56 protein-coding genes, 1 pseudogene and 1 riboswitch (1 of these 58 cut by a window edge) are annotated in these 56,017 nt (G+C 66.5%); of the genes and pseudogenes, 34 read left to right on the top strand and 23 right to left on the bottom strand.

Features of this window, described 5'->3' with window-relative positions; genetic code table 11:
* Positions 1–654, bottom strand: partial view of a DUF6542 domain-containing protein gene (locus tag A5756_RS04870; protein WP_197505740.1) — the 5' portion only. 513 nt of this gene lie to the left of the window's left edge; the window shows 654 of its 1,167 coding nt (coding positions 1–654); the start codon lies at positions 652–654; its stop codon lies beyond the left edge, outside the window.
* Between the two features lie 131 nt (positions 655–785).
* On the opposite strand from A5756_RS04870, the gene ychF reads away from it, so the two are divergent.
* From ychF to A5756_RS04835, 7 genes are all read left to right on the top strand, one after another.
* Positions 786–1,859 (top strand): redox-regulated ATPase YchF, encoded by a 1,074-nt coding sequence (ychF, locus tag A5756_RS04865; protein ID WP_066948102.1) that lies wholly within the window; start codon positions 786–788, stop codon positions 1,857–1,859.
* Positions 1,860–2,410: 551 nt separating this feature from the next.
* Positions 2,411–2,893: an SRPBCC family protein gene (locus A5756_RS04860; protein WP_066948099.1), complete on the top strand. Its 483-nt coding sequence runs from the start codon at positions 2,411–2,413 to the stop codon at positions 2,891–2,893.
* A gap of 84 nt (positions 2,894–2,977) precedes the next feature.
* Positions 2,978–3,529, top strand: a complete 552-nt coding sequence (locus tag A5756_RS04855; RefSeq protein ID WP_066948096.1) for a VOC family protein — start codon at positions 2,978–2,980, stop codon at positions 3,527–3,529.
* Positions 3,530–3,732: 203 nt separating this feature from the next.
* The gene (locus tag A5756_RS04850; RefSeq protein ID WP_066948092.1) at positions 3,733–4,170 is read left to right on the top strand and encodes a MarR family winged helix-turn-helix transcriptional regulator; all 438 of its coding nucleotides are present in this window, start codon (positions 3,733–3,735) and stop codon (positions 4,168–4,170) included.
* Positions 4,170–5,600 carry an MFS transporter gene (locus A5756_RS04845; protein ID WP_066948089.1) on the top strand — a complete coding sequence of 477 codons (1,431 nt, stop codon included), beginning with the start codon at positions 4,170–4,172 and terminating at the stop codon, positions 5,598–5,600. The genes A5756_RS04850 and A5756_RS04845 overlap by 1 nt, the downstream gene beginning before the upstream one ends.
* Before the next feature lie 64 nt (positions 5,601–5,664).
* A complete protein-coding gene (locus A5756_RS04840; RefSeq protein WP_066948086.1) occupies positions 5,665–6,087 on the top strand; it encodes a hypothetical protein in 423 nt (140 codons plus the stop codon).
* A 5-nt stretch (positions 6,088–6,092) separates the two neighbouring features.
* Positions 6,093–6,698, top strand: coding sequence for a cysteine hydrolase family protein (locus tag A5756_RS04835; protein WP_066948083.1), 606 nt, complete (start codon positions 6,093–6,095; stop codon positions 6,696–6,698).
* A gap of 102 nt (positions 6,699–6,800) precedes the next feature.
* On the opposite strand, the gene A5756_RS04830 is transcribed toward A5756_RS04835, so the two are convergent.
* The gene (locus tag A5756_RS04830; protein WP_066948080.1) at positions 6,801–7,463 is read right to left on the bottom strand and encodes a TetR/AcrR family transcriptional regulator; all 663 of its coding nucleotides are present in this window, start codon (positions 7,461–7,463) and stop codon (positions 6,801–6,803) included.
* 69 nt (positions 7,464–7,532) lie between these two features.
* Complete coding sequence (locus A5756_RS04825) at positions 7,533–8,468, bottom strand: metal-dependent hydrolase (protein ID WP_066948075.1); 936 nt, start codon at positions 8,466–8,468, stop codon at positions 7,533–7,535.
* Positions 8,469–8,623: 155 nt separating this feature from the next.
* On the opposite strand from A5756_RS04825, the gene A5756_RS04820 reads away from it, so the two are divergent.
* From A5756_RS04820 to A5756_RS04795, 7 genes are all read left to right on the top strand, one after another.
* Complete coding sequence (locus tag A5756_RS04820) at positions 8,624–9,640, top strand: hypothetical protein (protein WP_066948072.1); 1,017 nt, start codon at positions 8,624–8,626, stop codon at positions 9,638–9,640.
* A 58-nt stretch (positions 9,641–9,698) separates the two neighbouring features.
* Positions 9,699–10,082, top strand: coding sequence for a hypothetical protein (locus tag A5756_RS25265; protein ID WP_197505336.1), 384 nt, complete (start codon positions 9,699–9,701; stop codon positions 10,080–10,082).
* Between the two features lie 101 nt (positions 10,083–10,183).
* On the top strand, positions 10,184–10,582 hold the full coding sequence (locus tag A5756_RS04815) for a VOC family protein (RefSeq protein WP_066948068.1): 399 nt from the start codon (positions 10,184–10,186) through the stop codon (positions 10,580–10,582).
* Between the two features lie 97 nt (positions 10,583–10,679).
* Positions 10,680–11,351, top strand: coding sequence for a DUF998 domain-containing protein (locus A5756_RS04810; RefSeq protein WP_082948383.1), 672 nt, complete (start codon positions 10,680–10,682; stop codon positions 11,349–11,351).
* A gap of 93 nt (positions 11,352–11,444) precedes the next feature.
* Complete coding sequence (locus A5756_RS04805; RefSeq protein WP_066948059.1) at positions 11,445–11,690, top strand: hypothetical protein; 246 nt, start codon at positions 11,445–11,447, stop codon at positions 11,688–11,690.
* A 32-nt stretch (positions 11,691–11,722) separates the two neighbouring features.
* Complete coding sequence (locus A5756_RS04800) at positions 11,723–12,334, top strand: C40 family peptidase (RefSeq protein ID WP_232005321.1); 612 nt, start codon at positions 11,723–11,725, stop codon at positions 12,332–12,334.
* A 322-nt stretch (positions 12,335–12,656) separates the two neighbouring features.
* Positions 12,657–12,980: a putative quinol monooxygenase gene (locus A5756_RS04795; RefSeq protein WP_066948051.1), complete on the top strand. Its 324-nt coding sequence runs from the start codon at positions 12,657–12,659 to the stop codon at positions 12,978–12,980.
* Here A5756_RS04795 and A5756_RS04790 read toward each other — a convergent pair.
* The gene (locus A5756_RS04790; RefSeq protein WP_066948048.1) at positions 12,977–13,666 is read right to left on the bottom strand and encodes a guanylate cyclase; all 690 of its coding nucleotides are present in this window, start codon (positions 13,664–13,666) and stop codon (positions 12,977–12,979) included. The two genes, A5756_RS04795 and A5756_RS04790, sit on opposite strands and share 4 nt — an antisense overlap.
* A gap of 101 nt (positions 13,667–13,767) precedes the next feature.
* Between A5756_RS04790 and A5756_RS04785 the strand changes: the two genes are divergently transcribed.
* Positions 13,768–13,977: a hypothetical protein gene (locus tag A5756_RS04785; protein WP_066948043.1), complete on the top strand. Its 210-nt coding sequence runs from the start codon at positions 13,768–13,770 to the stop codon at positions 13,975–13,977.
* Here the strand turns inward: A5756_RS04785 and A5756_RS04780 are convergent.
* Positions 13,929–14,753: an adenylate/guanylate cyclase domain-containing protein gene (locus A5756_RS04780; RefSeq protein ID WP_066948040.1), complete on the bottom strand. Its 825-nt coding sequence runs from the start codon at positions 14,751–14,753 to the stop codon at positions 13,929–13,931. The two genes, A5756_RS04785 and A5756_RS04780, sit on opposite strands and share 49 nt — an antisense overlap.
* A 124-nt stretch (positions 14,754–14,877) precedes the next feature.
* Here A5756_RS04780 and A5756_RS04775 point away from each other — a divergent pair, with 124 nt between their 5' ends.
* Positions 14,878–16,281 (top strand): glucose-6-phosphate dehydrogenase, encoded by a 1,404-nt coding sequence (locus A5756_RS04775; protein ID WP_066948265.1) that lies wholly within the window; start codon positions 14,878–14,880, stop codon positions 16,279–16,281.
* 15 nt (positions 16,282–16,296) lie between these two features.
* A complete protein-coding gene (gene gnd / locus A5756_RS04770; protein ID WP_066948037.1) occupies positions 16,297–17,319 on the top strand; it encodes a phosphogluconate dehydrogenase (NAD(+)-dependent, decarboxylating) in 1,023 nt (340 codons plus the stop codon).
* Positions 17,320–17,336: 17 nt separating this feature from the next.
* Here gnd and A5756_RS04765 read toward each other — a convergent pair whose 3' ends face one another.
* The gene (locus A5756_RS04765) at positions 17,337–18,203 is read right to left on the bottom strand and encodes an alpha/beta fold hydrolase (RefSeq protein ID WP_066948034.1); all 867 of its coding nucleotides are present in this window, start codon (positions 18,201–18,203) and stop codon (positions 17,337–17,339) included.
* Positions 18,204–18,325: 122 nt separating this feature from the next.
* Here A5756_RS04765 and A5756_RS04760 point away from each other — a divergent pair, with 122 nt between their 5' ends.
* The 3 genes from A5756_RS04760 (at position 18,326) to A5756_RS04750 (ending at position 21,058) form a co-directional block, all read left to right on the top strand.
* Positions 18,326–18,799, top strand: a complete 474-nt coding sequence (locus tag A5756_RS04760) for a VOC family protein (protein WP_066948031.1) — start codon at positions 18,326–18,328, stop codon at positions 18,797–18,799.
* 111 nt (positions 18,800–18,910) lie between these two features.
* Positions 18,911–19,816 (top strand): alpha/beta fold hydrolase, encoded by a 906-nt coding sequence (locus A5756_RS04755; RefSeq protein ID WP_066948028.1) that lies wholly within the window; start codon positions 18,911–18,913, stop codon positions 19,814–19,816.
* Complete coding sequence (locus tag A5756_RS04750; protein WP_066948025.1) at positions 19,817–21,058, top strand: WS/DGAT domain-containing protein; 1,242 nt, start codon at positions 19,817–19,819, stop codon at positions 21,056–21,058.
* Here the strand turns inward: A5756_RS04750 and A5756_RS04745 are convergent, their stop codons facing one another.
* Both A5756_RS04745 and A5756_RS04740 read right to left on the bottom strand, forming a co-directional pair.
* Entirely contained in the window at positions 21,059–21,673 is a 615-nt protein-coding gene (locus tag A5756_RS04745) for a hypothetical protein (RefSeq protein ID WP_066948022.1), read from the bottom strand.
* Positions 21,670–23,343: a pyruvate, phosphate dikinase gene (locus A5756_RS04740; RefSeq protein ID WP_369817403.1), complete on the bottom strand. Its 1,674-nt coding sequence runs from the start codon at positions 23,341–23,343 to the stop codon at positions 21,670–21,672. Before A5756_RS04740 ends, A5756_RS04745 begins: the two co-directional genes overlap by 4 nt.
* Positions 23,344–23,454: 111 nt before the next feature.
* On the opposite strand from A5756_RS04740, the gene A5756_RS04735 reads away from it, so the two are divergent.
* Positions 23,455–23,964: a DoxX family protein gene (locus A5756_RS04735; RefSeq protein WP_066948016.1), complete on the top strand. Its 510-nt coding sequence runs from the start codon at positions 23,455–23,457 to the stop codon at positions 23,962–23,964.
* Between the two features lie 16 nt (positions 23,965–23,980).
* On the opposite strand, the gene A5756_RS04730 is transcribed toward A5756_RS04735, so the two are convergent.
* Positions 23,981–25,345: a flavin monoamine oxidase family protein gene (locus tag A5756_RS04730; protein WP_066948013.1), complete on the bottom strand. Its 1,365-nt coding sequence runs from the start codon at positions 25,343–25,345 to the stop codon at positions 23,981–23,983.
* 117 nt (positions 25,346–25,462) lie between these two features.
* On the opposite strand from A5756_RS04730, the pseudogene prpD reads away from it, so the two are divergent.
* A pseudogene (prpD, locus tag A5756_RS04725) lies at positions 25,463–26,973 on the top strand (2-methylcitrate dehydratase PrpD).
* Between the two features lie 91 nt (positions 26,974–27,064).
* On the opposite strand, the gene A5756_RS04720 reads toward prpD, so the two are convergent.
* On the bottom strand, positions 27,065–27,283 hold the full coding sequence (locus A5756_RS04720; RefSeq protein WP_066948010.1) for a hypothetical protein: 219 nt from the start codon (positions 27,281–27,283) through the stop codon (positions 27,065–27,067).
* Between the two features lie 124 nt (positions 27,284–27,407).
* Between A5756_RS04720 and A5756_RS04715 the strand changes: the two genes are divergently transcribed.
* Complete coding sequence (locus A5756_RS04715) at positions 27,408–29,156, top strand: DUF3556 domain-containing protein (RefSeq protein WP_066948007.1); 1,749 nt, start codon at positions 27,408–27,410, stop codon at positions 29,154–29,156.
* 75 nt (positions 29,157–29,231) lie between these two features.
* Here A5756_RS04715 and metE read toward each other — a convergent pair whose 3' ends face one another.
* From metE to A5756_RS04675, 8 genes are all read right to left on the bottom strand, one after another.
* The gene (gene metE, locus A5756_RS04710) at positions 29,232–31,502 is read right to left on the bottom strand and encodes a 5-methyltetrahydropteroyltriglutamate--homocysteine S-methyltransferase (protein WP_066948002.1); all 2,271 of its coding nucleotides are present in this window, start codon (positions 31,500–31,502) and stop codon (positions 29,232–29,234) included.
* 136 nt (positions 31,503–31,638) lie between these two features.
* Positions 31,639–31,834, bottom strand: a riboswitch (cobalamin riboswitch).
* A gap of 65 nt (positions 31,835–31,899) precedes the next feature.
* On the bottom strand, positions 31,900–32,541 hold the full coding sequence (locus tag A5756_RS04705) for an NAD(P)H-binding protein (protein WP_066947999.1): 642 nt from the start codon (positions 32,539–32,541) through the stop codon (positions 31,900–31,902).
* Positions 32,542–32,627: 86 nt separating this feature from the next.
* The gene (locus tag A5756_RS04700) at positions 32,628–33,470 is read right to left on the bottom strand and encodes an SDR family oxidoreductase (RefSeq protein WP_066947994.1); all 843 of its coding nucleotides are present in this window, start codon (positions 33,468–33,470) and stop codon (positions 32,628–32,630) included.
* A gap of 77 nt (positions 33,471–33,547) precedes the next feature.
* Complete coding sequence (locus A5756_RS04695) at positions 33,548–34,828, bottom strand: TetR/AcrR family transcriptional regulator (protein WP_066947990.1); 1,281 nt, start codon at positions 34,826–34,828, stop codon at positions 33,548–33,550.
* A gap of 139 nt (positions 34,829–34,967) precedes the next feature.
* Positions 34,968–35,615: a nitroreductase family protein gene (locus A5756_RS04690; protein ID WP_066947987.1), complete on the bottom strand. Its 648-nt coding sequence runs from the start codon at positions 35,613–35,615 to the stop codon at positions 34,968–34,970.
* Positions 35,615–36,709, bottom strand: a complete 1,095-nt coding sequence (locus tag A5756_RS04685) for an acyl-CoA dehydrogenase family protein (protein WP_066947983.1) — start codon at positions 36,707–36,709, stop codon at positions 35,615–35,617. The genes A5756_RS04690 and A5756_RS04685 overlap by 1 nt, the downstream gene beginning before the upstream one ends.
* Complete coding sequence (locus A5756_RS04680) at positions 36,706–37,860, bottom strand: acyl-CoA dehydrogenase family protein (RefSeq protein WP_066947980.1); 1,155 nt, start codon at positions 37,858–37,860, stop codon at positions 36,706–36,708. Before A5756_RS04680 ends, A5756_RS04685 begins: the two co-directional genes overlap by 4 nt.
* Positions 37,861–37,924: 64 nt before the next feature.
* The gene (locus A5756_RS04675) at positions 37,925–38,890 is read right to left on the bottom strand and encodes an SDR family NAD(P)-dependent oxidoreductase (RefSeq protein WP_066948262.1); all 966 of its coding nucleotides are present in this window, start codon (positions 38,888–38,890) and stop codon (positions 37,925–37,927) included.
* 153 nt (positions 38,891–39,043) lie between these two features.
* On the opposite strand from A5756_RS04675, the gene A5756_RS04670 reads away from it, so the two are divergent.
* The 7 genes from A5756_RS04670 (at position 39,044) to A5756_RS04640 (ending at position 47,732) form a co-directional block, all read left to right on the top strand.
* Positions 39,044–40,693, top strand: a complete 1,650-nt coding sequence (locus tag A5756_RS04670; protein ID WP_156659234.1) for a nitric oxide reductase activation protein NorD — start codon at positions 39,044–39,046, stop codon at positions 40,691–40,693.
* A 108-nt stretch (positions 40,694–40,801) separates the two neighbouring features.
* On the top strand, positions 40,802–41,644 hold the full coding sequence (locus tag A5756_RS04665) for a CbbQ/NirQ/NorQ/GpvN family protein (RefSeq protein ID WP_066947972.1): 843 nt from the start codon (positions 40,802–40,804) through the stop codon (positions 41,642–41,644).
* Positions 41,645–41,677: 33 nt separating this feature from the next.
* Entirely contained in the window at positions 41,678–42,790 is a 1,113-nt protein-coding gene (locus A5756_RS04660) for an ABC transporter substrate-binding protein (protein WP_066947969.1), read from the top strand.
* 7 nt (positions 42,791–42,797) lie between these two features.
* Positions 42,798–43,940, top strand: coding sequence for a spirocyclase AveC family protein (locus tag A5756_RS04655; protein WP_066947966.1), 1,143 nt, complete (start codon positions 42,798–42,800; stop codon positions 43,938–43,940).
* Positions 43,933–44,934 (top strand): SDR family oxidoreductase, encoded by a 1,002-nt coding sequence (locus tag A5756_RS04650; RefSeq protein WP_066948259.1) that lies wholly within the window; start codon positions 43,933–43,935, stop codon positions 44,932–44,934. Before A5756_RS04655 ends, A5756_RS04650 begins: the two co-directional genes overlap by 8 nt.
* An 8-nt stretch (positions 44,935–44,942) precedes the next feature.
* Complete coding sequence (locus tag A5756_RS04645; protein ID WP_066947963.1) at positions 44,943–46,157, top strand: cytochrome P450; 1,215 nt, start codon at positions 44,943–44,945, stop codon at positions 46,155–46,157.
* A 90-nt stretch (positions 46,158–46,247) separates the two neighbouring features.
* Entirely contained in the window at positions 46,248–47,732 is a 1,485-nt protein-coding gene (locus A5756_RS04640; RefSeq protein WP_066947960.1) for an aldehyde dehydrogenase family protein, read from the top strand.
* A gap of 81 nt (positions 47,733–47,813) precedes the next feature.
* On the opposite strand, the gene A5756_RS04635 is transcribed toward A5756_RS04640, so the two are convergent.
* Positions 47,814–48,104 (bottom strand): hypothetical protein, encoded by a 291-nt coding sequence (locus tag A5756_RS04635; RefSeq protein WP_066947956.1) that lies wholly within the window; start codon positions 48,102–48,104, stop codon positions 47,814–47,816.
* Between the two features lie 193 nt (positions 48,105–48,297).
* Here A5756_RS04635 and A5756_RS04630 point away from each other — a divergent pair, with 193 nt between their 5' ends.
* Both A5756_RS04630 and A5756_RS04625 read left to right on the top strand, forming a co-directional pair.
* On the top strand, positions 48,298–49,443 hold the full coding sequence (locus tag A5756_RS04630) for a thiolase family protein (RefSeq protein WP_066947952.1): 1,146 nt from the start codon (positions 48,298–48,300) through the stop codon (positions 49,441–49,443).
* On the top strand, positions 49,440–50,243 hold the full coding sequence (locus A5756_RS04625) for a crotonase/enoyl-CoA hydratase family protein (protein ID WP_082959986.1): 804 nt from the start codon (positions 49,440–49,442) through the stop codon (positions 50,241–50,243). Before A5756_RS04630 ends, A5756_RS04625 begins: the two co-directional genes overlap by 4 nt.
* A gap of 105 nt (positions 50,244–50,348) precedes the next feature.
* Here the strand turns inward: A5756_RS04625 and A5756_RS04620 are convergent, their stop codons facing one another.
* Both A5756_RS04620 and A5756_RS04615 read right to left on the bottom strand, forming a co-directional pair.
* Positions 50,349–51,365: an NAD(P)/FAD-dependent oxidoreductase gene (locus A5756_RS04620; RefSeq protein ID WP_066947949.1), complete on the bottom strand. Its 1,017-nt coding sequence runs from the start codon at positions 51,363–51,365 to the stop codon at positions 50,349–50,351.
* Positions 51,362–51,862 (bottom strand): isoprenylcysteine carboxyl methyltransferase family protein, encoded by a 501-nt coding sequence (locus A5756_RS04615; RefSeq protein WP_066947945.1) that lies wholly within the window; start codon positions 51,860–51,862, stop codon positions 51,362–51,364. The genes A5756_RS04620 and A5756_RS04615 overlap by 4 nt, the downstream gene beginning before the upstream one ends.
* Positions 51,863–52,041: 179 nt before the next feature.
* On the opposite strand from A5756_RS04615, the gene A5756_RS04610 reads away from it, so the two are divergent.
* Entirely contained in the window at positions 52,042–53,187 is a 1,146-nt protein-coding gene (locus tag A5756_RS04610; protein WP_066947941.1) for an NAD(P)H-binding protein, read from the top strand.
* Positions 53,184–53,906, top strand: coding sequence for a CPBP family intramembrane glutamic endopeptidase (locus tag A5756_RS04605; protein ID WP_066947937.1), 723 nt, complete (start codon positions 53,184–53,186; stop codon positions 53,904–53,906). Before A5756_RS04610 ends, A5756_RS04605 begins: the two co-directional genes overlap by 4 nt.
* A 5-nt stretch (positions 53,907–53,911) precedes the next feature.
* Here the strand turns inward: A5756_RS04605 and A5756_RS04600 are convergent, their stop codons facing one another.
* Positions 53,912–55,252 carry a DUF2867 domain-containing protein gene (locus A5756_RS04600; protein WP_066947932.1) on the bottom strand — a complete coding sequence of 447 codons (1,341 nt, stop codon included), beginning with the start codon at positions 55,250–55,252 and terminating at the stop codon, positions 53,912–53,914.
* A gap of 85 nt (positions 55,253–55,337) precedes the next feature.
* Positions 55,338–56,017, bottom strand: a 680-nt coding sequence (locus tag A5756_RS04595) for an enoyl-CoA hydratase (protein WP_066947928.1), incomplete at its 5' end; no start/stop codon positions are given.

Raw genomic sequence — 56,017 nt, 5'->3', positions numbered from 1 at the left:
GGTGGAGCGGGTGGGGCTCCGATCACTGCGCGCCGTCCGGCGGGCCCGCGACGCGGAACCGGCCCCGCGGGTGCGCCGCGCCTTGGCCGAGATTGCCTCGTCGCCGTCGTCCTCATCGGATTCCGGGCGCACGATCGCGCGCAGTTTGGCGACAATGCCGCTAACGACGGACTTGGCGTCGGTGGGCTCCGCGTCGTCGGAGCTCTTCGGCGTCGCGGTCGTCCCGTGCGACATCCCGAAGTACCATCTGGCCAGCCCGATCAGCAGCACCACGCCGGCGGTTCCCAGCATCAGCGGGAAGCGCTCGATGAGTGGATAGCCGCAGTTGATCAACAGGTCTTTGAGGTGGCCGACCTTGGCGTCGTGGAACAACCAGTAGGCGCCGGGTACCGCGCAGAAAAGTATCAGCGGAGGCTGGATCATCGCGGTGAAAAGCCCGTCCTGGCGCACTGCCAGCACCGCGGCCACGCAACCGGCTATATAGAAGCCGGCGAAGACATGCGTCAGCTCCTTCTGGCCGGCGTCGATTCCGTAACCGATGGCGGTGGCGGTGACGGCGAGAAGCAGAGCGGCGTACCACGGCACACCTGGGATATCTGGGTGGATCGAGCGGTGGGAGGCCTCCACCGTCGATTTTGCCCGCTGTCCTGACACATGTAGACCGTACCGGCAATGGGCCGAAAGCCCCGTAAATACCTCGTAGGGATCCCGGGCGTGCCATGCCGATCGCGCACGAATGGTCCACAGCGGCCGGTGCCCCCGGCGACCCCTAGACTTGGGTCCCTGTGAGCCTGAGCCTGGGAATCGTCGGTCTGCCCAACGTCGGTAAGTCGACGCTGTTCAACGCGCTGACCCGCAACAACGTACTGGCGGCCAACTATCCGTTCGCGACGATCGAACCGAACGAGGGCGTCGTTCCGCTGCCCGATCCGCGCCTGGACAGGCTGGCCGAGTTGTTCGCGTCCCAGCGCGTCGTGCCGGCGCCGGTGACATTCGTCGACATCGCCGGCCTGGTCAAGGGCGCGTCCGAGGGGGCGGGGCTGGGCAACAAGTTCCTGGCCCACGTCCGCGAATGTGACGCCATCTGCCAGGTGGTCCGGGTGTTCTCCGATGACGATGTGACCCATGTGGCCGGTGAGGTGGATCCCCGATCGGACATCGAGGTGGTTGAGACGGAGTTGATCCTGGCCGACCTGCAGACCCTGGAACGCGCTCTGCCGAGGCTGGAGAAGGAGGCCCGCACCAATAAGGAGCGCAGGCCGGTGTACGACGCGGCGGCCGCGGCCCAGGAGACGCTCGACGGCGGAAGGACCCTGTTCGGCGCCGGGGTGGATGCGTCCTTGCTGCGAGAGCTGAACCTGTTGACCACCAAGCCGTTTCTGTATGTCTTCAATGCCGACGAGGCCGTGCTGACCGATGCGGCGCGGACCGCCGAGCTGCGTGAGCTGGTGGCGCCCGCCGACGCGGTGTTCCTGGACGCGGCCATCGAAGCGGAGCTGAACGAGCTCGACGACGAGTCGGCCGCCGAACTGCTGGAGTCGATCGGGCAGAGCGAACGCGGCCTCGATGCACTGGCCCGCGCTGGTTTCCACACCCTCAAGCTGCAGACATTTCTCACGGCCGGCCCAAAAGAGGCGCGCGCGTGGGTGATTCACCAAGGCGACACCGCGCCGAAGGCCGCCGGGGTGATCCACACCGATTTCGAAAAGGGCTTCATCAAGGCCGAGATCGTGTCATTCGACGACCTGATCGCCGCCGGTTCCATGGCCGCGGCCAAGGCGGCGGGCAAGGTCAGGATGGAAGGCAAGGACTACGTCATGGCCGACGGCGATGTGGTGGAGTTCCGCTTCAACGTCTAGTCGAGTTCCGTGGGCCGAATGTTAACGCGCTGTATGTAGGGAAATCAGCGGGTTGGCGGGACCTTGGTTAGTTCCCAGACTCGAACAGCCGACCCATTTGGTGAACTACGTGCCTAGTCCAACCGCTCTCGTCAACAAACGCGCGTAGCCGCTCTTCACATCCATCGGCTAGGGACTCTCGGTGGGATGTCCAGGCTACGAAGTCGCGGACGATCATGGCATGGGTATCCGATTCCATAGGGGTGTAGTCAAGGCTGCTACCACCCGGCGAAGTCCAACCGAGCTGGGCTACTGACGTCACGGTTGACAACAACGCCGCACCTATCAATGCCAGGTCTCCGTATGTCACATCGGTCAGCTCTGATACTCGGTCGCGAAGAGTAGGGAGTGACTCGTTTGGCTGATTCATACCCGAAGTGTGCGCTGGCGATAGCTTGGGCGCCGTCAGCAGTGTCGATCACATGGGGAGACCTGACCGAGCACGTCATGGCGCAGACGTCGATGACGTGACTCGGTGGAGTTCTGCTTCAACGTCTAGAAACATGGGCGTTATGGGACGAACTGACACCGCCTCGTTGGTGATTGCCGCTCCGCTGAGTCGGGTGTACGCCGCGCTGGTGGCGCCGCAGGCGCTCGTCGAATGGCTTCCGCCGCAAGGTATGTCCGGAGAGTTCGAACATTTCGACGCCCGCCCCGGCGGGTCCTACCGGATGAGGTTGACCTACGCCGAGCCGCCGGAGTCGGGTGGCAAGTCAAGCGGCGACTCCGATGTCGTAGATGCTCGGTTCGTCGAGATCACGCCCGACGAGCGGGTCGTGCAGGCCGTCGACTTCGAATCCGATGACCCCTCGTTCGCGGGAACGATGACCATGACCTGGGCGGTGACCGCGCTGAGTGCCGGCAGCACCCGAGTCGACATCCGGGCCGATGACGTTCCGCCGGGCATTTCCGCGGACGACCATATCGAGGGTCTTCGATCGTCGTTGGCCAATCTCGCGGCCTACCTCGCGGGGAGTCGGGCCGATCGAGATTGACGGCGACGTCGAAACAGGAGAAGAGGCTTCATTGTGAGCGCCGCAGGTACTACATTGCGTAGTAAGCGGTCTTGAGGGGGCACGATGCGATGGCGTGGCGTCTGTCACATTGAATTTGCGGTGTTGGACTACGACGACTCGATCACGTTCTACGACTCGCTGTTCGGCTGGCTCGGCTACAGCAGCTTCTCGTCGCTGAACATGGAGTACCAGTCGACGTATTACATGACGCGGCACGTCAACCCGCACAGCTACATCGGTATTCAGCCCGCGCGTACCGGAGCGAAGCTGGCACACCGCGACCAGGCGGTCGGAATCAACCACATCGCTCTGTGGGCGCGGAGCAGGGGAGAGGTCGACCGCTTCCATCGTGAATTCTTGATCGGGCGGGATATTCCCGTCACTGACGAGCCGAAGGAGTACCCCCAGTACTGGCCCGGCTACTACGCGGTGTTCTTCGACGACCCGATCAACGGGATCCACTGGGAGTTGGCGTGGGTACCGAAAGTTCCTACTCCACGCCAACTTTGGTCGTTCTATCGCACGATTCACGCTTTCGCCAGGAGTCGGCCAGACCTGGCGAACACCGTGCCAGGCGTCGTCTCGCAGGCGAGGAGAATCCTGCCGGCCCGATAACTCCGCCTGGCTTGGTGGAATCCGGCTGCCAGCAACGTCTGGCCAACCAAGAAGTAGGCAGCGGCCAGAGGTCGTCAAGGCATCCGGACAGTTTGATCGGCACCGAAAGGACCGTGCTGTTGCCACCCCCGTCTGAAGGACACTGCCCTGGAATCGCTTGACCGTAATTGACAACCTAGATTGCGCAATCTAGGTTGTCAATTGTGGGACGTTCCGTTGATGTCGACAAGTTGGCCGCCGTTTTTTACCAAGCGAATTCGCTTTTTTCGCGGCGCGCCAAGCAGTTGCAGCTGCCGGGTGAGCTGACGATGCCCGAGCGGGTGGTGCTGGCGAAACTGGATCGCGGCGGTCCGTCGTCGGCGGCGCAACTGGCCCGCATGCAACAGATCAGCCCGCAGGCGATGAGGGTGACTCTCGGATCGTTGGAGTCTCAGGGCTTGGTTCAGCGCACCACCGATCCCGAAGATGGTCGGCGGCAGGTGATGTCGTTGACGCCCGAAGGAATCGACGTTGTGCGACATGACCGCGACGCGCGGGCGCGTCGTTTCGCTGAGGTCCTCATCGAGGAGTTCAGCTCCACTGAGTTGGAGATCCTGGCGCAGGCGGCACCGCTCATCGAACGGTTAGGTGGGTGTTTTTGATGCGACAGGCTCAGGCGCCTCGTGATCTCGATGCCGGGCCGGCCTTCGGGTGGCGTTTCAGCACGCCGCTCTATGTGGCCGCCACGCTGAATCCCATCAGCACCTCGGTGATCGCGACCGCAATCGTGCCGATCGCGGACGCCGTGGGTGTGTCGGTGGGCGGCAGCGCGATATTGATTTCGGCGCTGTATCTCGCCACGTCGATCGGTCAGCCAACTGCGGGCAAGCTTGCCGAGGTATTCGGGGCACGCCGCATTCTGGTGGCCGGAATGGTGTTGGTCATTCTCGGTGGCGTCGTAGGCGGTGCCGGAACGAACTTGGCCATGCTGGTGGTCGCAAGGGTGCTCATTGGTGCGGGAACCTCGAGCGCGTATCCCTCGGCGATGCTTCTCATTCGGCGACGCGCCACGCAGGCTGGCTTGGACGCGCCGCCCGGCCGCGTTCTGGGTGGATTGGTGATTGCGGGGACGGTGACCGCGGCGGCCGGACTTCCGCTCGGCGGCGTGCTGGTCGATACCTGGGGGTGGCGCGCGACTTTCTTGATCAACGTCCCGGTCGGGTTGGTCGCTTTGGCCATGGCACTGCTCTGGATCCCTGCGGACCCGAAAACGGCAGAGCACCGGACGTTTTGGCGGACACTGATCGAACTCGATGTGGTGGGTATGGCTGGGTTTGCCGGCTCTTTGGCGGCAGTGCTGGTCTTTTTGCTGTCGTTACCGCATCCGGTGTGGATCGGCCTGGTTCTCGCCGTTGTGCTCGGAACCATTTGGGTCGGTTGGGAACTGCGGGCGCGCAGTCCTTTCATCGACGTACGCCTGCTGAAGACCAATACCGCGTTGACTCGTACATACCTGCGCTACGCATTGACGACGTTGTGCATGTACACCGTTCTCTATGGTGTCACCCAGTGGCTGCAAGCCAGCCGCGCGCTCTCAGCGAGGACCGCCGGTCTACTTATGCTCCCGCTGACCGCGGTGGGTGCACTGCTGGCTCAGCCGATCTCTGCCCGCAACTTGCTGCGGGCACCATTGATCGCCGCGGGTGTGTCATGCCTGGCCGGATCGATCGGTGTGCTGCTGGTCAACACCCACAGCCCAGATTTGTGGATCCTGTTGATCACCCTTGTCTTCGGGGTCACCTTGGCCACGACGGCAAGTGCGAACCAGACCGCGGTCTACACCCAAGCTGGGCAACAGCAGATCGCCACTGCGTCAGGCTTGCTGCGATCCTTCGGCTACATCGGGTCGATCGCATCCTCGGCGATCATTTCGGTGGTGTTCCACGGCGCCGTCAATGATCATGGGCTACACCTGATCGCCTGGATCATGATCGGTGTCAGCATCATTGGCGTCATCGCGTTGGCCACCGATCCGATCACTCGTTCAGGCAGCCTACCCGGAATCCTTCGGCGGCAGAAACAATTTCGATGACTGCAGTGCGGAGTCTTCAAGGCTTTCAATGCCGCCAGTACCTCTGACACGAAAGGTGACCACTATGCGAGTCCTTAGCATCGCGCTTGCCGTTCTCGGTCTGATCCAGATCGCCAACGGGGCTGTATCTCTGGTCGCTCCCTCTGTCGTGGCCGAGATGTACGGGGCGCCGGCGGGCTCGCCCGGGGTGCACTTCCTTCTGGCTACGGCCGGTGCCCGCTTCATCGGTTATGGGATCGGAATGGTTGCCGCGGCATGGGCGCCTCGGCGTCACCAACTGTGGATCATCACGATGTTGGGTATTCAGGTGGTCGACTTCGTCGCGATCATGGTGTTCATAGCTGACGGCACCTTCCCGGTAAGTCGATTCGGGCCGACCGTTGCCTTACCTCTGGTGTGGGTGGTGGTCCTCGGGTGGGTGAGCATGCGTAATCGCAGGCCGTCGTCAGCGTCCGAACAGGAAAGTACTCAGTACCAACCGAATTGAGAGCAATGACAAACCACCCAAAGCTCGATCCGAGCGCTACCGCGCTACTGGTGATGGACTACCAGGTCGGGCTGCTGCGGCGAATACGCGACGTATCAACGTTGCTCGATCGGGTCAACGCCGCCGTCGCCGAAGTCGACGCTCGCGGCGGCCACATCGGCTGGGTCCGAATGGGCCTCGACGACAACGACTTCGCCGCAATCCCATCCACCAGCGCCATGGCGCACGTGGCAGACGCCAAACTCCGTGCCACCCTGCACGCCCAAGCCGCGGACAGTCAGATTCATGAACGCCTCAGCCCGCAGCCGCACGACATCACCGTCCGCAAGACCCGGGTGGGGGCGTTCACCACCACCGACCTCGACCGTCAACTCCATGACCTTGCGGTCACAACAGTCATCCTCGGCGGAATCAGCACCGCCGGCGTCGTGCTGAGCACCATGCGCGAAGCACTCGATCGCGACTATCGGATCATCGTCCTCAACGACGCGAGCGCCGATCCCGATCGCGGGACCCATGACTTCCTGATCAGCAAGATATTTCCGAGGCACGCGTCGGTCATCAATGTCGACAGTTTGTCGAGGCTATGGACACAACAGCGCGTGATCTGAACGGGTGAAGCAGCGCGGGCGGAGTGGGGTGCGAGCTCGGCATGGTGCGTTTCTTGCCCGGATTACGTTCGGTCTAGGACAAATAGGGCGAAAGGGGTGCCGTCAGGATCGCCACGGCTGCCGAATCGGGGCGGCACGATAGCTCAGTGCATCCATCGCTTGGGCCAGGCGCGGGTAGATGACCGCGGGGCCGAGCCAGCGGGCAATGAACCTGCGCAACGCGACGCCGTCTCGGTGCGGCTGCCCCGGGTCGACAAGGATCGAATGCAAAGTGCGTAGGCCCATTTCGGCCAGCTCGTCGAGCGCGGCTTCGTCGAAGCCGTACATTTCCCAGTCAACGTCGAGGCGATGCAGCATCGAGCGGGAGAACGCACGAGCCGTGTCGGAGGTCAGGGAAACCGTCTGACCTTCTGGTGCTCCATTTCCCAACAGACGATCGATTTGGCGTTCTCCGGCAAGGCTTTCGACGGCGAATGCGACACCTTCGACGAGCGCCGCGGCGGGTTCTGTGAGTCCGCTGATGTGCTCGGCGAGCTGGTCGAGGAAGCCGTGGGCCGAGCGCATTGCGCTGGCGACCATGAGAGCCTCGGTTCCCGGGAAATAGCGATAGACCGTCTGCCTGGTGACGCCCAAGGTGCGCGCCACGTCGGTGAGCCGCATCGAGGATCCCTGTTCGGCGATGATGTCGTCGGCCGCGTCGAGGATCCTGTCGATGGCCTCTTCATCAGTCGCTGGGGCGTTGCCCGCCCATCCGTGGCTACGCATGGTTGAACTCTAGGGGCAGGCTGGTGGCCGCGTGAGCACTGGATGCGTTGGGGCGAAACGTGTTAACCGTCATCGACCGTCCGAGCCCGTTACGGCTCCGACGGAGTACCAACGCGCGGCGCTCTTCGGTTCCTCCGCGTAGCGTTGTATCCATTTGCTGGCGAATTCGGGAATGATCTCGTGTTCAGGGTTATGCCGCGGACCCTGCGAGCGGATCAGACCGGCGATCATGGCGAGGACTTCCCCCCTGGGCACTCCGGCGTAGGTCGACTGACCCGGTTGAGTGAGCTCATGCGCGGCTCGCAGCGCGGCCCGAACTGCCCTCGCAGAGAGCCCATTTGGTAATAGCTGACCGAGTTCGCCGCCGTCCTCCTTCGGTACATGCTGCTGAAAGCCGCGGGAGATGATCCCCAGAATTTCATTCATATGCGCGAGCACGCCGACTATCGTCTTTGCGCGATACAGATAGCTGTCGTGCACGGCGTTGTAGACGATGAGCGCGGAACTGCGATGCTCGATTTCCTCGACAAAGTGCCAGAGGAACAGCGACGCTACCCGCTCATCCCCGGCCCGAAACAGCTTGTCCTCGTGGTCGAGGAAGACCTTGAAGTACGGCGTGAACGTGGCTTCGACAACTGCGGGATAAGCGAGGCGCCAGGCGAGCGGCTTGGTGGCGGTGAGACGGTCGTAGGAGGCTACGACCTCGTCCATCGTTTCCTGCAAACCGGGCCAACGTCGGATTAGCGCACGGATATGGCTTTGGTGAGCGGCAGAGTGCTGTGCCTCCTGACGCAAGTAGGACTCTGCCTCCTCGGCCGCCGCCGGGTCCCGCATCAGCGGGATGGCCTCCCGCGTCGCGTCGACGATGAGCTTCTCGAACCCGGGCGCAAAGAACGAAATGGCATTGCACTGCATTGCGAACGCGGGCCGCTCCGGCTGCCAGTTGAACGGGACATCGGCGCTCGCGAAGTCAAAGCGAACGCGTCTCACCTGTAGGTCCGTCATGCCGTCGACGTTAGCGACCAAGTTCGCTGGAGACAAGACGACTGACCGATATTTGTATGGCCGAGATCTGGATCGCCGCTGGTTATTCTTGACGGCAGGCCCGAGGAGACATACGTTAAGGCAGAAATGTCTAGTCAAATGGCAGGTGTGCGCAGATGAACCTGATTGTGTTCAACAACCCCGCAGGTCTTCCCTGGCAGACGAATCTGTGCGACGTCATGCTGCTGACCATGTTCGTGGCCGCAGTGGCATACAGCGTCGTCCAGCTCCGCCGCGGACGGCGCATCTACTGCGCATTGCTGGCAGCAGCGACAATCTACGGACTCGTGCTGGAATTGGCCGGGATGGCCACACTCAACATGTACAAGCAGGGCGACTTCATGGTGATGATCAACTGGCCTGCGTTCCCCTTGTGGCACGGCACCACGATGATGCCCGCGTACGTTGTGATCTTCTATCCGGTTTTCCTGTTCACCGGTTTCAAGGTCGTCGAGGCGATCGGGATCGAAAAGCGTTGGCAGGGAGCCGTTACCGGTGGATTATTCATGATCGCGCTCGACGCCCCCTACATCATTGAGGGCAATCTGCGCCACGTCGTGTGGTGGACCTGGAATCCGAACTTTGAGTACTTCCAGTTCTGGGTCGGCTGGCCGCTGCTCGATCTCTGTTGGCAGGGCATCTGGGACGCCGTCTTCATCTTCATCATGCTTTGGGCCGCGCCCCGAATCGACGGTTTGGCCAGTAGTGGTATCGCACGATGGTCGAATGCGAAGGCAATGGGCGCGTTTCCACCGCTCGCAGCCCTGGTGGTCCTGCTAACCGGGCCCATCCTGATGTCGCCGGTCACCGTCGTCACCGCGCTCGGCGGACCTCAGTGGCCGGTCGTCGTGATGCTCGTGGTCGGCTACTGCGCGGTCACCGTGACCGCACTGCGCTCCGTCAAATCTCATCCATCGTTCGAACCGTTCACCCTCGGTCTGGTCGTCTTATACGTGGCAAGCCTAGGGGCGATGGTGATCGCCAACGTGGTCTACGAACGCGGTCTTACCCAGTACATCCTGGTTCAGGCCGTGGGCCTGATCGTGGTGAGCGGTCTTGCATTGTTCCCATGGATTGCCCCCCGGCGAGGTTCCCGTGAACCGGCAGAGCAGCCGGCGCAAGTCGCGGCCTGATGTCAAAACCTCGCCGCGCCGTCTAGCGGACAGGTCTCACGTCGACCATGCTTGACAGATGGCGACTGTCAAGCAGGCGGAGGCGTCGGTCCGGCGGTCTACGAGGATCGTGGTGGGTTGCGGGTTGGTGTTGTCCGCTCTAGGGCTGACGGGTGGAGTGGCCCAGGCCGTCCCAGCCCCGACCTCGCATTGGTGCCCGGGCAATCCGTGGGACGCGAGCTGGGGCAGGGTCTACGACTGGGACTGGAATCACTGCCACGACTGGCAAGGTCCGGCGGGCCAGAGTTACCCGGCGGGCGCGGGACCCTGGGGGCCACCGCCCGTCTGGGCGCCTCCGCCGCCACCCCAGCCGGCGTGGGCGCCGGGGGCTCAGCTGATGTGGAATCCGACTGGCCCGGGCAATTGGGGGTTCTGGAACAACGGAATCTGGACTCCGGCCTAAGCGAACGTGCTGCAGTGCCCGCAACCGCCATCTTGTCGGCGGCGTTCCTTAGCATGCCCTGGTCGCACTAGTTGCACCGTCACGGCCGCCAGGAGGGCTCCATGAAGTTCGTTTCCACCCGTATCATCACCGCCGACGTCAAGCGGCTCGTCGATTTCTACGAGACGGTCACCGAGACCCCCGCCGTATGGGGCAACGAGCTTTTCGCCGAAATTCCGACGCCGGTTGGCACGCTGGCCATCGGCAGCGACAAGACCGTGCCGCTGTTCGCGGCTGGATCGGCCGAGCCGGCCGCCAACCGCAGCGCGATCGTGGAGTTCATAGTCCACGATGTTGACGCGCAATACGAGCGGCTGCAGGAGCGCGTCGGGGAGGTCGTGACGAGGCCGACCACGATGCCGTGGGGTAATCGCGCGCTGCTCCTGCGGGATCCCGACGGGAATCTTGTCAACCTCTTCACCCCGGTGACGGACGAGGCCCGCGCCAAGTTCGGAATATGACTGGTGTGCAAAGAATTTGGACGGACCGCATCTCGGTGGAGCTGTAAGGGGCGCGGTGTAACCGCTATACGGCTACACGTTTGAGTAACCTAGTCAGGTGTCAGCCGGCTTGCCACGCGTGCATTCTGTTCAGCTCCTCTGCGGTGCCCTTGCCGGGCCGCTCTTCGTTACGGCTTTCACCGTGATCGGAGCCGCGCGTCGGGGTTACGATTGGCGGCGCTACCCGGTCAGTTCGCTTGCGGTGGGTCGTCAAGGTTGGTACCAGCGCATCAATTTCATCCTTGCCGGAGCCCTATATTCATGCGCGGCCGCCGGTCTCGCACATTGCGATCGGCGGCGCATTGGACCCCGCGCCGTTCCGGCGCTCGTCGCAGGAGCGGGCATTGGGCTGATCGGCTCGGGAGTCTTCGTCACCGATTACGTTGGTGACCTTCTCGGCGAGCGCCCCGACGTGACGAGCCGGGTGGCCGCCCCGGCCCGGCCCACTCGTGCGGGCCGGATCCACGACCTCTGCGGAATCCCGGTCTTTGTGGGCATACCCGCCGCTGGCCTGGCCAGCGCGGCCACCGCGGTTCGGAGCGGCGATTACCGATGGGCCTGTTATTCGGCGGGATCGAGCACGGTGATGGCGGGCAGCCTGCTTCTCTTGGGCGCCGCGATCAGGGGTCGATCCCGCCTCGGCGGCAAAAGCGGTATCACCCAAAGAATCTCGATCGCAATCGGGCTCGGTTGGCTGAGCTCGCTGTCGCTTCGTGGCCTCTGGCAATGACAAACCCTCGCCGGACCGCTACCGATGCGACGGGGGCCGATGAACTGGCGCGTTGCTTTCTGCGAAATCTCGCTACTTGGTACGAATTCATTGATGACCCGCGCGGACGCGCCAGCGCCCAAGGGCACGCAGGCACTCATACGTGGTGGGCCGCCGCGGCGTGAAGACCTCGTCGTGGTCTCCCAGGACTGCCCTGGCACACCCGAGGAGCTCGAACGCCGGGCCGAGACGCTCGACGACCGGGAGATTGCGGGTACCGAACGCGGGTCCCAAGACCCCCTGATCGTGCGCGCGGCCGTTTGCTGGTGGCCGCACCTACCGCCGCAGCAGGTTTGCTGAACGTGCGGTGAGCGCCATTTTCCCGCCTGCGAATGACGTGCGCCACAAATTTTGGCGAACAATATCCGCTATTGCTAGCGTCCCCGGCCATGGTAGTTCTTGCAACATTGATGTCATTGATCAATCAGGTATCCGGGACGCCTTATATTGCGGGTGGGGATTCTCCCTCCGGGACGGATTGCTCTGGACTCGTTTCCTGGGTTGCCAACGCGGCATCCGACAGGCCGGTCTTCGGAAACCGGTTCAACACCGGAAATGAAGAGGCGGCATTGTTGGCGCGCGGGTTTCAATACGGAACCGCCCCCAACGCCCTCGTGATCGGGTGGAACGGCGGCCACACGGCCGCGACGCTGCCGGACGGGACCCCGGTATCCAGCGGTGAGCACGGCGGAGTGCACATCGGTGGTGCCGGCGCCTACCAGGCCGGGTTCACGCACCACATGTTCCTGCCCATGCCGCCGGATGGCGAAGGTGCCCTTCCCCCGCCGCCCGACGCACCGCCGCCGCCACCGGACGCGCCACCGCCACCGCCGGAGGCGCCGCCCGTCCTGGTCGACGCTACGGCCCCCGCGCCGCCCGCACCCCCGGCCCCGCCGGGGCCCGAAATGCCGCCGCCCGGCGACCCGGGAATTGCGAATCCTTAACGAAATCATTTCGCGAAAGCCTCGATCTTTCGCGCCACTATTTGACGCATATAGGACACGCAAGCAGAACAGGAGCTAGTGCAAAGTGAAATAGCTCGGCCTGCGCAAGGTTTGTGAGGCAGGCCACTCGCGGCGAGGGTAAGCGGTCCGCGATTCGTACAGAATCAATGCGAGGGTGGGCCCCGGGCGTTTAATTTAAACCCCCGGGGCGCACTTTGCTGGAGGCCGGCCCATCGGCGACGCCGGCGGGCGGATATGCTGGCGCTGCTCGCCGCGATCGGGCGAGGCGCAGCATCCAGGAGCGAGCTAGGCGGGACCGCAAGTGATCTTCGTCGTCGTGAAGTTCGATACCAAGCCCGAGTGGACGGACCGCTGGCCAGAACTCGTCGCATCCTTCACGGCCGCCACCCGTGCCGAGGAAGGCAATCTCTGGTTCGAGTGGTCGCGCAGCCTGGACAACCCGGCTGAGTACGTTTTGGTGGAGGCCTTCCGTGACGGTGAGGCGGGCGGCATCCACGTGAACAGCGACCACTTCAAGCGGGCCATGGAAGAACTCCCGCAGGCGCTGACGTCCACCCCGAAAATAATCAACCAAACCATCGATGCGACGGGATGGTCCCAACTGGGTGAGATGTCGGTCGACTAGCCGGATTCGCTTACCGTGATGGCGATTTCCTCGCCCAGCTGATAGCCCGGCGCCAGCGGAAGCGTGTCGCCGCTCCAGAACTTGCCCGGGTCAAACCAATTGGCGTCCTTGTCTGTGTTCAGCAATCCCATTTCCTCGTAGGTGATCGCCACCGTCTCCGCGCAATATGCCGTGGAAAGGCTCATCTTGCGCTCCTCCCGAAGACGCCGGGACTGCTCGCGAACCTTTTTGTCCACCACCGGGATTCCCCGGACCCAGTCGTTGATGGTCGGGAGCCGGCCGCGGAACCAGCGACCGGTCAGCCGCGCGGTGGTGGGAAACGCGGTGCCGTCCATCCGCGCGATCACCCGCAGCAGTTTGTTCTCCTGCTCGCGGGTGGGATTGGGCGTCAGCTGGCGCAGCCAGCACCGCTGCTGGTACCGCTGGGTCCACTGCAGGACGGCCTGGTGCAGATCGTTGAGTTGCACGCCCCGGTGGTTGGTGCCGGTCCACATGTCGACGAGCTTGTCACCCAACTCGGCGTGCCAGATCAACGGCGGCAGGTCGTCAATAGCCACCGTCATGCCGACGTGGTTCACCGGTGCGTTCGTCAGCGTCTGAATCGCGCGGTCGGGCCTGGAACGGCCGCGAAACAGCCAGAGATCGCCCGTGCGCGTTTCGTTCAGCGCTTGATCGAGGGTGAGCATTATGAGGAGAGTACTTCGCGTCTGTCACCAACACGTCCGGCCCTTGGGCTTCGGAGTTGCAAGAGCACACAAGTCAGTCGCAGCGCGAATACCCTGGGTTCATGCGCAATGTGTGGAAATGGCTTGGGCTGGCCGGCGTCGCGGGTGTCGTCGCCGGGGGTGCGCTGGTGGTCCGCGACCAACGCAAGCGACGCGCCTACACGGCCGACGAGGTACGGTCCCGCCTGCACCAGCGGCTGGCCGAAAATGACGGCGAGGGCTTTCAGTCCGAATCGGGATCGGCCGGGGCCTCGACGGCGAACAAGCGATAGTCGCCCGAAAATCCCTTCAGTTCGACGTCGCGGCCCTCGTCGAAACGGATGTCGTCACAGTCGGAAACGGCATCTCGCACCGGTTGACTCACCAAGATCTCGCCGCCGACGGCCTGCGCTGCCACCCGCGCCGCCATCGCGACGTTGCGGCCGAACAGATCTTCGCCGCGCCGCACCGAGCGGCCCATATGGATGCCGATGCGGACGCGAATTTCCGCGTGCCGCTTGCGCTTTGCATCCCGGCGTAGCGCACGCTGCAGGTCCATGCCGCACCGCACCGCCTGGTCGGCGCGGGCGAAGGCGACCATGAAGCCATCGCCCTGGCTCTTCACCACGTGACCGGACCGCCGTTGCACGAGCTCTGACACCAGCTTGTCGTGTGCGGCAATGAGCTTCACGAAGGCCCGGTCACCGATGCGCTCGTTGAGCGCGGTGGATTCCTCGATGTCGGAGAACAGGATCACCACCCGGCCGTCCGGCGTGACGCGCGCCAAGTCGGGACGCTCCACCTCCGCCCAGTCGGCGAGGTCTTCGATCGAACTGCGGATGGCGCCGCCGAAACCTTCTTTGCGCACCAGGTTTGCGGTCTGCCACACGGTCTTGACGGCCTCGCGCCCACCCGACAGCAACCAATTGCGGGTGTCGGTGCGGTGCCGCAACTCGTCGATCTCCTGGCGGCTGCGGACCAGTAGCCGCGCCAGCACGGCAAGTGCGATGGCTTCGGTCGCGGCTACGCCGGCCAGGACGTAGACCGTGATATGCACCGCGTCACCCACCCAAGCATCCTGTCAAAGGCCGCGATGGCTTGAGGTTGTCGGGTCTGTGTGCGGTGTCTAGTGTTAGGTCCGACCGCCGCGGGTAGTGAGTCTGGAAGAGCCGATGACTTTCGGAGGTGCGGGCTTGGCTGACGGCGGGGACAACTCTTCGAACAAGCTGGTGATATTCGGCATCACCGGGGACCTGGCGCGCAAGATGACCTACCGCGCCTTGTACCGGCTCGAGGCGCGCGGCATGTTGGACATCCCGATCGTCGGCGTGGCCAGCGACGACATCTCCCTCGAGAAGCTGGTCGAGCGTGCCCGCGACGCCATCAAGGCGTCGGGAGAGAAGTTCGACGACGCGGTGTTCGAGCGGTTCGCTGGCCGGCTGTCCTATCTGCACGGTGACGTCACCGACGACAAGCTCTACGGCCAGCTCGCCAAGAAGATCGGCAAGGACTGCCGGCCCCTGTACTACCTGGAAATGCCGCCGTCCCTGTTCGCGCCGATCGTGGAGAACCTCGCCAAGGCCGACCTGTTGGAGTGTGCACGCGTCGCGGTGGAGAAGCCGTTCGGCCACGACCTGGCCTCCGCCCGCGACTTGAACGCGCGGCTGCGTGCGGTGCTCGACGAGGACCAGATCCTGCGGGTGGATCACTTCCTGGGCAAGCAACCCGTCGAAGAGCTGCAATACCTGCGCTTCGCCAACAACGGCCTGGCCAAGCTCTGGGACCGGGACAGCATTTCCGAAATTCACATCACCATGGCCGAGGATTTCGGCATCGAGGACCGTGGCAAGTTCTACGACGCGGTGGGTGCCCTGCGTGACGTCGTGCAGAACCATCTGCTCCAGGTGCTCGCACTGGTCGCGATGGAGCCCCCCGTCGGTCCCAGCGCCGATGACCTCAACGACAAGAAGGCTGAGGTGTTCCGCGCGATGCCGGCGCTGGATCCCGAGCGTTGCGTGCGTGGCCAATACCGTGGCTACACCGACGTGGACGGGGTGGCGAAGGATTCCCAAACCGAGACCTATATCGCGCTGCGGACCGAGATCGACAACTGGCGCTGGGCGGGCGTGCCGATATTCTTGCGCGCAGGAAAAGCGTTGCCGGAGAAGGTCACCGAGGTGCGAATGTTCCTCCACCACGTTCCGGGATTTTCGTTTTTGCCCAACCGTCGGCCGCCCGCGCCCAATCAGATCGTGCTGCGCATCGATCCCGATCCGGGGATGCGGCTGCAGTTGTCCGCCCAAGTCGGCGACGGATGGCACGACGTACACATGGACTCGTCGTTCGCCGAGGATCTCGGGGAAGCCGTGCGTCCCTACGAACGGCTGCTTTACGCCGCGCTCACCGGCGACCGCCAGCTGTTCGCCCGGGAAGACGCCATCGAGGAGACATGGCGGATCGTGCAGCCCGTGCTGGACAAGCCGGATCGGATCCATCACTACGACCAGGGCTCGTGGGGACCCGAGGCCGCGCAGTCGCTGCTGCACGGTCACCGCAGCTGGCAAGAGCCGTGGCTGCCAAAGCAGACGTCACAGTAAGGAGAACAGGAAGAGATGCAGCTCGGGATGATCGGCCTCGGCAGGATGGGCGCGAACATCGTCCGCCGCGTGGCCAAGGATGGACACGAATGCGTGGTCTATGACCACAACCCCGACGCGGTCAAGGCGATGGCGGGGGAGGAGCGGACCACCGGGGCGTCATCCCTGCGGGAGCTTGCCGCCAAGCTGACCGCACCGCGGGTGGTCTGGGTGATGGTGCCGGCGGGGACCATCACGACGGGGGTCATCGACGAGTTGGCCGAGACGCTGGAGGCCGGCGACATCGTCATCGACGGCGGCAACTCGTATTACCGCGACGACATCAGCCACGCAAAGATGCTGTCGGAGAAGGGCATTCACCTACTCGACTGCGGCACCAGCGGCGGCGTGTGGGGTCGGGAACGCGGCTACTGCCTGATGATCGGCGGCGACGACGAGGCTTTTCTGCACGCCGAACCCATCTTCGCCAGTGTCGCTCCCGGGGTGGACGCGGCGCCGCGCACGCCGGGCCGTGACGGCGAGGTCGCCCGGTCGGAAAAGGGTTACCTGCACTGCGGGCCGTCCGGCGCCGGGCACTTCGTCAAGATGGTGCACAACGGCATCGAGTACGGGATGATGGCCTCGCTCGCCGAAGGGCTGAACATCCTGCGCGGTGCCGACATCGGCAAGCAGGTGCAAGAGGGCGACGCCGAAACGGCGCCGCTGTCGAATCCGGAGTTCTACCAGTACGACTTCGACATCCCCGAGGTCGCCGAGGTGTGGCGCCGCGGCAGCGTCATCGGCTCCTGGCTGCTGGATCTGACCGCGATCGCGCTGCACGATTCGCCCGACCTCGCGGAGTTCTCCGGACGGGTCTCCGACTCCGGGGAGGGCCGGTGGACCGCCATCGCGGCGATCGACGAGGGGGTGCCTTCGCCGGTGCTGACGACCGCGCTGCAGTCCCGCTTCGCCTCGCGCTCACTCGATGACTTCGCCAACAAGGCGCTGTCGGCGATGCGCAAGCAGTTCGGCGGGCACGCCGAGAAGCCGGCTAACTAGCGGCGGATCGCGGCCAATCAGTGCCGCTTGACGAACTTCACCACGGCGTCGCTGAACGCGTCGTTGTCGTCGCCGGCCGCGGTGTGCCCGGCGTTGGACAGCTCGACGAACTCCGCGCGAGGCACGCTGGCCAGGAAATGCCGGACGCCTTCGGGGCTCACCACGTCTGACAGCTTCCCGCGGATCAGCAGGACAGGAATCGAGAGGCTCTTCGCGGCCTGCTCGAACTTCTCGGTACGCAGCTCGGGATCGTCGCCGGGCTTGGTCATGAACGCCGGGTCCCAGTGCCAGTACCAGCGGCCGTTGTCACGCAGCCGCAGGTTCTTCTTCAGGCCCTCGGGGCTGCGCGGCTTGTCCCGGTACGGGAGATAGGCGGCGACGGCGTCGGCGGCCTCCTCCAGCGAGTCGAAACCGTCGAGGCCGCTGATCATGAAATCGCGAATACGGGCGCTGCCGCCTTTCTCGAATCGGGGCACCACGTCGACGAGGACCAGTCGGGTCACCACCGCGGGCCCCGCCCGGTGGGCGGCGAGGATTCCGGTCAGCCCGCCCATGCTCGCGCCGATGATCATCACCGGCCGGCCGATCGCCTCGATCACCTTCAAGACATCGGCGGTCAGGGTCTCGACGTCGTAGTCGGCGTTGGGTGCGCGATCGCTGTCACCGTGTCCCCGGCTGTCGAGCGCGACGACATGCAAGCCCTGGTCGGCAAGCATTTGGCCGGTGTTTTTCCAGGAATGCCGGTTTTGGCCGCCACCGTGCAGCATGAGGACGCTTGGCCGTCCCGCGCCGTCGGTCCCGCCGTTCCACTCGTCGGCGACCAGGGTGATGCCGCCGACACCGGAAAACTCGACCGTCTGAGGGAGGCTGCTGACGGTGCTCATGCGACCTGACGTTACATAGGGAGCTTAAGCACCGTCGCGCGGGTCGGCGACGCGATGAGTTTTCACCCTGGCCGCGGTCTATCCAGTGACAACACCAACGAGCCAATAGGAGGCCGTGGCCAATGCCATCGATCACCCCGTCGCTGTGGTTCGACCACAACCTGGAGGAGGCGGCCAGGTTCTACACCTCGATTTTCCCGAACTCGCACATCGAGGGCCTCAACCGAACCACGGAGGCCGGACCGGGCGAGCCGGGCACCGTCCTGTCCGGCAGCTTCGTGCTGGACGGCACCCGGTTCATCGGCATCAACGGTGGCCCGCACTTCCACTTCACCGAAGCGGTGTCCTTCACCATCCACTGCAAGGACCAGGACGAGGTCGACTACTACTGGGAGCGGCTGACCGACGGCGGCGAGGAATCGCAGTGTGGTTGGTGCAAGGACCGCTTCGGCCTGAGCTGGCAGATCGTCCCGGACCGGCTCTACGAGCTGATCAGCGACCCGGACCGGGCACGCGCGGCGGCCGCCACTCAAGCGATGTACGGCATGCGAAAGATCGTCATCGCCGACCTGGACCGGGCTGCCGCGCAGGTGTAACGAAACTCCCTGTGGCAACACCGCTTTGACCGCTTGGGGCATGCGGTCGGTGCGTGATTGGCTCGCACGCGTTAGGTTGGTCCGTGCGGACGCGCCGAGCAGGGAGTCAATATGGGTGAACCAGGCTGGATCGACGTGCCCAGCCCTGCGGGGGACCTGAAGGCACTCACCTGGGGGCCACGCGGTGGCCCCATCGCCTTGTGCCTGCACGGCTTCCCCGACACCCCTTACGGGTTCCGCAAGATCGCTCCCCGGCTCGTTGAGTCCGGCTGGCGGGTGGTGGCCCCCTTCATGCGCGGATACGCGCCGTCGTCGATCCCGGCCGACGGTAGCTATCACGTCGGCGCGATGATGGACGACGCCTTGCGGGTGCGCTCGGCAGCGGGCGGCACCGACGGTGACGTGGTGATCGGCCACGACTGGGGTGCGATCGCGACCACCGGTCTGGCCGCCATGCCCGACAGCCCATTCACCAAGGCCGTGATCATGTCGGTGCCGCCGTCGGCGGCGTTCCGTCGCAAGGCCGGCGCGGCGGAGCGAGGACGGCTGGCCGGCCACCTGGCGCGCCAACTTCTGCGCAGTTGGTACATCATGTATTTCCAATTGCCCTTGCTGCCAGAACATTCCGCTTCCTGGGTGCTACCGCTGCTGTGGCGGCGGTGGTCACCGGGCTATCGCGCCGACGAGGATCTGCGCCACGTCGACGCGGCGATCGGGACGCCGGAGAGCTGGCGTGCGGCACTCGGACCGTACCGCGCCACGATCCGCAACACTCGGCCGCCGGCGCAGTATGCCGAGCTGAACGAGCTTTGGACCGAAGAGCCGGTGTGGCCGTGCCTGTACCTGCATGGCCGCGACGACGGCTGCATGACACCGGCTTTCGCCCGCTGGGCGGAGAAGGTGTTGCCGCCGGGCAGCGAGATGGCCATCGTGGATCACGCTGGGCACTTCCTGCAGCTCGAGCAGCCCGATAAGGTCGCCGACCTGATCCTCGGGTTCATCGGCTCACCCGGCTGAATGGCCCCGCAGCGGTTGGCCGCTGTCGATGCGCAGTTCTACTGGATGTCGGCCAAGATTCCCAACGACGAGTTCTTGCTCTACGCGTTCGACGGGGAGCCCGTCGACTACGCCCAAGTCATCGAGCAACTCCGCCGGCGGGCCAACCAGGACCCGGAGCTGGCGCTGCGAGTGCGGGATCGCGGACCGCTGGTGTATCCGCAGTGGGTTCCGGCGGCCGTCACGCCCGACCAGCTCGTCCGCCACGACCTCGACGACCCCAGCTGGGCCGGCTGCCTGGCCGCTGTCGTCGCTCTGGCCCGGGACCAGCTGGACGTGTGCCGGATGCCCTGGCGGCTGCACGTCTTCAGCGGGGTGTTGGGCATCCCGGGCGTGACCGGGCCGGGGACCGTTGCGGTGATGCAGATAGCGCACGCGCTGGCCGACGGGGGCCGAGCATCCGCGATGGCGGGTTGGCTGTTCGGCCGGCCGGATCCCGTGCCCGGGGCGCGCCGGCTACGGGCCGGGTTCCTGCCGTGGCGAGCCGCGCAGGCGGCTCGCGCCCATCGGCAGCTGGAGCGCGACACCCGCGCGGGGCTGCTGGCCCCTGGGGCCGGTCCCCGGCCCCTACTGCCGACGAATGCGCGCCCCGGCGCGTCCCGCTCGGTGCGCACGCTGGTGCGACACCGCTCGCAGCTACGCGGCCCTACCGTCACGGTGGGAGCGCTGACGGCGATATCCGCGGCGCTCTCCGAGTTGCTGGGCGACGCCGCCGATACGCTGGGCGCCGAGGTCCCGATGGCCAAACCCGGTGTCGCGCACGCCTATAACCACTTCGGCAACGTCACCGTGGGTCTGTATCCGAAGCTGGGGTGGGAACCACGCGTTGAGCGGATTGCCGCGGAGCTGGCCAACGGCCGGCGCCGCTTCGCACATCCGGCCACGCGCTACGCCGACCGAGCTTTTGCCGCGATACCCGCAGCCCTATTGCGTTGGGGTGTAGCACAATTCGATTTCGATGTTCGCCCCGAGCAGGTGTCCGGCAACACCGTGGTGTCCAGTGTTTACCGCGGGCCGGCCGACCTCAGCTTCGGCGGGGCCGGGGTGGTCCTCACAGCCGGCTACCCGGGGCTGTCGCCGGTGATGGGGCTGACTCACGGCGTGCACGGCATCGGGGACACCATCGCGGTCAGCGTGCACGCGGCCGAGTCGGCCGTTCCTGACATCGACGCTTATGTGCGGCTCCTCGACGCGGTGTTGTAGCTACTGCGCGTCGCCGGATCGGGCCGCTTCCTCCCGGGTAAGGCCGACGGCCGAGATCAGCTCCTCGTGCAGCTCGAACCACACCGTGTGGTAGGAGTCGATGAGCGGCCTGGTCAGCCAGGCGGTCTCGCCTGCCCGCACTTTGCTCAGGGCCGCAACCAATTTCGCCGGGTACGCGTTCAGCCTCGGCAGCTGCGCCGCAACCGACTCGATGATGGGCAGCACCCGCGCATGCACATCGTCGAGGCGGGCCAGCACCGCGGCGTCGTACTCCGCGTCATCGTGCGGATTGGGGGTGCCGCCGGGGCCGCCCTTCAGCTGCCAGTCTGTGACCAGGGATTTGAAATCGGCGTTGACGGGCCGAAAGTCGTCGTAGGCGGCGGCCAGCGCCGCCCGATCGGCGCCCCTGCGCTCCTCGTCGAGCAGCGCCGCGAGCCGCTCACGCCCGGCGGGGGTGATCCGCACGGTCGCACCGTCGACCAGTAGGCCTGCCGCGGTCAGCTGTCCGACGATGGTCGTCACGTCGGCAATTTCCTCGTTCAGTGTCTCGGCGAGCTCGGCGGGACGCAGCCGGCCTTTCAGCCGAACCGCTTGCAACACCGCCAATTCGGTCATGACGTGGTCCCACCCGCGAGCCGCAGAGCGGTCAGCATAACGATAAGAGGGGTGGCCGAGACGACGTCGGCGTGTCCGCGTTTCATCGCCTCCGCCACCGCGTCCTGGGTGGCGTCATCCAGCCGCAGGTGACCACCGGAGGTGTGGGCACGCAGTGGGCTGAGCCGTCGCGCGATTTCGGCCAGCTCCCGCAGTTCGGGTGTGTCGCTTTCCGACCATGCGGACAGGTTCAGGTTGCCCTCGCGCACTTCGCCTTCGGCGCCGTCGACGGTGATCAACTTGCCGGCAAGGGATGCGGCGACTCCTTGTCCGCAGCCCACCACGGCCACCCGGCCGAGTTCGCGGCTGACCACTGCCGCGTGACTGGCCGCCCCTCCCACCTCGGTGACGATGCCTTGCGCGGCAAGCATGCCGGAGACGTCTTCCGGCCGGGTGTGGTCGCGCACCAGGATCACCGACTCACCTCGCTCCGCCGCATCGAGCGCCGCGTCGACGTCGGTGTATGCCCGCCCCGACGCAACGCCCGGGCAGGCCGGCAATCCCTTGGCCAGAAGGTTTGCCGCCAAACGTATTTCGGGCTGCAACGCCGGCAGCAGTAGGGTCTGTACGTGTGCCGGGGTCACCCGTCGCAGCGTCTCGGCGTCGTCGATGAGCCCCTCGTGCCTCAGCTGTAATGCAAGGCGCACCGCTGCCTGCGCCGACCGCTCCGCGCCCCGTGTCTGCAGCAGCCAGAGTTTGCCGCCTTCGACCGTGAACTCGATCTCCTGAACATCGGACTCGAGTCGCTCCAATTTGCAGGCGGCGTCCATCAACTCGTCGTAGACAGCCGGCTGCTCGTCGCGCAGGGCGGTGACCGGCTCAACGTCGACCGATCCGGACACCACGTCGTCCCCCTGTCCTCCGGGCAGCCATTCGCCGAACGGTGCGCGGTCGCCGGTGACGGGATTGCGCGAAATGAGAACGCCCGCACCGGAATCGGGGCCGTGGTTGCCGAACACCATCGCCTGCACGACGACCGCCGTACCACTCCGATCGTCGACGCCGCCGGAGTGGGCGCGGTAGGCGACCGCGCGGGGTGAGTTCCACGAGGCGAACACCGCCTCGATGCCGGCGCGTAGCTGCGCATACGGATCGGCGGGCGGCGATTCTTGTTCGTCCAACCCGACGATGCGCCGGTACATGCGGTCGAACCGCTGGCGCGTGTCGCGGGCGAATGCGCCGGCGCCGGCGGCGGCCAGCGCTTGCTCGACATCATCGTTCATGCCGAGGTCCAGGATCGTGTCCATCATGCCCGGCATCGACTGGGTGGCCCCCGAGCGCACACTGACCAGCAGGGGACGCGGGCCCCGACCGAACGTGCGCGAAGTCTGCGCCTCCAGCCAGCTCATCCGGTCCAGCACGTCGTCCCAGATCGCGTCGATCGTTGCCCCGGGCTCGGCGAGGTACCGCAGCCCCACCTCGGTGGTGATGCAGAAGGCGGGCGGCACCGGCAGGCCGTGGCGGCGCATCATCTCGATGCCTTGGCCCTTGTTGCCCAGCAGCGCCCGGGGATGACTCGCTGTGCCGTCGAGTAGCACCACGGAATGCCCGTCAGGCGAGGCCCCGGACGCGCTACGGGGAGCGCCGCTGCCTCGTGCGATACGAGCCGTGGTGCACCCCCTTCTGGTCAGCGGCTGATGCGCGAACGTCGGAACGTCCGCAATGTTCCCACACGCGCCATGAGAGTTAGCTGTTCGGCGGGTCCTGTCATCCGGTCCGCCCGATGATCTAGGTTTGCAGGTATGACTCCCTATGACGTTGGGTTACTGATCCTGCGGCTGGTGTTGGGCGTGACGTTGGCCGCGCATGGCTACAACAAATTCTTCGGCGGCGGCCGCATCCCGGGCACCGCACGGTGGTTCGAAAGCATCGGCATGAAGCCGGGCAAGTTCCATGCCACCGTCGCCGCGACGACTGAGATGGCCGCCGGGCTGGGCTTGGCCGCCGGTCTGCTCACCCCAATCCCCGCCGCAGGCTTCGTGTCGTTGATGCTGGTCGCGGCTTGGACCGTGCATCGCGCCAACGGCTTCTTCATCGTCAAGGAGGGCTGGGAGTACAACCTGGTCCTGGCGGTCAGCGCCATCGCCGTCGCCACCCTGGGCGCCGGAAAACTGAGCCTGGACTACGTCGTGTTCGGGCACAACTGGATGGACGGCTGGCGCGGCTTGTTGATCTCGGTGGTGCTCGGGCTCGTCGGCGCGATCGGCCAACTGGTGATCTTCTACCGGCCTCCCGTTAAGCAGACTGGTTAGCTAGGGGTCGTCGTCGTCAGGCGACCGCGGCGGTCTCGGCCTCCCGGACCTCGGTCGCCGCGCGCTCACCGGAGCGGATCGCGCCGTCGATCCACCCGCACATGACGGCCGAGCTTTCGGTCCCCGCCCAGTGGATGCGACCGCAGGGCTCGCGCAGGGTGTAACCGAATTCGGTCAGCACGCCGGTCGGGGCATGGCTGATCATTCCCCCGCCGGAGTAGCGCTCGATGGTCCAGTTCTGCTCGTGGTATTCCTGCGGCGTCCTCGCTTTCTCGCCGAACCGGTCGATCAGCTCGCCGACGAGCACCGCTCTGCGCTCGGCCTCGTTGAGCTTCGTCAGCCGCCGCGCCGCGGGCCCTTCGGTGATGACGCACATGACGCCCGGGTCGCCGGTTTCGGTGCAGGCGTCGATCGTCAGGGTGGCCGGGGATCCCGGTGCGGCCGATTGACCCGACAGCCCGTCTGCGCGCCAGAACGGCTCGTCGTAGATGATCGACGTCTTGACGACCGCGCCGCTCGGCATGCGCTGGTGCAGCATCGCCCGATCCACCGGTAGCAACGGGTCGTAGACGATCGAGGAGGCGATCGCCAGCGGGATCGCCACAATGACCCGCCGGGCGCGCACCGTCAGGTCGGCGGCGGTCACCGTCACACCGTCGGAGTCCTGCGCGATTTGCCGGACCGGTTGCGAAAGGTGCACCGCGTCACCCAATTCGGCCGCGATGGGACCGTAAATCGCGCCCATTCCCCCAACCGGGCGGGCGTCCTGGGAGCCGCCCTCCCCGGAGATCGCGAACGTCAGTCCGCCCGCCGACGCCGTCTGCAACAAACCCCACAGCAACGACGTCTCTGACGCAGCCGAGGTATAGAGGCCGGCAAAAGCCATGTCCAGCATTTCGCGGGCCTGCTTGGACATCGTGTTCTGCTCGATCCATTCGCCCAGACTAATGCGGTCCCACTCGTCGGCGTGTTTGGCGTCCCACGGTGCCTCACGCGGAAGCGATTTGGCCATTTTCTCGATCGACAGCAAACCGACGCCGAGGTTGGCGACCGCCCACGGGCTCATGGTCCACGGGATGGTGCCGCCGTAGCGGTGCTTTTTGCCGTCGACGATCATCATGGCGTCGCCGTCGTTGTGCTGCTTGTACTCGGAGACACCGAACTCGTCCATCATCGCGTAGATCCGGTCTTGACCCGGTCCGATCCACGCACCGCCGCGGTCGATCCACATCCCGTCGGGGCGGTACTCGGTGAAGGTGCGGCCGCCGACCCTGTCGCGCGCCTCGAGCAAGGCCACCGAATGACCCGCCCGTTTCAACCGCAAGGCGGCCGTCAAACCCGCGAACCCAGCTCCGACCACGCAATAGTCGACCTCTGACATGGCTGGCTCCTCAACCTATGTCCCGCCCCAGCAGCAAACTACACCTCGGTCGGCACCGGTGGCGGCCGCTTAACGGAGATTTCTGCACGCGTTCTTACCGGTCATAGGGTGCGGATTGTGTTGATGCATACGGTTCGGACGCGGCGCAGCGCCGACGACTTTCCCCGCCGCGAACACCTGGCCGCCAAGATCGCCGAAGTCGCCGCCGACCCGGTTGCCGTCGAACCGGAAACTGCCGAGATGGTGGCGAACCGGATCATCGACAACGCGGCGGTGAGTGCCGCCGCCGTGCTGCGCCGGCCGGTCACGGTTGCGCGCGGCAACAGGCGCTGGCCCATCCCGCGCGCTGCGGGGCCAGGGTTTTCGGCGTCGACGGAACCTATTCGACCGAGTGGGCGGCCTGGGCCAACAGCGTCGCGGTGCGCGAACTCGACTTCCACGACACGTATTTGGCCGCCGAGTACTCCCACCCGGGTGACAACATCCCCCCGCTGGTCGCGGTCGCCCAGCAACTGGGCCTGCCTGGGGCCGACCTGATCCGCGGCCTGGCCACCGCCTACGAGATCCAGATCGACCTGGCCCGCGGAATCTGCCTGCACGAGTACAAGATTGACCATGTCGCGCACTTGGGGCCGTCCGTGGCCGCCGGCATCGGCACCATGCTGCGGTTGGACACCGAGACGATCTACCATGCGGTCGGGCAGGCGCTGCACCTGACCACCAGCACCCGCCAATCCCGCAAGGGGCTGATCTCCAGTTGGAAGGCCTTCGCCCCGGCGCATGCGGGCAAGGTCGCCATCGAGGCGGTCGATCGGGCGATGCGCGGCGAAGAATCTCCGGCGCCCATTTGGGAGGGCGAGGACGGGGTGATCGCCTGGCTGCTGGGCGGCCCCGAACGCGAATACCGTGTGCCGCTGCCCACTTCCGGCGAGCCGAAGCGCGCGATTCTGGACAGCTACACCAAGGAGTATTCCGCCGAATACCAGAGCCAGGCACCGATCGACCTGGCCGTGCGGCTACGCGAGCGCATCGGCGACCCCGGTGAGATCGCGACCGTCGTGCTGCACACCAGCCGCCACACCCACGTCGTGATCGGAACGGGCTCCGGGGATCCGCAGAAGTTCGATCCGGACGCGTCGCGGGAAACGCTCGACCACTCGCTGCCTTACATTTTCGCCGTCGCGCTGCAGGACGGCAGCTGGCACCACGAACGCTCCTACGCCCCCGAGCGGGTCCACCGGCCCGACACCGTCGAACTGTGGCACAAGATCTCGACGGTGGAGGATCCGGAGTGGACCCGCCGCTACCACGCGACGGATCCGGCCGAGCAGGCGTTCGGGGCGCGCGCCGAGGTCACGCTGAAGAGCGGGGAAGTGATCGTCGACGAGCTGGCCGTCGCCGACGCGCATCCGCTGGGCACCCGGCCCTTCCGGCGTCCGCAGTACGTGCAGAAGTTCACCGAGCTCGCCGGCGACGTCGTGGATTCGGCTGAGCGGGAACGGTTTTTCTCCACCGTGGATGCGCTCGCCGATCTGCGGGCGGGTGACCTCGACGCGCTCAACGTAACGGTTGATCCGCGGGCACTCGGGCGGGCGCCGGTGATTCCGCCGGGAATCTTTGGTGAGTGAAATCGCGGGTGCACACACGGTTTTCAGTGTGCGTTGAGCTCGGGAATTTCATGGTTTCCCGCCCTCAGCTCACACTGAAAGCGCGGGCGAACTAGGGGCTGGGGGCGGGCCCGCCGTATTGCCACACCAGGTCGTGGGCGCCCGTCATCGTGGGGTTGCACCACATCGTCCTGTTGTTGGCATCCTGGGTGGTCGCGTGCAGGACCTTGCAGGCATCGCCGGGCGCGGGCGCGTCGGCTCGGGCGACGGGCGAGACGGTCACGAACGCCGCCAGCGCCGCCGCCGGTATGAGAAGTTTGAAACTGGTCATGGTGGACGCCTCCTAGGGACCGCGCCGATCCGGTTTTACGCTATCCGGCGGCGTAGTCGCAAAGCAAAGCTTTCTTGCCGGGCTTGGGTCCCGTGCGCCTAGAACACGTTCTAATCTGACCACCATGGGATTTCTCAAGCCCGAGCTGCCGCAGCTCGACATGGCCGAGTGGAATAAGGGCACCCGTAGCGAAAAGATCCGTCCGATGGCCAAGCACTGGGCCGAGGTCGGCTTCGGCACGCCGGTCGCGCTACACCTGTTCTACGTCGTCAAAATCCTGCTCTACATCCTGGGGGCGTGGCTGTTCGCGTCGGCCACCAGGGGCCTCGGTGGGTTCACCCACGTCGCGTCGTGGTGGTCGGAGCCGATCGTGTTCGAGAAGGTCGTGCTCTACACGATGCTGTTCGAGGTGGTCGGGCTGGGTTGCGGCTTCGGGCCGCTGAACAACCGGTTCTTCCCGCCGATGGGTTCGATCCTGTACTGGATGCGATTCGGCACCATCCGGCTGCCACCATGGCCGGACCGGGTCCCGCTCACCAGCGGAACCAAGCGCAAGCCGGTCGACGTCGCGCTGTACGCGCTGTTCCTGCTGGTGACATTCGCGGCGCTGTTCGCCGACGGCACCGGACCGATGCCCGAGTTGGGCACCGCGATCGGGCTGCTGCCGTCCTGGAAGGTCGTGCTCATCTTGCTGCTGCTCGGCGTGCTCGGGCTGCGCGACAAGGTGATCTTCCTGGCCGCCCGCGGCGAGGTGTACGCGACCATGGCGGTCACGTTCCTATTCGGTGCGCCCGACATGATCGTCGGGTCCAAGGTGGTGTTCCTGGTCATCTGGATGGGCGCCGCGACGTCGAAGCTCAACAAGCACTTCCCGTTCGTGATCTCCACGATGATGTCCAACAACCCGCTGGTGCGGCCCCGGTGGCTGAAGCGACAGTTCTTCGAGAAGTTCCCGGAGGATCTACGGCCCGGGCGGCTGTCGCGGTGGCTTGCGCATATCAGCACCGCCATCGAGATGCTGGTGCCGCTGCCGCTGTTCTTCTGCCACAGCGGCTGGCCCATCACGGTTGCCGCCATCGTCATGGTCTGCTTCCACCTGGGCATCCTCGTGTCGATCCCCATGGGCGTGCCGCTGGAGTGGAACGTCTTCATGATCTTCGGGGTGCTGTCCTTGTTCGTCGCGCACGCCCGCCTCGGCCTGCGTGACCTGAGGCACCCGGTGGTGGTGGCGATCTTGTTCGTCGTCATCGCGGGAATCGTTCTGCTGGGCAACATGTTTCCGCGCAAGATTTCCTTCCTGCCGGGGATGCGGTATTACGCCGGCAACTGGGACACCACGCTGTGGTGCATCAAGCCGTCGGCCACCGACAGGATCACCCGGGGCATCGTGGCGATCGCGAGCATGCCGCAGGCGCAGCTGGAGCGGTTCTACGGCAGCCCGGAGGCCGCGCAAATCCCGCTCTATATGGGATATGCGTTCCGCGGGTTCAACACTCACGGCCGCGCGCTGTTCACGCTCGCGCACCGCGCGATGGTCGGCCAGAACGAGGACGACTACGTCCTCACCGACGGCGAGCGCATCTGCAGCACCGCTATCGGGTGGAATTTCGGCGACGGCCACATGCACAACGAACAGCTGATCGCCGCACTGCAGGAGCGCTGCCACTTCGAGCCGGGGGAGGTGCGGGTGATCCTGCTCGACGCGCAGCCAATCCACAAGCAAACCCAGGCCTATCGGCTGGTGGACGCGGCGACAGGCGAGTTCGAGCGCGGCATCGTCCGGGTGGCCGACATGGTGACCCGGCAGCCGTGGGCCGACGACGTCCCCGTCGAGGTGCTCTCGGATAACGCGCCGAACGTCAGGCCAGAGTGACGGTGGAGCCCGAGCGCCACGCTGGCGTGTCCCCCGCATGCGGGAGGTGCCCCCAGCTCGGGCGACCCCCGACGCTTAGGCGCCCGCCCGCACCTCCTGCGCCGCGGCGACCATGTTCTTCAGCGACGCGGTGACCTCGTCGGAGTTGCGCGTCTTCAGCCCACAGTCGGGGTTGACCCAGAGCCGTTCCGCCGGAACGGCTCTCAGCGCCGCGCGCAACGACTCTGCCATCTCGGCCGTGGTCGGCACCCGCGGCGAGTGGATGTCGTAGACGCCGGGGCCGACACTGTTGGAAAAGCCGATCGAGTTGAGGTCGTCCAGCACCTCCATGTGTGACCGTGCCGCTTCGATGGACGTCACGTCGGCGTCCAGGTCGGCGATCGCCCCGATCACCTCACCGAACTCCGAATAGCACAGGTGGGTGTGGATCTGCGTGGAGTCGGCGACGCCGGAGGTGGCCAACCGGAAAGACCGAACGGCCCAACGCAAGTAGTCCTCCTGATCGGCGCGGCGCAGCGGCAGCAGCTCGCGCAACGCCGGCTCGTCGACCTGGATGACCGCGATGCCGGCGGATTCCAGGTCCACGGTCTCGTCCCGGATGGCGAGCGCAACCTGATTGGCGGTGTCGGCCAGCGGCTGATCGTCGCGGACGAACGACCAAGCGAGGATGGTGACCGGTCCGGTCAGCATCCCCTTCACCGGCTTATCGGTCAACGACTGCGCGTACCTGATCCAATCGACGGTCATCGGGTGGGTGCGAATCACGTCGCCGTACAGGACCGGTGGGCGCACGCAGCGGCTGCCGTAGGACTGCACCCATCCGTTCTGCGTGGCGAAGAAGCCCTCGAGCTGCTCGGCGAAGTACTGCACCATGTCGTTGCGCTCCGGCTCGCCGTGCACCAGCACGTCGAGCCCGAGCTCCTCCTGCAGCTTGATGACGTCGGCGATTTCCTTCTTCATCCGGTTCTGGTATTCCGCCTGGTCGATCTCGCCGGCCCGGAGCGCGGCGCGCGCCTTACGGATCGCGGAGGTCTGCGGGTAGGAGCCGATGGTCGTGGTCGGCAGCGGCGGCAGGTGCAGCCGCTCTTCCTGGCTGGCGCGACGCCCCGCGGCCTCACCGCGATGGGTGCCCGACGCGACGATCGAGTCGATGCGTTCGCGTAGCCGGTCGTTGTGCAGCCGCGGATCGTTCCTGCGGGAGGCCACCGCGGCATTGGACGCCGCGATCGCGTCGGCGACGGCATCGCGTCCGTCGCGCAGTGCGCGCGCGAGCGTCACCACCTCGGCGACCTTCTCCTGGCCGAACGCCAGCCAGCTGCGCAGCGCGTCGTCCAGATCGGTTTCCGGCGCCAGCGAGTACGGCACGTGCATCGTGGAGCAGGAGGTCGAGACCGCCACTGACGCAGCGGAACCCCGCAGCGCGGCCAACTTGCCGAGCGCCGACTCCAGGTCGGTGCGCCAGATGTTGCGCCCGTCGACGACGCCGGCCACCAGGGTCTTGCCGGACAACTCCGGGATGCCCGCCAGCGCGGTGTCGGCGCCGTACACCAGGTCGACGCCGATCGCCTCGACCGGGGTGCGGGCCAGCCCGGCCAGGGAGGCGCCGGGGTCACCGAAGTAGGTGGCGACGTAGATGGCCGGCCGGTTGCTGACCTTGCCCAGCGCGTTGTAGACGGCCTCGGCCAGCGCCGGGGCGTCGGGGGAGATGTCGGTCACCAGCGCCGGCTCGTCGAACTGCACCCACTGCGCGCCGCTATCGGCGAGCAGGGACAACAACTCCGAGTAGATCGGTACCAGCTCCTGGAGCCGCTCGATCGGCGCACCACCGCCGTTGACCGCCTTGCTCAGCAGCAGGAAGGTGATCGGTCCGATGACGACGGGACGGGCGGGAATCCCTTGTCCGAGCGCCTCTTTGAGCTCGGAGAGTACCTTGTCGGGGTTGAGCGAGAACGTGGCTGCGGGCTCGATCTCGGGAACCAGGTAGTGGTAGTTGGTGTCGAACCACTTGGTCATCTCCAGCGGCGCGACGTCGGAGTTGCCGCGCGCGGCGGCGAAGTAGCGGTCCAGATCGTCGGCGACCTGCGCGGCACGCGCGGGCAAGGCGCCCAGCAGCACCGCGGTGTCCAGCATCTGGTCGTAATAGGAGAACGTGTTCACGGGTACCGAGTCCAGGCCGGCGGCGGCGAGGCCCGTCCACATGTCGCGGCGCAGCGTGGCGGCAACGGATTCCAGCTCCGATCGGCTGGTGCGTCCGGCCCAGTAGCCCTCGGTGGCGCGCTTTAGTTCGCGTTTCGGCCCGATACGGGGGGAGCCGGTGACGGTGGCGGTGAATGGTTGAGCGGTCACGGTCTGGTCCTATCAATCAGCGGGGTGGTCACCGCCAGAGGACGCGTAGCCGATCCGTTGCGGTGTGCACCTTTGCGGACAATCGCAACGCGCTCAGCCAAACGCCCATTCCACGAGGCGATGAGCCGCCGGACGCGGCGCGCCCGGCACGGCTGGCAGGTCTTCGGACTCGCAGGCACGCACTCCGGTGGTGCTCCTAATGGCCGTCCGCTTCCCAGCCTTGCGACCAGTGCTTGTGTGACGGCGGTCGTTCCTGCATACCGCTGCGGGACAGTCCCGGGCTCTCACCGGGTTCCCTCTCGCGAAGCGCTACTAACCTGCCTCGCTCGATGCCGGCGTCGCGTGGTGCGGCGACGGCAGACCAGCTGCGTAGCGGAGCTTACTCCGGTCTTTCGGGCTAGCTTGCCAGCGCGTCGGCGATGGGAGTCTCGCCATTGTTGAAGTCGATCGTTCGTCCGACGGTCGAGTCGTCCGCCAGCGCCGCGGCCACGACGAGCGCGACGTCGGCGCGGGACACTTCCCCTTTGCCCTGCCCGAGCGCGATGTGGCCGGTGGCAGGCTCGAGGGTGAGCCGGCCCGGTCCCAGCACGGTCCAGCCAAGATCGCTGGCCCGCAGATGGGCATCGGCGGCCGCTTTGGCCTCCGCGTAGGCGAAGAACGAATCATCCTGCGATACACCGTGATCCGGCCCCGCACCGAAGTAGGAGACCATCACGAATCGCGTGACACCCGCCCGCGCGGCGGCATCGATCACGCGGATGGCGGCGTCGCGGTCGACGGCGTAGGTGCGCGCCGGGTTGCCGCCGCCGGCTCCCGCGGAGAAGACGACTGCGTCGTGCGCGGCCACCAACCCGGCCAGCGCGTCGGTGTCGAGCTGTTCGATATCGGCCACCACCGGCTTGGCCCCGGTGGCCGCGACGTCATCGGAGTGGTCGGGGTTGCGGAACACCGAACTCACCTCGTCGCCGCGTTCGGTCAGGATGCGGGCAAGTTGCAGCGCGACCTTGCCGTGGCCGCCGATGACGATGATCCGTGCCATGCACCCGACGGTAGCTTCCGAGCCGAGTGCCCGGCCGGCGGGGCGCTCGCGGCTCGGCGCCCGGCCAGCCGGGCGGTGGCGACCCGCTAGAGCTTCACCCGCCCCATGATGATGTCGATGATCGGCTTGCCCGGCGGGTAGGCGTTGGTCAGCGAGGCCATGGTGTGGCCGTAGTCCACCAGCAACGTGATTCCGCTGATGCCGAAGGCGGCGGCGCTGTTCAAGAACGCCATCACGTCGCCCATCTGCTCCGGCGTGTGCACCTTGGAACCGGTCTCTTCGCGATAGTCCTGCGCGAAGGTGAGCCAGAGGTCGGCGTTGGCCTGGGCGAGCGGGGTGTCGGTGGGACCCGGGCAGATCGCGTTGATCCGGATGCCCTTCTTCAGCAGCGGATAGCCCTGGGTCGCCACGTACGCGTTGACGACCTTCTTGGAAAAGCCGTAGTGGATGATGCCTTCCGATTCGTGCGCCTTGACCCACTCTTGCGCCGAGGCGAAGTCCGGCGTGGCGAGGAACTCCGTCAGCAGCTCCAGGTCGTTTTCCCAGCCCATGCCGGCGACCGAGGAGATGAAGCAGATCGCCGAGCCCGGCGGAAGCAGGTTCTTCTCGAGCAGCCGGTCGATGAGATGGCGGTGGCCGATGAAGTTGATCGCCATCAGGTCGGTGGTGCCGTCGGCGATGCCGGCGGCCGAGAACACGGCGTGGACCGGACCGTCCAATTGCTCGACCGCGGCGTCGATCGACGCGGGATCGCGCAGGTCCACCTGGATGGACTTGGCGACGTCGTAGTTGACCGGCGCGTAATCCATCACGATCACTTCGGCGCCCAGCTCGGCGGCCGACTTGGCCGCCGCCGCACCCATGCCGGTGGCGCCGCCAACGACGAGAGCCCGCTTGCCGTCGTAACGCAACCGATCGACAACAGTCATGGAAATCCCCTTCTCATTCACCGCCAACGCGATTCTAATTGCCCAACTGTATGGGTAACAGTTTTTTGGTTCAACACCTACCCGGCGCGAACCGCGACACCACGCAAAACCGTGTCCCGCACGTGCACCAACGCCGCGCGCTTGCCGACCTCGGCAAGGATGTTCTCCGGTATCCACTGCAAGCCGATGACGCAGCGCGCAAGCATCGCGGTGGACGCGCCGTCCACACTGATCTCGCCCGATCGGATTCCCTCGGAAAGGAGCGTTTTCATCTGCCGGAGCCGGGTCGCGTACAACCACCCCGGGTTGGGGGTGTCCGGCGGTGATTGACGCATCCAGGCGAGCTGAATCCGGAACTCGTCGGAAAACCGATCGAGCGCATTGACGTTGACCCAGCTCAGTGCGTCCAGCTTCTCGATGGGCGTGGCATCCGAGCGCAGGACGTTCACCCAGCCCGCCTCGACCTTCCGGCCGAACGATTCCATGATCGATGCGAGTAGCTCGTCCTTCGACCCGATCACCCGGTAGACGGTTCCGGTGCCAAGACCGGCCGCGGATGCGATGTCCCTGATGGTGGTGGCCTCGTAGCCTTTACGGCCGAATTCGGTTCGCGCCACCGCACGAACGTGTGCCGCTTTGTCGCTGGGATCGGCGTCGCTGTCGTCCGACCAGGTCTCGATGACGTCTCTGGCGGCGGCGAAGGCGTTGGACCCGTCCAGCTCCGGGTCGGTGGGCGGCCGGGTTGCCAATCCCTGCAACATGATTCGGCACAGCAGCGCGGCCACCTGGTCGGCGGGGGACTTATGGCGCATGACGTCGAGGCCAACCTGCAGCATGGTCTGGCAGATCCGGTCCGCCAACGTGGGCAGATCGATGTCGGGTTTGATGTAGCCGCTCCACCTGCCCGCCCGCAGGGCTTGCAGCATCGCCTCCTGAATCGCCACGGGCCGCTGCTGCGTCAGCTTCATCAGCTCCGGATCCGTGCTCGGCCCCTCGTAGAACGACATCTGCAGCGCCGCGCGGTGCCGCACAGCGCAGTCGGCGATGGCCGAGCCCAGCTCGACGATCTGCTCGGGAACCGGGCGGGGGTCGGGTTTGTCCAACTTCGCTTGCGCGGCTTGCCCGATGCGGTCCAGATCCTCCTGATAGAGGTGGATCAACTCGATGAGGATCGCCTCTTTGGACTCGAAATGGTGATAGAGGCTGCCGGGAAGAATGCCTGCCGCGTCGGCGATCTCCTGTAACGAGGTCCGCAATCCGGACTGCGCGATCAACGAGGCTGCGGTGGTCAGGATCTCAGTCCGGCGCGTGCCCAAATCGGCTGGGGCGCCGGCGCGCAATGACTCCGCTCGCGGCATGATCAGCGGTGCGCGCGTCCGGACGGCTGCGGACTGGCATACATTCGCATTCGTCCCTCTCGCCGAACCAAATGTTTGTTAAAGGCTATCAGACCGGGGCCGACGAATGCGCTGCGTAGCAGCGGTGACGGATCCCATTCTAGAGCGCGGGCCCGTCCCAGCGGTCGCGTGCTATCACCTCGTCGAGCGGCCGTCGCCGGGCGGGCCGGAACGTGTGACCGGCGCGAAGCCGGCCCACCGGGAGTAGACAGCCCTGGACATAGGTTTCGGGAATCCCGAGCAGCCGGCGCACCTCCTCCTCGCGATGCAAATGCAGCGTGGTGATGCAGGTCCCATATCCCCGGGTGTGCAGCGCCAACTGAAGATTCCACACCGCGGGGAAGATCGACCCGTACAGGGTCGCCTGATGGAACGATTCGTCGCCCTCGATGCGCGGCAGGTATGGCTGATAGCAAGGAATCACCAACATCGGCACCCTCGGCATGTTCTCGACCAGCCACTCCGTCGACGACATGATCCGGCCTTCCGGCGTTTCGGCCGGCACCAGGTCGGCGATCATCCGGCCACCGACGCGCAGCAGGTAGGCCTCGCGGTACAGCTCGGCGATCTGGGTGCGCAATGCCGGGTCGGTGACCGCCAGCCAGCGCCAGGACTGCTGATTGGAGCCGTTGGCCGCCTGCAAACCGATGCGCAGGCACTCCCGGATGTCCACCATGTCGACCGGGGCGTCCAGGTCGAGCGTCTTGCGCGCCGAGCGGGTGGCGGTGAGCAGGTACTCGATGTCCATCACGGCCGGTCTCTCTTCGCAAGGCGCGCACCGAGTTCGGTGAGGTAGTGGTCGGGATTGCCGAGGCACGCGCTCCAGCTCAGCAGTCGCTTGAGGTACAGGTGCGCGTCGTGTTCCCAGGTGTAGCCGATCCCGCCGAACACCTGGATGGCCGTATCACCCACGGTGGCCAGCCGCCCGGCGAACGCCTTTGCGCGCAGCGCGGCAAGATGCCGCTCGTCGGGGTCGGCGTTGTCGGCGGCCCACAGGGCGTGGATCACCCCGCTCCGGGCCAACTCGACGGTCTCGAACATGTCGACGCACAGATGCTGGACCGCCTGGAACGAGCCGATCGGCTGACCGAATTGCGTTCGGGTTTTGGCATATTCGACGGCGATATGCATGACCGCGCGTGCGGCGCCGAGAGCGTCCGCGGCAGTAGCGATCAGCATGTCGTCGAGCACCGCCGCAATGTCATCGGGAGACGCCGCGGTCAGTCGGTGTGCGGGCGCCGCCTCGAACGTGACACGGAACTGCTTGCGGGTCTGGTCGATACCGCGCTCGGGCGCGATCGACACGCCCGGCGCGTCGGCCCGGACCACGAAAAGCCCTGGACCGCCTTCATCCTCGGCGAGGGCCAACAACACGTCCGCGGCGGCGGCGTCGGGCACGCACGCGATCTCCCCCCGCAACTCGACGTCGGGGCCCCGTGGGCTCGCGGCAACCTCGGCATCCGGGAAGCAGACAGTGGCGACCGTGGTCCCATCGGCGATCCCGCTCAACAGCCCGGCCGCATTGTCGGTCGCGCCGGACCGCGTCAGCGTCCGCGCGGCGGCGACCGCGGTCGAGAGCCACGGCCCCGGATGCAGGGCGGCGCCCAGCTCTTCGGCCACGATGCCGGCCTCGACCATCGTCATCCCGGCGCCGCCGTAATCCTCCGGCACCAGCAGGCCGGTGGTCCCGAGATCGGCAAGGCCGAGCCACACCGCCTCATTGGTGCCAATCGGATCGTCGAGCAGCGGGCGCACGTGCCCCGAGATAGGGGCCTTTTCGGCCAGAAAGCGCCGGGTGGTGTCGCGCAGTGCGACCTGCTCGTCGGTGAATTCGAGGTTCATTTGCGCGGCAACCCGAGTACCCGCTGCGCGGTGATGTTCTTGTTGATCTGGGTCGTGCCGCCCGCGATGGTCAACGAGCGCGACGTCAGACGGTAGTTTGCCCACGGCGCACCGGCACCGTGGGTGCCCAGCACGTCAAACGCCAGGGCGGCCATGTCCTGCCCGATCTCTCCCCACACGGTCTTGGCGAGGCTTGCCGAGGCGAACGCCGTAGTTTCAGAGCCGCCGTGCAGCGTCGCCGAGATCGACCGCTGACACAAGACTTCGAGATACTTGATGCGGAGCGCGATTTCGCCGAGGCGCCGCAGCGTCACCGGGTCTTGGAGAGCTGCGGTGTGCGCGGCGATGTCGTCGACCAGTTCTTCCAGCCGCACCTGCATCTCGGCGTACAGCCGTGCGGCCCCGGCGCGCTCGTGGCTGAGCGTCGTCGTGGCCACCTGCCAGCCCGCGTTCAGCGGTCCGAGGAGCGCGTCCGCCGGGACCCGCACATCGTGGAAGAAGACCTCGGCGAAATCGGTCTCGCCGTTGAGAGTCACCAGCGGGCGGACGTCGATGCCCGGCAGCGTCATGTCGACAATCAGACAGGAAATGCCCTTGTGCTTAGGCGCCTCGGGATCGGTGCGCACGTACAGCTGGCACCAGTCCGCCCGATGTCCCAGCGAGGTCCAGATCTTTTGGCCGTTGACGACGAAGTCGTCACCGTCACGCACCGCGCGGGTGCGCAGTGCCGCGAGATCGGACCCCGCTTCGGGTTCCGACATCCCTTGGCACCAGATGTCGTCGGCGCGCATCATGCGGGGGAGCATTGTGAGCTTCTGCTCTTCGGTGCCGTACTGCATGATCGCGGGCGCGATGTTGTTCAGCCCGATGACGTTGAGCGGCATCGGGGCTCGAGCGCGCGTGGTCTCCTCGGTGTAGACCAGTTGCTCGAGAACCGTTGCGCCGCGGCCGCCGTATTCGCGGGGCCAAGACACCGCGGCCCAGCCCGCGTCGGCCATCGTCGCGCTCCACGCGCGCAACATCTCGATGGCGGCGTCATCGCGTCCGGCGGGTCGACGAGCGGCCACCAGCTCATCGGTCAGGTTCTGCGACAGCCAGTCGCGCAGCTCGATGCGGAACTGTTCGACTTCCGCCGGGTATGAGAAGTCCACGTTTGCTTGTCTTAAACCCTTCAACTGCGACCAAGCCGGACTTTACGGTTGGGCAGATCTTTGGTCAATGTTCGGGGAAGGCGACCTCGGCGTTGCCCGGCATCGCGCTGACGCCGCGTCGCTCACAGACTTCCAGCACCTCGTCCACGATCGACGTGGGCACGATGAACCTTTCCGTCGACGAGATTTCCTCGAGATGTGTCTGGATGTCTTCGGCCGTCGGTTGGCTGCCGGCGTCCGCGAGCCACCCTTCGCTCAGGCCGACGAACACCCGCGCGTAGCGGCCGGCGGCCGCCGAATAGTTTCGGTGGGTGAACGTGCAGGCGCTGCTGGCGAGGAAGGTCACCAGCGGAACCACGAGCTCGGGCCTGATGGCCTGCATGAAGCCGGATTCGGCGAGGAACTTCTCGTCGCCGACGGTCTCGGTGACCATCCGCGAGAAGCCGGTCGGCATAACGGAATTGGCGACGATGCCGTGCGCCTGGCCCTCGATCGCGATCACGTTCGTCAACCCGACCAGGCCGGCCTTCGCCGCGGCGTAGTGGGCCTCCATCGGCTGACCGAAGATCCCGGCGGACGACGAGATGAACACGAACCGCCCGCCCCCGTTGTTCTTCATCACGCGGTACGCGGGTTGCGACAGGTAAAAGCCGCCGTCGAGATGCACGCGCAGCATTCGAGCCCAGTCGTCAGGCGAGAGGTCCTCGAACGGCACACTGCCGAAGATGCCGGCGTTGCTGATCACCGCGTCCAGCCGCCCGAACGACCCCATGGCCGCGTCGATGATCGCCCGGCCGCCGGCCGGGCTGTCGACCGAATCGTAGGAGGCGATGGCGGTGCCGCCGTCCTTCCTGATCTCGTCGACCACGTCGTCGGCGACGCCGGAGTCCCTGCCCTCGCCGCGCATCGAGCCGCCGACGTCGTTGACCACCACACCGGCGCCCCGGCGCGCGAGGTCCAACGCGTATAGCCGCCCCAGCCCGCGGCCGGCGCCGGTGACCACGGCGACCTGGCCGGTGAAGTCAATCACCATGTGCTCCTTGCCCGAATGCGTCGTCGTCCCGATTGACTGCGGTGGCACCGGACTTTACGGTGGAACAGATATTTGGTCAACGAAGTCCAACCTGTTCGGAGATTGCGCGTGTCCACCGACGTTCGTGGTGACCGGCTGCCGGGCCTCGGCATGCTCGCCTCCGCGCTGGCTGGCCGAGCCGTCGCGGTGGCCGAGCTGCCGCCGGGTGAACTTTCCTGGACCGACGGCCAGACGATTCACGTCGACGCCGGGGCGAGCGCTCGCGGGGGGCTCGAAGCCGTCGCCGTGCAAGCCTCCTTGATCGCTGCCGGCAGCCTGGACCCGGACGTGGTGCGCCCGCTGCTCCGCCACCCTCGGCTGGCCAGGCGCTACCTGGCGGTGGAGGGACACCGCGCACTGGTCGCGAATGGCCACCTGCTGCCGGGCATCCTGGCAGCGCGGGGCGATCGCGACATCGCGCGTCGCAGCGATTCGCCCGCCGCTTCGCTGCGGATCGCCGAGCGACGGACTGTGATCGACGATCCGCCAAGGGAATTCGGCGTCATCCGGGCGGCGAAGGTATTGGCCGCTTCCGACCGGGCGGCCGAACAACGGGAAGGCGAAAAACCCGGACACGTGCCCACGAACCGAGGTCCGATGGCTCTGGAAGAACTCGGCGACGGCGAGACCGACGACTCCGACGATCCGGACATGTTCACCAGCCCGGTGGGTGGCGGCGGTTTCATCGGCAAGTGGCTGAAGAAGATGCTGTCCTCGGCGCGCAAGACCGGTGGCGGCGGCGGACCGCCCGGCGCGGACACCCCGACACATCGGACCGACTCGGCCAGGCGCGGGTTGCATGCGGTGACGTCGCTGGCCGCCACGTCGAGCGAGCGCGGCGAAGACCAGCCGAAGCCCACGGACGGCTTCACGTATCCGGAATGGGACGTCTCGCGGGGGAAGTACCGGCGGGCGTGGTGCACGGTGCGCGAGGTCGAGGCGGAGATCAAACGATCGGCGACGCACGCGATCGAGGCCGCCATCAGCGTGCGCCGCCCACTGTCCCGGCTCGGGATGGGCCTGCACCGCCGCCATCGGCAGTCGCAGGGCGACGACATCGACATCGACGCGGCGGTCGAGGCCCGGGTCGAGGTGCTGGCGGGGTCGGTGCCCGACGAGGCGGTGTACCTGGACAGCCTCCGCCGCAGGCGGGATCTGTCGGTGCTGCTCCTGCTCGACGTGTCCGGATCGGCGGCGGAGCCCGGCACGGTGGGGCGGACGGTGCATCAGCAGCAGCGCGCGGTGGCCGCCAATCTCACCGTCGCGCTCCACGACCTGGGCGACCGGGTTGCGCTCTACGCCTATTACTCGCAGGGTCGCCGCGCGGTGAGCGTGGTGCCGGTCAAGCGGTTCGACGACCACCTCGACACGCGAGTCATGAAACGGCTAAACAGCCTTGAACCCGGCGCGTACTCACGCCTCGGCGCGGCCATCCGGCACGGGTCGGCGGTGCTGGAGGCGCGCGGTGGCACGTCGCGGCGGCTGTTGGTGGTGCTTTCCGACGGGCTCGCCTACGACCACGGGTACGAGCGGGCCTACGGCGCCGCCGACGCGCGCCGCGCCTTGAGCGAGGCCCGCCATCGCGGCACCGGCTGCGTCTGCCTGACCGTTGGCGCGGGCACCGACGTGGCGTCACTGCGCCGGGTCTTCGGTAGCGCCGCGCATGCCACCATCGCGCGTCCGGACCAACTCGCCGGCGTGATCGGGCCGCTGTTCCGGTCCGCGCTGCGTTCGGCCGAGGTCCGCCGCAGGGTGTCATGACGCGCCACCGAATTGCATTGTCGAACTTAAACGTGCTCTTCAGAGAACTTGAAACAAACATCTGTTCCGCGCTAGGCTCACTTCACCGTCGGTAGCAGAAGGGAAGCCATGGCCAACGAGTCCGGGGTTGCGTACCGCAACGGCGCGATCCCCGAGGCCGAGGGGGCGCGGCCCTACTACAAGGCGATCGGCGGTGAGGAAGCCATTTTCAAGGCGGCGCACCGCCAGGGGCTGGCCGTCGTCCTGAAGGGCCCGACGGGTTGCGGCAAAACCCGATTCGTCGAGGCGATGGCCCACGACCTCGGGCGGCCGCTGATCACCGTCGCCTGCCATGACGACCTCACCACCGCGGATCTCGTCGGCCGGTATCTGCTGCAGGGCGACGAGACGGTGTGGGTGGACGGCCCGCTGACCCGGGCGGTGCGCGAGGGCGCAATCTGCTATCTCGACGAGGTGGTGGAAGCGCGGCAGGACACCACCGTGGTGCTCCATCCGCTCGCCGACCACCGGCGGCAGCTGCCGATCGAGCGGCTCGGGGTCACGCTGGACGCGGCGGCTGGATTCGGCCTTGTGGTGTCCTACAACCCCGGCTACCAAAGCGTGCTGAAGGACCTCAAGGATTCCACCCGGCAGCGGATGGTAGCGATCGAATTCGATTTCCCCGCAGCCGATGTCGAAGAGGGCATCGTTGCGCACGAGGCAGGCGTGGACGCTGCCACCGCCGCCGAGCTGGTGCGGTTCGGACAGGCCATCCGGCGGCTGGAAACCGGCGGACTGCGCGAGGTGGCGTCGACCCGGGTGCTGATCGCGGCGGGCCGGCTTGTCGCGGAAGGGCTGACGATGCGCGAGGCGGCTCGCGCCGCGATCGCGGGACCGCTCACCGACGACGTGGCGGTGGGCAGGGCCCTGGGCGAGATGATCGAGATCTATCTGGGCGGGGCGGCGAAATGAATTGCGGCAGTGAGCTAGTCACCGGGAGGCTGGATGTCTTACGAAAGCAGCGCTGAACCGATCAAGGTCGGCTACCTGATGGACTTCAGGCTGCCGCCGGGGTTCCCGGAAGAACTGATGGCGAGTTTCACGCGGTGCTTCGACCTCGTCTTCGAAGAAGCCGTCGAACAGGGCCTGATCGATCGCCCCGTGCAGATGATCTACCGCGAGGTCGAGGGTTTACCTAAAGGTTCGGTCAAGGCGGTGATCGACGCTTTCGGCGAGCTTGTCGACGAGGGCTGCCTGGTGGTGTTCGGGCCGCACATCACCGACAACTGCGTGCCGACCCGCGAGGCCATCGAGGAGCGGTTCAAGGTACCGGCGATCAGCGTCACCGGCACCGACGACTGGCTGGGCGAATGGACCTTCGCCTTCCCGCAGGGCTCGATGACCGACGAGCCGATCTTCATCGCCGACCTCGTCGCCAAACGAGGACTCTCCGAGATCGGAGTTCTCGTGGAGCAGAACCTGATCGGCGAAAGCTACCTGAAGAACCTGCGAAGCGCATGCCGCCGCAACGGGATTCGCATTGTCGCGGAAGCGGCGATCGCCCAAACCGCGCAAGACATCAACGACGCCGTCCGCACGCTGCACGAAGCCAAGTCCGAGGCGATCGTGCATCTGGGCTTCGGCTTCGGCATCGTGTTCATCAACCCCGCGCTGGAAGCCGTCAACTGGGACCCGCCGCGTTTCACCACCACGGCTTTCCAGAACGCCTGGGTGAATCCCATCATGTGGAACGCGTTCATGGGGTGGGTCGGGGTCGACCAGTACGACGAGGAGAATCGGCTCGGCCAGGAGTTCCTCGACCGGTATGCGCAGAAGTATGAGGGGAGCCGTCCCGAATATTGCGTGTCGGTGGTCAACCACGACGTCGCGGCGACTCTGGTCCGCGCGTTCGCCGATGCGCACCCGCTGAGTCCGCGCGGCGTCAAGGAGGCGTTGGAGCGGGTGAAGATGATGCCCGCCGCGTCGGGCGCCCCCGGCACCCGTGTCTCCTTCGGAAAATGGACCCGCCGCGCGTGGATGGGCGCGGGGTACCTGGTGGCCCGAACTCTGGATTCCGACGGCACCAACTCGCATCTCGTCGATCGCTTCGGAGAGTAAGGCTGTCATGAGCACCGATCAATCGGTACCGCCTGCCGCACAACAGAAACCGGCGTCTTCACAGCGCTCGGAAAAGCGCGGCTGGGGCGGTTGGATCGCCGGCGCCGCCCTCGCCGCCTTCGCGATCTTCTTCATCGCGAACTGCCGCGTGGCCCTCGATCCCCGTGTCGCCAACCCGAATGTGCAAGGCCGTCCCCGCCCGGTGAAATTCATCTTCGGCCTGGACTACATCACCTTCCTGCACATCTCGACCCTCATCATGCTGCTCGTCCTGTTGGTGGTGTTCATCAGGGGCTGGCGCCGCAACCCGGGCAGCCCGGTGATGCTGATGTTCCTGTGCACCACGCTGATCGTGTGGCAGGACCCGATCATGAACTGGTCCCCGTTCGCGGTGTACAACCCCGACCTCATCCACTGGCCGGAGTCCTGGCCGCTGGTGTCGCTGTCGCCGACCGTCGAGCCGTTCGTCGTATTCGGTTACGTCACTTTCTATTTCGGACCCTACTTTCCGGCGATCTGGATTCTGCGCAAGTTGCAGGCCAAGTACGGCCCGACGGCGTTCGTGTCGCGGCACCCGCTGGTCAGCCTGGGACTGCTCACCTGTGCGATCGGCTTCGTCTTCGATGCCTGGCTGGAGATCCAGCTCGTCCACATGGGCATGTACATCTACTCCCAGGTGATTCCGTGGGGCTCGGTGTTCACCGGCACGACGTTCCAGTTCCCGCTGATCTGGGAATCGTTCTCGGTGACCTTCGTGATGGTCCCCGCGGCGATACTTTGTTACCGCGACGACACCGGCAAATCGGTGGCCGAGAAGCTGGCCGCGAAGGCAAGGATCTTCCCGACGCGCCCGGTGCTCGGCACGTTCCTGGTGATGTTCGCCATCATCAACGTGTCCTACTTCGCCTACGGGGCGTGGTTCTGGGCCATCAAGGTCAGCCATGCGGCGACCTCCGTCGCGTGCCCGTGGCCTTACCCAGAGGCGAAAGTATATGACCCGCAAGGTTATTACGAGAAAGCCGGCGCGCAGGGTCCCTACTCGGTCGGCATCTGGTCGACCTGGGCAAGCGGGGAACCTCATGGGCGGCCCCATGTCGATCCGCCGCCGCCGGGTGAAGGTGCCTGCGCAACCCCGAGCGCGCATGGCTGAGCCGCGCACCGTCGTCATCACCGGTGCGTCCCGCGGACTGGGATTCGCCTCGGCCGTGCGCCTGCACCGCGAAGGCTGGCGCGTGGTCGCGGCGATGCGGACGCCCGATCGCGCGCTGCCGCTGCTGCGGGACGCTGTTCAGGACGCCGAGGGGGCCGCCCAGGACGACGACCGGCTGATCGGCGTGCAGCTCGACCTGCTGGATCCCGCGTCGGTCTCCGCGGCGGCCAAGGCCATCGAGGAAGCCGTCGGCGCGCCCTACGCGATCGTGCACAACGCCGGGATCTCCGCCGCCGGCATGGTGGAAGAGACCGATATGGCGCTGTGGCAGAACATGTTTGCCACCAGTGTCTTGGGCCCCGTCGCGCTCACCCAGGCTCTGCTGCCGTCGATGCGGGCGGCGGGCGAGGGTCGCATTGTTCTGGTATCCAGTGCGGCCGGGGTGCGCGGTCAGCCGGGCACCGCGCCGTACTCGGTGGCCAAGGGGGCGCTGGAGCGGTGGGGTGAGTCGATGGGGTGCGAGATCGCGCCCTTCGGCCTGGGTGTCACCGTCCTGGTGGCCGGCATGTACGACACCGAGATCATCACCGACGCGGGGACGATCGACAATCGCGACTTCGGCGGCCCGTACGCCCGGCTGCACAACACCATGGACAGCCGGGGCAGGGCTGCGATGAAATTGGCCCGGCCACCCGAGCGGTTCACCGACGGCCTGCTCAAGGCGCTCAATGACCGGGAGCCGTTCCGCCGCCGCGGTATCGGCCCCGATGCCGCAATGCTGCTGGTCGCCAACAGGATCCTGCCGGCCTCGGGCATGCACCACATGTCACGGATCGTGCTGGGCATACCGAGACAGGGGTCGATGCGGGACGGGGCGTGGCCGTTGACCGGCGGTCAGAAGGCGATGGTGTTCGCGGCACGTGTCCTGCCGCAGCCGCTACTGCAGCGCTTGGCCGCGCTGGCGGCGAAACGCAAGGGAAGGCAAGGGGGCTGAGGGGAATTATGGAACAGCTTTTCGACGACCTGGAGGACTTCGGCGCCTTCGACGATGCGGTCTCCGGCGATGTGCGCGACCCGTACACCGAACTGGCGCGGCTGCGCCGCGAGGAGCCCATTCAACGGTTGGATGTCTCCGGGATGCCGCACGAGGAATCCAAGCCGGTCTTCATCGTCTACCGCCACGAGGATGCCCAGCAGATGCTGCGCGACAACGAGACCTTCTCGTCGGCGGCCGTCATCGCCGCGTTCGGCCCCGTGTTGGGAGAGCGGGTGATGCTGGGCATGGATGAACCGGTGCACGGACGGTTGCGGTCACTGGTGTCAAAGGCGTTTTCGCAGAAGGCATTGGCCCGCTGGCAAGACGAGCTGGTCGGGCGGGTGGGCAATAGCCTGATCGACAAGTTCGCCGCGAACGGCAAGGCCGATCTGGTCAAGGAATTCACCTTCGACTATCCGAGTCAGATCATCGCGGGCCTGCTGGGCCTGCCGGAGGAGGACTATCCCCAGTTCCAGCGGTGGTCCATCTCGTTGTTGAGCTGGATCCTGAATCCCGAACGCGGTCTTGCCGCGTCGGCCGCGCTGTGCGACTACTTCGCGCCGATCCTCGCATCCCGCCGCGCCGAGCCCAAGGACGATCTGATCAGCGCGCTGGCCGAGGCGGAGATCGACGGGGAGAAGCTCGCAGACGAGGAGATCTACTCGTTCCTCCGCCTGCTGTTGCCCGCCGGGGTGGAAACGACCTACCGGTCCCTGGGCAACCTGCTGCTCGCGCTGCTGTCCGATCCCGCGCAGCTCGCTGCCATCCGCGCGGACCGGTCGCTGCTGCCGCAAGCCATCGAGGAGGGCGTGCGGTGGGAACCGCCCCTGCTGACCATCACCCGGGTGGCCACCCGAGACACCGAACTCGGCGGGGTTCCGATACCCGCAGGCTCGACGGTGATGCCGATGCTGGGATCCGCCAACCGGCAGGAAGACCGCTACCCCGATCCGGACACGTTCGACATCTTCCGGCAAGCCAGGGCGCACCTGGGCTGGGGGCACGGCGTGCACGTCTGCCTCGGCATGCACCTGGCCCGGCTGGAAATGCGCACCGCCATCAATCTTTTGCTCGACCGGCTACCGAACCTGCGGCTTGATCCCGACGCGGACGACCCGCATATCCGCGGGCAGGTTTTCCGCTCGCCGACGTCGGTACCGGTGCTGTTCGACCCTCAATAACCAGCCCCGAAAAGGTTGCGCCTTGCCAATCGGCTAGTTTCCGGTAAGGCTCTCCATAGCCCCTCCGCGATTCAAAAGAGAGTGACAGATATGACTGAGGCTGTAAAGGTTCGTTTCGAGCCGAAGATGATGATCGACGGCAAGCTCGTCGACGGGCAGGCCGGCACCTTCACGAACATCAACCCGGCGACCGAGGAGCCGCTCGGGGAGGTCGCCGACGCATCCAAGGAGGACATGCTCCGGGCCATCGACGCCGCCCGGCGCGCCTTCGACGAGAGCGACTGGTCGACCAACCGGGAGCTGCGGAAGCGCTGCCTATTGCAGCTGCACGAGGCGATCGAATCGGAAAAGGAAGAGCTGCGCGAGGAGCTCATCCTGGAGGTGGGCTCGCCCCGGGCAATCACGTTCGGCCCGCAGCTGGACGCCCCACTGGAAGACGGCTTGAAGTACCCAGCCAGGCTGATCGACGAGTACGCCTGGGAGACCGACCTGGGTGACAAGGTGATCAGCCTGACCGGCACGCTGACCACCCGCAAGGTCTGGCGCGAACCGGTGGGCGTGGTCGGCGCCATCGTGCCGTGGAACTTCCCCTTCGAGGTCACCCTCAACAAGCTCGGCCAGGCGCTCGGCACCGGCAACACCGTGGTGCTCAAGCCCGCGCCGAACACCCCGTTCAACGCCACCCGGCTGGGCCGGCTGATCGCCGAGAAGACCGACATCCCTGCGGGCGTCGTGAACGTCGTCACCGCGTCGGACCACTTTGTGGGCGAGGAGCTCACGCTGTCGCCGAAGGTGGACCTGATCTCGTTCACCGGGTCGACCACGGTCGGGCAGCGGATCATGGAAAAGGGCGCGGCCACCATGAAGCGGCTTTTCCTGGAGCTCGGCGGTAAGTCGGCCACGATCGTCTTGGAGGACGCCGATTTCGGTATGGCGTGCGCAATCGGCATCGCGCCGTGCATGCACGCCGGGCAGGGCTGCGCGAATCCCACCCGGATGCTGTTGCCGCGCTCGCGCTACGACGAGGGTGTGGAGATCCTGAAGAGCATCTACGAGAACGTCACGTGTGGTGACCCGCAGGATCCCGGAACGCTGTGCGGGCCGGTGATTTCGGAGGTGCAGCGCAACCGCGTGATGGGCTACATCCGGAAGGGCGTCGAGGAGGGCGCCACCGCGCTGGTCGGCGGACCCGACGCGCCCACCGGGTTCGACAAGGGATTCTTCGTTCGGCCAACGCTTTTCACCGACGTCGACAACTCGATGACTATCGCCCAGGAGGAGATCTTCGGTCCGGTGCTGGCGGTCATCCCGTTCGACGACGAGGAGGACGCGATCCGGATCGCCAACGACAGCAAGTACGGGCTGGCGGGCAACGTGATGTCGGGCTCGCTGGAGCGCTCGCTGGCGGTGGCTCGCCGGATTCGGGCCGGCTTCATGGGCGTTAACGGCGGCGCGCCGTATGGCGCCGACACCCCGTTCGGTGGCTACAAGTACAGCGGGGTGGGACGCCAGAACGGCGTCGCCGGGTTCGACCAGTACACGGAGATCAAATCGGTCGGCTATCCCGCCGGCTGAGAAGGGCCACCGTTCGGCGAGATTGCCGTCATGGCTGTGGTTTTCGCTCGACCGCGACCATGGCGGCAATCTCGGCGGGAGTCAGGCGGGCGCGACAGGCCGTTTCAAGGTGCAGACGATGCTCCACTCGAAATAGTGCTCTCCGCCTTTGTCATAGTCCTTGAAGCCGTGGGCAACCTGGGTGCGTTGTACCGACGACCCGACGATCTCCCAGCCCTGTTCTCCGTAGGCCTGCGTTAGTCGGTTCGCCTCCTCCAGCACCGCTTGCAGGGATTCGTTCGTGTACGCAACGAAGGTGCTTTCCCATTGCTGGGGATACCACTCGCCATCCGATGCCAGCCACCAACCGGGGCCGGGTGAAGGGGTGCTCACATCGGGGCACCCTACGACGCCGACGTCCCCGGAAACATGAACTGAACGTGACCGTCGCGATATGCACCGCCGAAGAGCTGGCACCGGAAGACCGCCAAACCCACCCCGCCCCGCGCCCTCCCAACGCGTTGGTTGACAATCGACGAAAAGACTCACCAATACCTGAGGTCCTAGCGTCAAAGGAGACACAACCATGGCTGAAGCCGTCATCGTCGAGGCCGTCCGCTCACCGCTCGGGAAGCGCAACGGAGGCCTGTCGGGGGTGCACCCGGCCGACCTGTCCGCGCAGGTCCTCAACGGGCTGGTCGAGAAGGCCGGTATCGACCCGGGAATCGTCGACGACGTCATCTGGGGCTGCGTCATGCAGGCCGGTGAGCAGGCCCTCGACATCGGCCGCACCGCGCTGCTGGCCGCCGGTTGGCCCGAGACCGTGCCGGGCGTGACCGTCGACCGCCAATGCGGGTCGAGCCAGCAGTCCATCCACTTCGCCGCGGCGGGCGTGGTCGCCGGACACTACGACGTCGTCGTCGCCGGCGGTGTCGAGTCGATGTCGCGGACCCCGATGGGCTCGTCGCTGGCCGGTGGCGGCAACCCCTACCCGCAGGCCTTCAAGGACCGCTACCACAAGACGCCCAACCAGGGCCTCGGTGCCGAAATGATCGCCGAGCAGTGGGGCTTCGACCGCACCGCGCTCGACGAATTCTCGCTGGGATCACACGAAAAGGCCGCGGCCGCACAGGATTCCGGTGCGTTCGACGACCAGATCGTCGGCATCAAGGATCAGGATGGCAACGTCGTCCTCAAGGACGAGGGCATCCGCCGCGGCACCCCGATGGAGAAGATGGCGTCGCTGAAGCCGGCGTTCAAGGAAGACGGCGTGATCCACGCCGGCAACTCCTCGCAGATCACCGACGGTTCGGCCGCCCTGCTGTTCATGTCGGCCGAGAAGGCCAAGGAACTCGGCCTCACGCCGATCGCCAAGGTGCACACCGCGGTACTGGCTGGCGCCGACCCGGTGATCATGCTGACGGCGCCCATCCCGGCGACCCAGAAGGCGCTGAAGAAGTCTGGCCTCTCCATCGGCGACATCGGGGCATACGAGGTGAACGAGGCGTTCGCCCCCGTCCCGCTGGCGTGGCTGAAAGACATTGGCGCCGACGAGAAGAAGCTCAACCCGAATGGCGGCGCCATCGCGCTGGGCCACCCGCTCGGCGGATCCGGTGCGCGGCTGATGACCACGCTGCTGTATCACATGCGGGACAAGGGAATTCGCTACGGCCTGCAGACGATGTGCGAAGGTGGTGGCCAGGCCAACGCCACCATCGTGGAGCTGTTGTGACGGACGCTGCCACCGACCAGCCGGCGGTGCTGGTCGAACGACGCGGCAACGTCATGGTGATCACCATCAACCGGCCCGAGGCCCGCAACGCGGTCAACGGTGCCGTCAGCATCGGCGTCGGGGACGCGCTCGACGCGGCGCAACACGACCCCGAGGTGCGGGCCGTGGTGATCACCGGCGCCGGCGACAAGTCGTTTTGCGCCGGCGCCGATCTCAAGGCGATCTCGCGCCGGGAGAACCTGTATCACCCCGAGCACGGCGAGTGGGGCTTCGCGGGTTACGTGCACCACTTCATCGACAAGCCCACCATCGCGGCGGTCAACGGCACCGCCCTGGGTGGCGGCACCGAGCTGGCCCTGGCCAGTGACCTGGTGGTGGCAGACGAGCGGGCCAAGTTCGGCCTGCCGGAGGTGAAACGCGGGCTGATTGCCGCCGCGGGCGGCGTGTTCCGGATCGTGCAGCAGCTGCCGCGCAAGGTGGGAATGGAGCTGCTGCTGACCGGCGAGCCGATCACCGCCTCCGACGCCTTCGAATGGGATCTGATCAACCAGGTGGTCCAGGAGGGCACGGTGCTGGAAGCCGCGTTGGCCCTGGCCGCCCGGGTGACCGTCAACGCGCCGCTGTCGGTGCAGGCCAGCAAGCGCATCGCCTACGGCGTCGACGACGGGGTCGTCACCGACGAGGAAGCGGGTTGGCAGCGCACCATGAATGAGATGGGCGTCCTGCTGCGCTCCGAAGACGCCAAGGAGGGGCCGCTCGCTTTCGCCGAGAAGCGCGAGCCGGTCTGGAAGGCGCGCTAGCTCAGGTCGCGAGGGCGGCCGTGGCGGTCGCAAGCGCGGCGAAGCCGGGCGCAGCGGGCCGCCACTATCGGCCGAGCCGGGCGAAACGGGTCGCCACCATCGGGATCAGGTCGCGAGGACGTTCACCCCGCGCTGGAACGCGCCGGGCAGCAGCGTGCACGCCGGCACGATGGCACGACGCGCAAGCGGTGGGGTGCTGGCCAACACCAGGCCGCGGGTAAGTAACCGGTAGCTTCGGGTAATCCGTTGCCACGCAAGCTCATACGACAACGGAGTCTCGTCGACGATGGCCGCGACCGCCGCTGCCGCTTGCTTGACCGCAAGGCTGATGCCCTCGCCGGTCAGCGCGTCCTCGTACCCCGCCGCGTCCCCGACCAGGAGCACCCGTCCGGCGACCCGGCGGGAGACCACCTGCCGCAACGGCCCGCACCCACGCGCCTCGCCGCGGCCGGCGCCCCGTAACTGCCCGGCCAGCCGCGGGAACCAGGCGAGGTCGGGTCGGCCCCGCGACAGGATCGCCACACCAACGAGGTCCGGTTCCACCGGGGTCACGTATGCCTCGCCCCAGCGCGACCAGTGCACTTCGACGAATTCCGACCACGCCGGCACCCGGTAATGCCAACGGACGCCGTAGCGCCGCGGTGTCCCCGCCGTCGCCGTGATTCCGACGGACCGCCTGACCTGAGAATGCAGTCCGTCGGCCGCCACCAACCATTTCGCGCGCACACCGGCGGCCGTCACCCCGTGGGCGTCCTGCTGCACGGTGGTCACCCGCGCCCGAATCCATTCGGCGTCTTGCTCTTTGGCGCGCGCCGCCAGCGCCGCGTGCAGCGTCGTGCGCCGCACCCCCCGGCCCGGTCCGTGGCGAAACCGCGCCTGCGCCCGGCGGTGTTCGCTGACGTAAGCGATGCCATGAAAGGGCATGCCGACCGGGTCGACCCCGAGCGACGTCAGCTCGGCCAGCCCGCCGGGCATCAGTCCCTCGCCGCACGCCTTGTCGATGGGGCCCTCGCGCGGCTCGGCGACGATCACCGAAAGTCCTTGGCGGCGTGCATGTAACGCCGTGGCCAGGCCGCCCGGGCCGCCGCCGACGATCAACAGGTCGGTGTCGTAGTCGGTCACGTGTAGCCCAGTGCGGAGTTCTCGACCTGCAGCCGCACCCTCAGCAGCGCCGCGTTTGCCAGGGTGAAAATGGCCGCGGTCAGCCACGCCGTGTGCACCAACGGCAGCGCCAACCCCTCAGCCACCACTGCAACATAGTTCGGATGGTGCAGCCACCGGTAGGGACCCTGGCGCACCAGCGGGGCCTGCGGCAGCACGATCACCCGGGTATTCCACCGCCGCCCCAGCGTGGCGATGCACCACCAGCGCAGGCCCTGGCTGAACGCCACCACCGCCAGCATCGGCCAGCCCAGCCAGGCGATGAACGGCCGGTGCAACGCCCACGGCTCGAGAATGCAGCCCACCAGCAGCCCGGTGTGGATGAGCACCATCACCGGATAATGCGGTCGGCCAAATTCCTTGGCGCCCTGGGCAAACGACCACTGCGCGTTCCGCTTGGACAGCACCAGCTCGACGACGCGCTCGATGCCGACCGCCAGGACCAGCAGGTAATACATGTCTCCACCATCTATTGACGACTACCGGGTCTACGGTGCCGCCGCCGCGCGGGTTCAACCTTGCGAGCGTAATGCCAGTGCAAAATCCCGGGCCGAAAGCCACCGTGCCGTTACGTACGCGATCAGCGCGCCGTGCCCGCCAGGTTTGCGTTCATCGTTGCCGGGCTAGGTTGGAAGGTATGCGGATCCTGGTCACCGGCGCCACGGGCTATGTCGGATCGCGGCTGGTCACGGCGCTGCTGGCGGACCGGCACCAGGTCCTGGCCGCCACCCGAGACCCCGAGCGCCTCAGGCGGTTCGGATGGCACGGAGAAGTCATACCGGTGACTCTCGACGCCGCGGATCCCGCTTCGACCCGAGCCGCCTTCGCCGACGCCGGACCCGTTGACGTGGTGTATTACCTGGTGCATGCCATCGGGCAGCCCGGCTTCCGCGACGCCGATAAGGCCGCGGCCGCCAACCTGGCCGCGGCGGCTCGGGACGCCGGTGTGCGCCGGATCGTCTACCTGGGCGGATTCGTGCCCGCCGGCGAGGTGTTGTCCGAGCATCTGACGAGCCGGGCCGAAGTGGCCGAGGCCCTGAAGGTCCCGGGTGGCCCGGAGCTGGTATGGCTGGGCGCGGCCATGATCATCGGTGCCGGCTCGACCTCGTTCGAGATGATGCGCTACGTCGGCGACCGTTTTCCGCTCATTCCCATGCCGAGCTGGATGGACAACCCGATCGACCCGATCTCGATCCGGGATGTCCTGCATTACCTCGTCGCCGCCGCCGATCCCGAGCTGGTGCCGGCCGGGGCGTATGACATCTGCGGCCCGGACACCACGTCCTACCGTGAGTTGCTCAAGACGTATACGCGCATCTCTGGCAGGTGGCACGCCGGGTTGTCGGTCGGCAGGGTCGACACGGGCCTGGCGTCGCTGATCACCGGCGTCGCCCTGCCGGTGCCGCCCGGGTTGGCCGGTGATCTGGTCGAATCGCTGGACCACCCGATGGTGGCGTCGAAGGGCGACGTACGCGATCGGGTGCCGGACCCGCCCGGTGGCCTGCTCGGCGTCGACGATGCCATTGCCCTAGCCTTGGCCGATCAGTCGAATCGTCCGTCCCCGGTCAACGCCCTGGCCGATCCCCATCACCTCGCCGACACCGATCCCGCGTGGGCCGGTGGTGACGCGCGGCGCATCCGCCACGTTGCCCGGCGGGTCACCCCGCCCATCGTGCGGCCGGCTCTGGGGCTGGTGAGCATGGTCCCCGGTCCGCTCGCCGGAGCGCTTCGCACCGGCCTTGATCTCCTGATCGCCCTGACCCCGAAGGTGCATCCCGCATGAGTCAGTCAACCGCCCCGTCCAACACAGGCACGCTGTCCGAGTGGTGGCGCGCACTCACCAACGTCGCTGTGCCCCATCACGAATCGCCGGCCGTCGTGCGACGCCGGCGCGTCATCGTCGCCATCACGGTGGTTGTCGGCGCCGGGGTACTCGGGTTTTCACTACGGCGCCATCCGGGGGATTCGAGCTTCTACTGGCTGACCCTGGCGCTAGCGGGGGTGTGGCTCGCCGGCGGGTTCATCTCCGGCCCCCTGCATCTGGGCGGCATCTGCTGGCGCGGCCGCAATCAAAGGCCGGTCATCACCGGGACGACAATCGGTCTGCTGCTGGGCGGCGTGTTCGTCATCGGCGGACTGATCGCTCGCGAGATCACGCCGGTGGCGGAGTTGATAACCCGCGTACTGGAATACGCCCACCACGGGTGGTATCCGGTGATCGTGGCGATCACGCTTGTCAACGGCGTCGCCGAGGAAGTGTTCTTCCGCGGCGCGCTCTACACGGCCCTGGGCCGCTACCACCCCATCGTGATTTCGACCGTCCTCTACACCTGCGCGACGCTGGCCAGCGGCAACCCCATGCTCGGTTTCGCCGCGGTCATCTTGGGCACGGTGTGCGCGTTCGAGCGCCGGGCGACCGGGGGCGTCCTGGCGCCGATGCTCACCCACTTGGTGTGGGGGCTGATCATGGTGCTCGTGCTGCCCCCGATGTTCGGCGTCTGACGCCGTTATCGGACCGAACCGACCACTTCGCGGGCCAGCGCGCGCATGGCGGCGGCATGGGACCGCCGCACGAAGAACCAGTACACCCGGCCCGGGATGCCCCTCGGCAGGAAGATGGACCGCTGGGTGTAGCGACTGCCGCGACCGTCGTGCGGCGTGACCGTAATCTCGAGCCACTCCCGTCCCGGCGCTCGCTTGGTTGAGCGCAGCCGCAACAGCGCACCTGCCGCGCGTTCCTCGACCTTCCAGGTGGCGGCCCGCGCGTTCACGGCCGCCTCCGTCGCCGCCCAGACGTTGGCGGGTTCAGCGGCGGTTTCCTCGGTGCGCTCGTCGGTGTAGACGATCTCGCCCGCCCAATCCGGGTCGGTGGGCAGCGCCTCGGCCGGTTCGGTTTGCAACGACGACCACGAGGGCTCCGGAACGCCGTGCGCCGCGCGGTCGAGTGCCAACTCGACGGCCCGGCGGTAGTTGGTCAGCCCGGCCGGCGGGGGCTCGATGACGCCGTCGACCTCGTGGTTGCGCATCACCGCGTCGCACTCCAGCGACTCGATCAGCGGGCGCGCCAGACCGGGCGGGATCGGTGTCACGGTTCCGACCCAGAGGCTGGCGATCGTCGGCGTCAAGAACGGCAGCACGATCAGATAGCGCTTGCCCAGCCCCGCGACCTCGGCGTAGGTCCGCATCATGTCGCCGTACTCCAACACGTCGGGCCCGCCGATGTCCCAGGTCCGCGAAGAGGGCACCGCCGCCGTAGCCGCGGCGACCAGGTAATACAGCACGTCGCGCACCGCGATTGGCTGGATCTTGTTGTGCACCCACTTCGGGGTGGTCATCACCGGCAGCCGGTCGGTGAGGTGCCGGATCATTTCGAACGACGCCGATCCCGAGCCGACGACGACGCCCGCCTGGAGCACGATGGTTTCAATGCCCGAGGCGATGAGCGCGTCGCCGACGGCCGTCCGCGACTCGAGGTGTGGCGAGAGCTTGCGACCCTCGGGATGCAGCCCGCTCAGATACACGATGCGCCGCACGCCGGTGCGGCGGGCCGCGGTAACGACGTTGCGAACCGCCCGCGTCTCCTCGTCGGCGAAATCCTTCGCCGTGCCCATCGAATGAACGAGGTAGTAGACGACGTCGATCCCGTCGAACGCCGCGACCAGCGAATCGACGTCGCCCAGGTCGCCGCGCGCGACCTCGGCCTGCTGCCGCCACGGCACGTCCGCCAACTTCGCGGGGTTGCGCGCCAGGGCGCGCACCTGGTGGCCCTCGTCGAGCAGTCGCGGCACCAGCCGGGCGCCGATGTAGCCGGTCGCCCCGGTCACCAGGCATCGCACCTGTCCAGCCATGGGTTCTCCGTTCGTCGTCTTCGACTTATTCGGACCCGACGCGGGGGAGGATTACCAGCTTGGGCCGCCGGTAAGCACCACAGGCTCAGCGGTCGGTGAAGTCCGGCGTGCGGCGCTGCTGGAAAGCGGTTGCGCCCTCGACGAAGTCGTGCGATCGCAGCAGCACGGCCTGTCCCTCGTACTCGCGCTGCAAAGCCGGATCCAACTGGGGGAGCGTGGCCGCGTTGATGGCGAGCTTGGTCTTGCCGAACGCCGCGACCGGCCCCGCCAACAGCCTGGCGATCACCTTGTCCACCTCAGCCTCGAATTCGTCGGCCGGATAGACCGCGCTGACCAGTCCCCAGGACAGCGCCTCGGCGGCAGGCAGCCGTTCGGGCAGCAGCGCCATGTGCATCGCCCGGATGCGGCCGACGGCCGCGGCAATCAATGCGGACGCACCGCCGTCGGGCATCAGGCCGATCTTGGTGAACGCGAGCATGAAAAAGGCGCTCTCCGAAGCCAATACCACGTCGCAAGCCAGCGCCAGGGAAACACCGACGCCGGCCGCCGGCCCCTGGACCACGGCGACCACGGGGTGCGGCACCGCGGCGATCGCCCGGATCAACCGGTTTATCTCCACCACGATCTCGTCCGGCGGGACCCCGGTGTCCGACACGTCGTCGGCGCTGATGCCCGCACCGGAACAGAAGCCGCGGCCCGCACCGCCGAGGCGCACCACCTTCACGTCGGGGTCGGCGGCCGCGCGTTCCATCGCGTCGGCGATGC

Source organism: Mycobacterium sp. 852002-53434_SCH5985345 (assembly GCF_001667155.1).
GTDB lineage: Bacteria > Actinomycetota > Actinomycetes > Mycobacteriales > Mycobacteriaceae > Mycobacterium.
Note: the sequence above shows the minus strand (reverse complement) of the source record. Positions and strands in the feature narration are given on the sequence as shown.

What these genes read in the sequence shown, in the direction of transcription:
- A5756_RS04860 (WP_066948099.1), top strand. Translation starts at nt 2,411, where the DNA reads ATGGGACGAACTGACACCGCCTCGTTGGTGATTGCCGCTCCGCTGAGT.
- A5756_RS04855 (WP_066948096.1), top strand. Translation starts at nt 2,978, where the DNA reads ATGCGATGGCGTGGCGTCTGTCACATTGAATTTGCGGTGTTGGACTAC.
- A5756_RS04845 (WP_066948089.1), top strand. Translation starts at nt 4,170, where the DNA reads ATGCGACAGGCTCAGGCGCCTCGTGATCTCGATGCCGGGCCGGCCTTC.
- A5756_RS04840 (WP_066948086.1), top strand. Translation starts at nt 5,665, where the DNA reads ATGCGAGTCCTTAGCATCGCGCTTGCCGTTCTCGGTCTGATCCAGATC.
- A5756_RS04835 (WP_066948083.1), top strand. Translation starts at nt 6,093, where the DNA reads ATGACAAACCACCCAAAGCTCGATCCGAGCGCTACCGCGCTACTGGTG.
- A5756_RS04830 (WP_066948080.1), bottom strand. Translation starts at nt 7,463, where the DNA reads ATGCGTAGCCACGGATGGGCGGGCAACGCCCCAGCGACTGATGAAGAG.
- A5756_RS04825 (WP_066948075.1), bottom strand. Translation starts at nt 8,468, where the DNA reads ATGACGGACCTACAGGTGAGACGCGTTCGCTTTGACTTCGCGAGCGCC.
- A5756_RS04820 (WP_066948072.1), top strand. Translation starts at nt 8,624, where the DNA reads ATGAACCTGATTGTGTTCAACAACCCCGCAGGTCTTCCCTGGCAGACG.
- A5756_RS25265 (WP_197505336.1), top strand. Translation starts at nt 9,699, where the DNA reads ATGGCGACTGTCAAGCAGGCGGAGGCGTCGGTCCGGCGGTCTACGAGG.
- A5756_RS04815 (WP_066948068.1), top strand. Translation starts at nt 10,184, where the DNA reads ATGAAGTTCGTTTCCACCCGTATCATCACCGCCGACGTCAAGCGGCTC.
- A5756_RS04805 (WP_066948059.1), top strand. Translation starts at nt 11,445, where the DNA reads ATGACCCGCGCGGACGCGCCAGCGCCCAAGGGCACGCAGGCACTCATA.
- A5756_RS04800 (WP_232005321.1), top strand. Translation starts at nt 11,723, where the DNA reads ATGACGTGCGCCACAAATTTTGGCGAACAATATCCGCTATTGCTAGCG.
- A5756_RS04790 (WP_066948048.1), bottom strand. Translation starts at nt 13,666, where the DNA reads ATGCTCACCCTCGATCAAGCGCTGAACGAAACGCGCACGGGCGATCTC.
- A5756_RS04785 (WP_066948043.1), top strand. Translation starts at nt 13,768, where the DNA reads ATGCGCAATGTGTGGAAATGGCTTGGGCTGGCCGGCGTCGCGGGTGTC.
- gnd (WP_066948037.1), top strand. Translation starts at nt 16,297, where the DNA reads ATGCAGCTCGGGATGATCGGCCTCGGCAGGATGGGCGCGAACATCGTC.
- A5756_RS04765 (WP_066948034.1), bottom strand. Translation starts at nt 18,203, where the DNA reads ATGAGCACCGTCAGCAGCCTCCCTCAGACGGTCGAGTTTTCCGGTGTC.
- A5756_RS04760 (WP_066948031.1), top strand. Translation starts at nt 18,326, where the DNA reads ATGCCATCGATCACCCCGTCGCTGTGGTTCGACCACAACCTGGAGGAG.
- A5756_RS04755 (WP_066948028.1), top strand. Translation starts at nt 18,911, where the DNA reads ATGGGTGAACCAGGCTGGATCGACGTGCCCAGCCCTGCGGGGGACCTG.
- A5756_RS04750 (WP_066948025.1), top strand. Translation starts at nt 19,817, where the DNA reads ATGGCCCCGCAGCGGTTGGCCGCTGTCGATGCGCAGTTCTACTGGATG.
- A5756_RS04745 (WP_066948022.1), bottom strand. Translation starts at nt 21,673, where the DNA reads ATGACCGAATTGGCGGTGTTGCAAGCGGTTCGGCTGAAAGGCCGGCTG.
- A5756_RS04735 (WP_066948016.1), top strand. Translation starts at nt 23,455, where the DNA reads ATGACTCCCTATGACGTTGGGTTACTGATCCTGCGGCTGGTGTTGGGC.
- A5756_RS04730 (WP_066948013.1), bottom strand. Translation starts at nt 25,345, where the DNA reads ATGTCAGAGGTCGACTATTGCGTGGTCGGAGCTGGGTTCGCGGGTTTG.
- A5756_RS04720 (WP_066948010.1), bottom strand. Translation starts at nt 27,283, where the DNA reads ATGACCAGTTTCAAACTTCTCATACCGGCGGCGGCGCTGGCGGCGTTC.
- A5756_RS04715 (WP_066948007.1), top strand. Translation starts at nt 27,408, where the DNA reads ATGGGATTTCTCAAGCCCGAGCTGCCGCAGCTCGACATGGCCGAGTGG.
- A5756_RS04705 (WP_066947999.1), bottom strand. Translation starts at nt 32,541, where the DNA reads ATGGCACGGATCATCGTCATCGGCGGCCACGGCAAGGTCGCGCTGCAA.
- A5756_RS04700 (WP_066947994.1), bottom strand. Translation starts at nt 33,470, where the DNA reads ATGACTGTTGTCGATCGGTTGCGTTACGACGGCAAGCGGGCTCTCGTC.
- A5756_RS04695 (WP_066947990.1), bottom strand. Translation starts at nt 34,828, where the DNA reads ATGCCGCGAGCGGAGTCATTGCGCGCCGGCGCCCCAGCCGATTTGGGC.
- A5756_RS04690 (WP_066947987.1), bottom strand. Translation starts at nt 35,615, where the DNA reads ATGGACATCGAGTACCTGCTCACCGCCACCCGCTCGGCGCGCAAGACG.
- A5756_RS04685 (WP_066947983.1), bottom strand. Translation starts at nt 36,709, where the DNA reads ATGAACCTCGAATTCACCGACGAGCAGGTCGCACTGCGCGACACCACC.
- A5756_RS04670 (WP_156659234.1), top strand. Translation starts at nt 39,044, where the DNA reads ATGCTCGCCTCCGCGCTGGCTGGCCGAGCCGTCGCGGTGGCCGAGCTG.
- A5756_RS04665 (WP_066947972.1), top strand. Translation starts at nt 40,802, where the DNA reads ATGGCCAACGAGTCCGGGGTTGCGTACCGCAACGGCGCGATCCCCGAG.
- A5756_RS04660 (WP_066947969.1), top strand. Translation starts at nt 41,678, where the DNA reads ATGTCTTACGAAAGCAGCGCTGAACCGATCAAGGTCGGCTACCTGATG.
- A5756_RS04655 (WP_066947966.1), top strand. Translation starts at nt 42,798, where the DNA reads ATGAGCACCGATCAATCGGTACCGCCTGCCGCACAACAGAAACCGGCG.
- A5756_RS04650 (WP_066948259.1), top strand. Translation starts at nt 43,933, where the DNA reads ATGGCTGAGCCGCGCACCGTCGTCATCACCGGTGCGTCCCGCGGACTG.
- A5756_RS04645 (WP_066947963.1), top strand. Translation starts at nt 44,943, where the DNA reads ATGGAACAGCTTTTCGACGACCTGGAGGACTTCGGCGCCTTCGACGAT.
- A5756_RS04640 (WP_066947960.1), top strand. Translation starts at nt 46,248, where the DNA reads ATGACTGAGGCTGTAAAGGTTCGTTTCGAGCCGAAGATGATGATCGAC.
- A5756_RS04630 (WP_066947952.1), top strand. Translation starts at nt 48,298, where the DNA reads ATGGCTGAAGCCGTCATCGTCGAGGCCGTCCGCTCACCGCTCGGGAAG.
- A5756_RS04615 (WP_066947945.1), bottom strand. Translation starts at nt 51,862, where the DNA reads ATGTATTACCTGCTGGTCCTGGCGGTCGGCATCGAGCGCGTCGTCGAG.
- A5756_RS04610 (WP_066947941.1), top strand. Translation starts at nt 52,042, where the DNA reads ATGCGGATCCTGGTCACCGGCGCCACGGGCTATGTCGGATCGCGGCTG.
- A5756_RS04605 (WP_066947937.1), top strand. Translation starts at nt 53,184, where the DNA reads ATGAGTCAGTCAACCGCCCCGTCCAACACAGGCACGCTGTCCGAGTGG.
- A5756_RS04600 (WP_066947932.1), bottom strand. Translation starts at nt 55,252, where the DNA reads ATGGCTGGACAGGTGCGATGCCTGGTGACCGGGGCGACCGGCTACATC.